General features: G+C 36.8%; 59 protein-coding genes and 6 tRNA genes (2 of these 65 only partly in view). 14 read left to right on the top strand and 51 right to left on the bottom strand.

The genetic code is table 11. The features are described 5' to 3' along the window. From ABD682_RS10015 to recR, 12 genes are all read right to left on the bottom strand, one after another. Positions 1-34 carry the start of an amidase family protein gene (locus ABD682_RS10015; protein ID WP_344741161.1) on the bottom strand. The gene continues 1,604 nt to the left of window position 1, outside the view, so only the first 34 of its 1,638 coding nucleotides appear in the window; its start codon is at positions 32-34; its stop codon lies beyond the left edge, outside the window. Between the two features lie 229 nt (positions 35-263). Further along, positions 264-1,238: a signal recognition particle-docking protein FtsY gene (ftsY, locus tag ABD682_RS10010; protein ID WP_344741160.1), complete on the bottom strand. Its 975-nt coding sequence runs from the start codon at positions 1,236-1,238 to the stop codon at positions 264-266. A 194-nt stretch (positions 1,239-1,432) separates the two neighbouring features. Continuing rightward, positions 1,433-1,585 carry a DUF4295 domain-containing protein gene (locus ABD682_RS10005; protein WP_344741158.1) on the bottom strand — a complete coding sequence of 51 codons (153 nt, stop codon included), beginning with the start codon at positions 1,583-1,585 and terminating at the stop codon, positions 1,433-1,435. Between the two features lie 11 nt (positions 1,586-1,596). Continuing rightward, positions 1,597-1,779 carry a 50S ribosomal protein L33 gene (gene rpmG / locus ABD682_RS10000; RefSeq protein ID WP_344741157.1) on the bottom strand — a complete coding sequence of 61 codons (183 nt, stop codon included), beginning with the start codon at positions 1,777-1,779 and terminating at the stop codon, positions 1,597-1,599. A 24-nt stretch (positions 1,780-1,803) separates the two neighbouring features. Continuing rightward, on the bottom strand, positions 1,804-2,040 hold the full coding sequence (gene rpmB, locus ABD682_RS09995; RefSeq protein WP_344741156.1) for a 50S ribosomal protein L28: 237 nt from the start codon (positions 2,038-2,040) through the stop codon (positions 1,804-1,806). Between the two features lie 81 nt (positions 2,041-2,121). After that, positions 2,122-3,372, bottom strand: coding sequence for a competence/damage-inducible protein A (locus tag ABD682_RS09990; RefSeq protein ID WP_344741154.1), 1,251 nt, complete (start codon positions 3,370-3,372; stop codon positions 2,122-2,124). Beyond that, a complete protein-coding gene (locus ABD682_RS09985) occupies positions 3,372-3,713 on the bottom strand; it encodes an Hpt domain-containing protein (protein WP_344741153.1) in 342 nt (113 codons plus the stop codon). Before ABD682_RS09985 ends, ABD682_RS09990 begins: the two co-directional genes overlap by 1 nt. Before the next feature lie 2 nt (positions 3,714-3,715). Then, positions 3,716-4,327 (bottom strand): fumarylacetoacetate hydrolase family protein, encoded by a 612-nt coding sequence (locus tag ABD682_RS09980; protein ID WP_344741152.1) that lies wholly within the window; start codon positions 4,325-4,327, stop codon positions 3,716-3,718. Positions 4,328-4,353: 26 nt separating this feature from the next. Next, positions 4,354-5,127 carry an exonuclease domain-containing protein gene (locus ABD682_RS09975; RefSeq protein ID WP_344741151.1) on the bottom strand — a complete coding sequence of 258 codons (774 nt, stop codon included), beginning with the start codon at positions 5,125-5,127 and terminating at the stop codon, positions 4,354-4,356. Between the two features lie 89 nt (positions 5,128-5,216). Then, entirely contained in the window at positions 5,217-6,611 is a 1,395-nt protein-coding gene (locus tag ABD682_RS09970; protein ID WP_344741150.1) for a dihydrolipoamide acetyltransferase family protein, read from the bottom strand. Between the two features lie 42 nt (positions 6,612-6,653). Further along, entirely contained in the window at positions 6,654-7,787 is a 1,134-nt protein-coding gene (locus ABD682_RS09965; protein ID WP_344741149.1) for a glycosyltransferase family 2 protein, read from the bottom strand. 39 nt (positions 7,788-7,826) lie between these two features. Next, a complete protein-coding gene (gene recR / locus ABD682_RS09960; RefSeq protein ID WP_344741148.1) occupies positions 7,827-8,444 on the bottom strand; it encodes a recombination mediator RecR in 618 nt (205 codons plus the stop codon). 133 nt (positions 8,445-8,577) lie between these two features. Between recR and ABD682_RS09955 the strand changes: the two genes are divergently transcribed. Next, positions 8,578-10,032 (top strand): sodium:solute symporter, encoded by a 1,455-nt coding sequence (locus ABD682_RS09955; RefSeq protein ID WP_344741146.1) that lies wholly within the window; start codon positions 8,578-8,580, stop codon positions 10,030-10,032. Here the strand turns inward: ABD682_RS09955 and ABD682_RS09950 are convergent. Further along, positions 10,009-10,371: a CoA-binding protein gene (locus ABD682_RS09950; protein WP_344741620.1), complete on the bottom strand. Its 363-nt coding sequence runs from the start codon at positions 10,369-10,371 to the stop codon at positions 10,009-10,011. The two genes, ABD682_RS09955 and ABD682_RS09950, sit on opposite strands and share 24 nt — an antisense overlap. A gap of 101 nt (positions 10,372-10,472) precedes the next feature. Between ABD682_RS09950 and ABD682_RS09945 the strand changes: the two genes are divergently transcribed. Beyond that, positions 10,473-12,959: a TonB-dependent receptor gene (locus ABD682_RS09945; protein WP_344741145.1), complete on the top strand. Its 2,487-nt coding sequence runs from the start codon at positions 10,473-10,475 to the stop codon at positions 12,957-12,959. A 454-nt stretch (positions 12,960-13,413) separates the two neighbouring features. Here the strand turns inward: ABD682_RS09945 and ABD682_RS09940 are convergent, their stop codons facing one another. Continuing rightward, complete coding sequence (locus ABD682_RS09940) at positions 13,414-14,415, bottom strand: 3-oxoacyl-ACP synthase III family protein (protein ID WP_344741144.1); 1,002 nt, start codon at positions 14,413-14,415, stop codon at positions 13,414-13,416. Between the two features lie 189 nt (positions 14,416-14,604). On the opposite strand from ABD682_RS09940, the gene htpG reads away from it, so the two are divergent. Continuing rightward, entirely contained in the window at positions 14,605-16,515 is a 1,911-nt protein-coding gene (htpG, locus tag ABD682_RS09935; protein ID WP_344741142.1) for a molecular chaperone HtpG, read from the top strand. Positions 16,516-16,642: 127 nt separating this feature from the next. Then, entirely contained in the window at positions 16,643-17,278 is a 636-nt protein-coding gene (locus tag ABD682_RS09930) for an MOSC domain-containing protein (RefSeq protein ID WP_344741141.1), read from the top strand. A gap of 22 nt (positions 17,279-17,300) precedes the next feature. On the opposite strand, the gene ABD682_RS09925 is transcribed toward ABD682_RS09930, so the two are convergent. After that, on the bottom strand, positions 17,301-17,717 hold the full coding sequence (locus tag ABD682_RS09925; RefSeq protein ID WP_344741140.1) for a hypothetical protein: 417 nt from the start codon (positions 17,715-17,717) through the stop codon (positions 17,301-17,303). Continuing rightward, positions 17,701-18,285, bottom strand: a complete 585-nt coding sequence (locus ABD682_RS09920; RefSeq protein WP_344741139.1) for an RNA polymerase sigma factor — start codon at positions 18,283-18,285, stop codon at positions 17,701-17,703. Before ABD682_RS09920 ends, ABD682_RS09925 begins: the two co-directional genes overlap by 17 nt. A gap of 135 nt (positions 18,286-18,420) precedes the next feature. On the opposite strand from ABD682_RS09920, the gene ABD682_RS09915 reads away from it, so the two are divergent. Further along, a complete protein-coding gene (locus ABD682_RS09915) occupies positions 18,421-18,765 on the top strand; it encodes a DUF6249 domain-containing protein (protein WP_344741138.1) in 345 nt (114 codons plus the stop codon). 52 nt (positions 18,766-18,817) lie between these two features. Here the strand turns inward: ABD682_RS09915 and ABD682_RS09910 are convergent, their stop codons facing one another. Further along, positions 18,818-19,477: a M15 family metallopeptidase gene (locus ABD682_RS09910; protein ID WP_344741137.1), complete on the bottom strand. Its 660-nt coding sequence runs from the start codon at positions 19,475-19,477 to the stop codon at positions 18,818-18,820. A gap of 38 nt (positions 19,478-19,515) precedes the next feature. Here ABD682_RS09910 and ABD682_RS09905 point away from each other — a divergent pair, with 38 nt between their 5' ends. The 3 genes from ABD682_RS09905 (at position 19,516) to ABD682_RS09895 (ending at position 23,756) form a co-directional block, all read left to right on the top strand. Beyond that, the gene (locus tag ABD682_RS09905; RefSeq protein ID WP_344741135.1) at positions 19,516-20,109 is read left to right on the top strand and encodes an alpha-ketoglutarate-dependent dioxygenase AlkB family protein; all 594 of its coding nucleotides are present in this window, start codon (positions 19,516-19,518) and stop codon (positions 20,107-20,109) included. Positions 20,110-20,631: 522 nt separating this feature from the next. Then, entirely contained in the window at positions 20,632-21,342 is a 711-nt protein-coding gene (locus tag ABD682_RS09900; RefSeq protein ID WP_344741133.1) for a DUF4369 domain-containing protein, read from the top strand. 65 nt (positions 21,343-21,407) lie between these two features. Then, positions 21,408-23,756, top strand: coding sequence for a transglycosylase domain-containing protein (locus ABD682_RS09895; protein WP_344741132.1), 2,349 nt, complete (start codon positions 21,408-21,410; stop codon positions 23,754-23,756). A gap of 65 nt (positions 23,757-23,821) precedes the next feature. On the opposite strand, the gene ABD682_RS09890 is transcribed toward ABD682_RS09895, so the two are convergent. The 4 genes from ABD682_RS09890 to idi form a co-directional block, all read right to left on the bottom strand. Continuing rightward, positions 23,822-23,895, bottom strand: a tRNA-Thr gene (locus tag ABD682_RS09890). A 60-nt stretch (positions 23,896-23,955) separates the two neighbouring features. Then, positions 23,956-24,222: a hypothetical protein gene (locus tag ABD682_RS09885; protein ID WP_344741131.1), complete on the bottom strand. Its 267-nt coding sequence runs from the start codon at positions 24,220-24,222 to the stop codon at positions 23,956-23,958. Between the two features lie 120 nt (positions 24,223-24,342). Next, positions 24,343-24,753, bottom strand: a complete 411-nt coding sequence (locus ABD682_RS09880) for a 6-pyruvoyl trahydropterin synthase family protein (protein WP_344741130.1) — start codon at positions 24,751-24,753, stop codon at positions 24,343-24,345. After that, positions 24,750-25,274 (bottom strand): isopentenyl-diphosphate Delta-isomerase, encoded by a 525-nt coding sequence (gene idi / locus ABD682_RS09875; protein ID WP_344741129.1) that lies wholly within the window; start codon positions 25,272-25,274, stop codon positions 24,750-24,752. Before idi ends, ABD682_RS09880 begins: the two co-directional genes overlap by 4 nt. A gap of 128 nt (positions 25,275-25,402) precedes the next feature. Between idi and ABD682_RS09870 the strand changes: the two genes are divergently transcribed. Both ABD682_RS09870 and ABD682_RS09865 read left to right on the top strand, forming a co-directional pair. Next, positions 25,403-26,992 carry a peptide chain release factor 3 gene (locus ABD682_RS09870; protein WP_344741128.1) on the top strand — a complete coding sequence of 530 codons (1,590 nt, stop codon included), beginning with the start codon at positions 25,403-25,405 and terminating at the stop codon, positions 26,990-26,992. 109 nt (positions 26,993-27,101) lie between these two features. After that, positions 27,102-27,335 carry a (4Fe-4S)-binding protein gene (locus tag ABD682_RS09865; RefSeq protein WP_344741127.1) on the top strand — a complete coding sequence of 78 codons (234 nt, stop codon included), beginning with the start codon at positions 27,102-27,104 and terminating at the stop codon, positions 27,333-27,335. A 157-nt stretch (positions 27,336-27,492) separates the two neighbouring features. Here ABD682_RS09865 and ABD682_RS09860 read toward each other — a convergent pair whose 3' ends face one another. The 24 genes from ABD682_RS09860 to ABD682_RS09745 form a co-directional block, all read right to left on the bottom strand. Then, positions 27,493-27,810, bottom strand: coding sequence for a DUF3467 domain-containing protein (locus ABD682_RS09860; RefSeq protein ID WP_344741126.1), 318 nt, complete (start codon positions 27,808-27,810; stop codon positions 27,493-27,495). Positions 27,811-27,863: 53 nt separating this feature from the next. Continuing rightward, entirely contained in the window at positions 27,864-32,165 is a 4,302-nt protein-coding gene (rpoC, locus tag ABD682_RS09855) for a DNA-directed RNA polymerase subunit beta' (protein ID WP_344741125.1), read from the bottom strand. A 30-nt stretch (positions 32,166-32,195) separates the two neighbouring features. Beyond that, entirely contained in the window at positions 32,196-36,008 is a 3,813-nt protein-coding gene (rpoB, locus tag ABD682_RS09850) for a DNA-directed RNA polymerase subunit beta (protein ID WP_344741123.1), read from the bottom strand. A 124-nt stretch (positions 36,009-36,132) separates the two neighbouring features. After that, positions 36,133-36,510 carry a 50S ribosomal protein L7/L12 gene (gene rplL / locus ABD682_RS09845; RefSeq protein ID WP_344741122.1) on the bottom strand — a complete coding sequence of 126 codons (378 nt, stop codon included), beginning with the start codon at positions 36,508-36,510 and terminating at the stop codon, positions 36,133-36,135. Between the two features lie 67 nt (positions 36,511-36,577). Next, on the bottom strand, positions 36,578-37,099 hold the full coding sequence (gene rplJ, locus ABD682_RS09840) for a 50S ribosomal protein L10 (RefSeq protein WP_344741120.1): 522 nt from the start codon (positions 37,097-37,099) through the stop codon (positions 36,578-36,580). A gap of 16 nt (positions 37,100-37,115) precedes the next feature. Next, positions 37,116-37,805 carry a 50S ribosomal protein L1 gene (gene rplA / locus ABD682_RS09835; RefSeq protein ID WP_344741119.1) on the bottom strand — a complete coding sequence of 230 codons (690 nt, stop codon included), beginning with the start codon at positions 37,803-37,805 and terminating at the stop codon, positions 37,116-37,118. A gap of 20 nt (positions 37,806-37,825) precedes the next feature. Beyond that, positions 37,826-38,263: a 50S ribosomal protein L11 gene (rplK, locus tag ABD682_RS09830; RefSeq protein ID WP_344741118.1), complete on the bottom strand. Its 438-nt coding sequence runs from the start codon at positions 38,261-38,263 to the stop codon at positions 37,826-37,828. Between the two features lie 75 nt (positions 38,264-38,338). Further along, on the bottom strand, positions 38,339-38,893 hold the full coding sequence (gene nusG / locus ABD682_RS09825) for a transcription termination/antitermination protein NusG (RefSeq protein WP_344741117.1): 555 nt from the start codon (positions 38,891-38,893) through the stop codon (positions 38,339-38,341). Between the two features lie 11 nt (positions 38,894-38,904). Beyond that, complete coding sequence (gene secE / locus ABD682_RS09820; RefSeq protein WP_344741116.1) at positions 38,905-39,102, bottom strand: preprotein translocase subunit SecE; 198 nt, start codon at positions 39,100-39,102, stop codon at positions 38,905-38,907. A 166-nt stretch (positions 39,103-39,268) separates the two neighbouring features. Beyond that, positions 39,269-39,341 (bottom strand) — tRNA-Trp (locus ABD682_RS09815). 58 nt (positions 39,342-39,399) lie between these two features. Next, a complete protein-coding gene (tuf, locus tag ABD682_RS09810) occupies positions 39,400-40,587 on the bottom strand; it encodes an elongation factor Tu (protein WP_344741115.1) in 1,188 nt (395 codons plus the stop codon). Positions 40,588-40,657: 70 nt separating this feature from the next. Continuing rightward, positions 40,658-40,729, bottom strand: a tRNA-Thr gene (locus ABD682_RS09805). Between the two features lie 11 nt (positions 40,730-40,740). Further along, a tRNA-Gly gene (locus ABD682_RS09800) sits at positions 40,741-40,813 on the bottom strand. 65 nt (positions 40,814-40,878) lie between these two features. Next, positions 40,879-40,961, bottom strand: a tRNA-Tyr gene (locus ABD682_RS09795). A 36-nt stretch (positions 40,962-40,997) separates the two neighbouring features. Next, positions 40,998-41,071 (bottom strand) — tRNA-Thr (locus tag ABD682_RS09790). Between the two features lie 100 nt (positions 41,072-41,171). Further along, positions 41,172-41,474 (bottom strand): ribosome hibernation-promoting factor, HPF/YfiA family, encoded by a 303-nt coding sequence (gene hpf, locus ABD682_RS09785; RefSeq protein ID WP_344741114.1) that lies wholly within the window; start codon positions 41,472-41,474, stop codon positions 41,172-41,174. A gap of 38 nt (positions 41,475-41,512) precedes the next feature. After that, on the bottom strand, positions 41,513-42,403 hold the full coding sequence (locus tag ABD682_RS09780) for a tyrosine-type recombinase/integrase (RefSeq protein WP_344741113.1): 891 nt from the start codon (positions 42,401-42,403) through the stop codon (positions 41,513-41,515). Between the two features lie 82 nt (positions 42,404-42,485). Further along, entirely contained in the window at positions 42,486-42,680 is a 195-nt protein-coding gene (gene rpsU / locus ABD682_RS09775; protein WP_344741112.1) for a 30S ribosomal protein S21, read from the bottom strand. Between the two features lie 75 nt (positions 42,681-42,755). After that, entirely contained in the window at positions 42,756-43,931 is a 1,176-nt protein-coding gene (locus ABD682_RS09770) for an acyl-CoA dehydrogenase family protein (protein ID WP_344741111.1), read from the bottom strand. Positions 43,932-43,957: 26 nt separating this feature from the next. Next, a complete protein-coding gene (locus ABD682_RS09765; protein ID WP_344741110.1) occupies positions 43,958-44,821 on the bottom strand; it encodes a ComEA family DNA-binding protein in 864 nt (287 codons plus the stop codon). Positions 44,822-44,833: 12 nt separating this feature from the next. Continuing rightward, positions 44,834-46,495, bottom strand: a complete 1,662-nt coding sequence (locus tag ABD682_RS09760; RefSeq protein ID WP_344741108.1) for an alanine/glycine:cation symporter family protein — start codon at positions 46,493-46,495, stop codon at positions 44,834-44,836. 99 nt (positions 46,496-46,594) lie between these two features. Then, entirely contained in the window at positions 46,595-47,617 is a 1,023-nt protein-coding gene (locus ABD682_RS09755) for a potassium channel family protein (RefSeq protein WP_344741107.1), read from the bottom strand. Positions 47,618-47,619: 2 nt separating this feature from the next. Then, complete coding sequence (locus ABD682_RS09750) at positions 47,620-47,847, bottom strand: PspC domain-containing protein (protein WP_344741105.1); 228 nt, start codon at positions 47,845-47,847, stop codon at positions 47,620-47,622. Between the two features lie 40 nt (positions 47,848-47,887). Next, positions 47,888-49,159 (bottom strand): DUF2851 family protein, encoded by a 1,272-nt coding sequence (locus ABD682_RS09745; protein ID WP_344741103.1) that lies wholly within the window; start codon positions 49,157-49,159, stop codon positions 47,888-47,890. A 91-nt stretch (positions 49,160-49,250) separates the two neighbouring features. Between ABD682_RS09745 and ABD682_RS09740 the strand changes: the two genes are divergently transcribed. Both ABD682_RS09740 and ABD682_RS09735 read left to right on the top strand, forming a co-directional pair. Continuing rightward, on the top strand, positions 49,251-49,646 hold the full coding sequence (locus ABD682_RS09740; protein ID WP_344741102.1) for a DUF2721 domain-containing protein: 396 nt from the start codon (positions 49,251-49,253) through the stop codon (positions 49,644-49,646). Between the two features lie 124 nt (positions 49,647-49,770). Next, entirely contained in the window at positions 49,771-50,271 is a 501-nt protein-coding gene (locus ABD682_RS09735; protein WP_344741099.1) for a CIA30 family protein, read from the top strand. Positions 50,272-50,273: 2 nt separating this feature from the next. Here the strand turns inward: ABD682_RS09735 and ABD682_RS09730 are convergent, their stop codons facing one another. Then, positions 50,274-51,632, bottom strand: a complete 1,359-nt coding sequence (locus ABD682_RS09730) for a pyridoxal-phosphate dependent enzyme (RefSeq protein ID WP_344741097.1) — start codon at positions 51,630-51,632, stop codon at positions 50,274-50,276. 164 nt (positions 51,633-51,796) lie between these two features. After that, the gene (locus tag ABD682_RS09725; RefSeq protein WP_344741096.1) at positions 51,797-53,032 is read right to left on the bottom strand and encodes an ABC transporter permease; all 1,236 of its coding nucleotides are present in this window, start codon (positions 53,030-53,032) and stop codon (positions 51,797-51,799) included. Positions 53,033-53,040: 8 nt separating this feature from the next. Here ABD682_RS09725 and ABD682_RS09720 point away from each other — a divergent pair, with 8 nt between their 5' ends. Then, positions 53,041-54,261 (top strand): exo-beta-N-acetylmuramidase NamZ family protein, encoded by a 1,221-nt coding sequence (locus ABD682_RS09720; protein ID WP_344741095.1) that lies wholly within the window; start codon positions 53,041-53,043, stop codon positions 54,259-54,261. Here the strand turns inward: ABD682_RS09720 and ABD682_RS09715 are convergent. Both ABD682_RS09715 and ABD682_RS09710 read right to left on the bottom strand, forming a co-directional pair. Beyond that, the gene (locus ABD682_RS09715) at positions 54,252-55,088 is read right to left on the bottom strand and encodes a sterol desaturase family protein (protein ID WP_344741093.1); all 837 of its coding nucleotides are present in this window, start codon (positions 55,086-55,088) and stop codon (positions 54,252-54,254) included. The genes ABD682_RS09720 and ABD682_RS09715 overlap by 10 nt on opposite strands. Before the next feature lie 22 nt (positions 55,089-55,110). Further along, the gene (locus tag ABD682_RS09710; protein WP_344741092.1) at positions 55,111-55,602 is read right to left on the bottom strand and encodes a YkgJ family cysteine cluster protein; all 492 of its coding nucleotides are present in this window, start codon (positions 55,600-55,602) and stop codon (positions 55,111-55,113) included. 58 nt (positions 55,603-55,660) lie between these two features. Between ABD682_RS09710 and ABD682_RS09705 the strand changes: the two genes are divergently transcribed. After that, entirely contained in the window at positions 55,661-56,365 is a 705-nt protein-coding gene (locus ABD682_RS09705) for a class I SAM-dependent methyltransferase (RefSeq protein WP_344741091.1), read from the top strand. Here ABD682_RS09705 and ABD682_RS09700 read toward each other — a convergent pair. Both ABD682_RS09700 and ABD682_RS09695 read right to left on the bottom strand, forming a co-directional pair. Continuing rightward, positions 56,362-56,775: a hypothetical protein gene (locus ABD682_RS09700; RefSeq protein WP_344741089.1), complete on the bottom strand. Its 414-nt coding sequence runs from the start codon at positions 56,773-56,775 to the stop codon at positions 56,362-56,364. The genes ABD682_RS09705 and ABD682_RS09700 overlap by 4 nt on opposite strands. Before the next feature lie 21 nt (positions 56,776-56,796). Then, positions 56,797-57,671, bottom strand: partial view of an amidohydrolase gene (locus tag ABD682_RS09695; RefSeq protein WP_344741088.1) — the 3' portion only. Its footprint extends 739 nt past the window's final position; the window shows 875 of its 1,614 coding nt (coding positions 740-1,614); the start codon falls outside the window, past its right edge — the gene reads right to left on this strand; it ends in the stop codon at positions 56,797-56,799.

Below are 57,671 nucleotides of genomic sequence, written 5' to 3'. Positions count from 1 at the left end.
ACACAATAACAAGCGCATAGAGAAGGTATTTCATAGCTAGTGTTTTGTCTAAAATTACTAAAAAAACACCTTTAAAATGAAATCAAAAATGCAAGCCTATTGACAATCTAAAACGAAATAATCGTAAACAACTGTTTATTAATAAATTATATTGAATTTATAATAAAATTTGTAAGTGTTAAAAAGATGTTAAACTTAATAGCTGTATGCCTTCAACCTAACAATACTCTATTGTAGTTTAAAATTTGAGTATTTCAACCTTATTATTTGAAGAAAGAGTCCACGAACTCATATTTGTTAAAAACCTGGAGATGTTCAATGCCTTCGCCTACCCCAATGTATTTTACCGGTATTTTAAATTGATCTGAAATCCCGATGACCACCCCTCCTTTTGCCGTACCATCTAATTTTGTAACACAAAGTGAAGTGACCTCTGTGGCCGCCGTAAATTGCTTGGCTTGCTCGAAAGCGTTCTGGCCGGTAGAGCCATCTAATACCAATAAAACATCATGTGGTGCGTTGGGAATGACCTTTTGCATCACGCGTTTTACTTTGGTAAGCTCGTTCATGAGGTTCACTTTATTATGAAGACGACCCGCGGTATCAATGATTATAACATCGACCTCTTGTTTTACCCCAGACTGTAAAGCATCAAAGGCTACGGAAGCGGGATCAGATCCCATATTTTGGCGTACCATTGGCACATCAACACGGTCAGCCCAAACCTGAAGCTGGTCTATAGCTGCAGCACGAAAGGTATCCGCGGCGCCTAAGACCACTTTTAAACCTTTCTTTTTAAATTGATAGGCTAATTTGCCTATTGTAGTAGTTTTACCTACGCCATTAACACCAACCACCATCAAAACGTAGGGTGTTTTTTGACCATTGTCTTGTATGGGCAAATCAGGAATTGAAAACTCGGTTTCTTCCCCGGAATTCGTTTCACTGAGTAAGGCGGCAATTTCTTCCCGCAGGATGAGATTTAATTCTTCAGTTCCGAGATATTTATCTTTGGCTACGCGTTCTTCGATGCGTTCGATGATCTTTAAGGTAGTATTAACGCCAACATCACTGGTTACGAGAACTTCTTCGAGGTTATCTAATACCTCATCGTCTACTTTTGATTTCCCGGCAACGGCCTTGCCGAGTTTCCCAAAAAAGCTCGTTTTGGTTTTCTCAAGCCCTTTATCGAGGGTTTCTTTTTTTTCTGAGGAAAATATTTTTTTAATGAAGCTCATCGTGTTGTTGTTAGGTTGTTCGCGTTAGGGATAGTAGCGGAAAGCCCACAGCGCCAAAGCGCGAGGACTTGCAGCGGATAGCCCGACCCGCAGGGTAACGCCCAAAAAATTAAATCATTTAACTGACCAAATATAAAATAAAAAAAGCTGCTTTCCGAGAAGAAAACAGCTTATAATATATGCTTATTTGTAACTTACTTTTTAGCTAAAAAGTCGTTTACTTGTTCTGGAGCCATGATCGATTCAACAAACATGTAAGCGCCGGTTTTAGGCGACTTCACCATTTTTATTGCTTTCGTTAATCGTTTTGATCCTGTTTGTAATGTTGCTACTGATTTCTTTGCCATGATCTCTAGTTTTACTTGATTTCTTTATGAACAGTCATGCGATTAAGAATAGGATTGAATTTTTTGATCTCCATTCTTTCCGGTGTGTTCTTTTTATTTTTAGTAGTGATATAGCGTGAAGTTCCTGGTTTTCCGGATTCTTTATGCTCTGTGCACTCTAAAATTACTTGTATTCTGTTGCCTTTCTTTGCCATCTCTATCTTATTTATTTACAGCGATTATTTTAAAAACCCTTTAGATTTTGCTTCTTTAATTGCTGCAGAAATACCTATTTTGTTAATTGTTTTTAAAGCAGATGTTGACACTTTTAAAGTTATCCACTTATCCTCTTCAGGGATATAAAAACGTTTCTTAACCAAATTGGCGTTGAATTTACGTTTTGTTCTGTTTAACGCATGAGATACGTTGTTTCCAACCATAGCTCTCTTTCCTGTAAGTTCACAAACTCTTGACATTGTTTTATAACTTTAATTGGTGTTACCTAAAATCGAGGTGCAAATATACAAATTCTTTATATTATGACAACCTAAATTTTATCAATTTTTAAAAATTTCTTTGAGCAACATTTCAAGGGCCTTATTCACCGCTTTATTGATGACTTTTATACGGTGATTTCCAAAATTGAATTGTTCAGAATAAACCGCATCTTTTGTAGCAATAGCAATAAATACGGTTCCTATTTCGGCCTCAGAATCCCCTTTGGTAGGTCCTGCATTTCCTGTAGTTGCCAAGGCATAATCTGACTTGAATAAATGACGTGCATTGGACGCCATGGCTTCAGCAACTTGTGAGCTGACCACGGAATAGGTGTCGATGATGTCTTTTGGTACCGCCAGAACGTCTGTTTTTGATGCTGTTGCATATGTTACCACGCCACCATTAAAAAAATTGGATGCTCCTGAATGTGCCGTAAACCGTTCGGCAACAGCACCACCGGTACAACTCTCTGCAATAGCTAATGTTTTTCCGAGTTTTACCAATTGTTTAGCGATAACGATCTCTACAGAACCTTCCTCCTCTTCAAAGCCGGCAAACTCATCTTTTATTAATGGTAAAAGGGAATCTATTTGCTCTTGCACTTCTAATTGTACCTTTTTTACATCAAAACCTTTGGTTGATAGGCGCAAGCGCATTTTACCTAAACTTGGTAAATAGGCTAATTTAATGTGTTTTGGTAAGGCATCTTCCCAGGCTTCAATCTTTTCAGCTAAAGCGCTTTCTCCCAGACCGTACACCAAAAGGGTTTTATGAAGTATATACGGACAGTTGTATTTAGCTTTAACCTTGGGAATTACCTGATGTTCCATAAGGGCTTTCATCTCATAAGGCACACCGGGTAACGATACAAAAACCTTATCGCCTTTCTCAAACCACATACCGGGAGCTGTACCTAATTTATTCATAAGCACCTTCGCTTTTGTTGGTACTAATGCCTGATCCTTATTAACCTGGAGTAATTTTCCTTTAACGTGATTTTTCCAAAGATTTTCAATATTTTTCAAAACTTCAGGATCCCGCTCCAGGGTATCATCAAAAAATTGGGCTATGGTCTTTTTTGTAATATCATCCTTGGTTGGCCCTAAACCACCTGTTAGAATTACAATATCTACACGGCTTTCGGCATCGTGTAATGCTTGAAGAATGTGGTCTTTATCGTCTTGAATTGAGGTAATTTGAAACACCGAAACCCCAATTTTATTGAGTTGTTTGGCCATAAACGCTGAATTGGTGTCGACAACCTGACCAATTAAGAGTTCATCGCCTATGGTAATTATTTCAGCAAGCATTAGAGATTAAAGTCTTCCTTGATTTCTGCTAGAGCATTATCAACTGCGGTGGCCACTATATTGAGTTTCTCAGTAATATCCATATCGGTTTTGGTGAATTTACCCCAATCCTGCACCTCTATAAGATCATCAAGAATACCTAATTCAAAAAGATCTACTGTAGGTTTCATTTTATGTGCTGCTTGATAGGCTTCTTTGTAATTTTTCTCGGCCACAGCCGTTTTTAAACGTTCAATATCTTCTGAAACCTCCTCCAAAAAAGTTTCGGCTAGAGATTGAATAAAATTTTCATCGTTATCGGCTAGTTCCTTTACCCGATCTAGTTTATAGTGGTTTTCCATAATTATTTAATTTTTATTGAAAACACTTCTCTGTCTTCAATATATCCTTTTAAAGTATCGTTGGCCTCTACTTTGGAAACACCGGCAGGTGTTCCTGTAAAGATAATATCTCCTATCTTCAAAGTAAAATATTTCGAAACATATTCTATAATTTCATCAATTTTCCAAAGCATATGGCTCGTATTTCCTTTTTGCACAATATTATTGTTCTTTTTTAAAAAAAACGTAATATCGTTCACATCCTTAAAGCTTGATTTAGGCAACCATTCACCTATAACTGCTGCGCCATCAAAGGCTTTAGCCTTTTCCCAGGGTAAACCTTTTGCTTTTAATTCACTCTGTAGATCTCTAGCTGTAAAATCGATTCCAAGCCCAATTTCATCATAATATTTATGAGCGAACTGTTTATCGATATGTTTTCCGAGGCGATTAATTTTTACCAAAATTTCAACCTCATGATGCACATCATTCGAGAAATCAGGTATAAAAAAAGGCTGCTTTTTAAGTAAAATAGCCGTATCCGGTTTCATAAAAACAACCGGATCTGTAGGTTTTTCATTTTCCAACTCGGCAATGTGCTCCGTGTAGTTCCTGCCTATACAAATTAGTTTCACTTTATGATGTTTTTAAGTAGAACGAATTATAATTTATTATTGAAATTGCGCAACTTTATGGCGGTTAGGACTTTTTTAGTATACAATGGAAAATCAGCATTTAGCAACCAACCAAAATAGCCCGGTTCTTTTTCTAAAACCTCTGTAACCAACTTGCCTTTGTGTTTCCCAAAGGAAAAGCATTCCTCTCCTTTTTTGTTATAACTAATGAAGCCTGCAAAATCGGCAAACTTTTTCCGGGAACTAAACTCCGAAAGGAAATTCATATCGTTCTCTAAATCTTCATATTTTGCTATCTGTGCCTTTAGAACCTCATAAGTAGCATCAGTGTCTGCTCCCGCACTATGGGCATCTTCCAAATTTTTATCACAGTAAAACTGATAGGCTGCGCTTAAGGTACGTTGTTCCATTTTATGAAAAATGGTCTGAACATCCACAGCTTTGCGATTCTTCATATCAAAATCTATCTCAGCACGGAGCATCTCTTCAGCTAATAATGGAATATCAAACCTATTGGAATTAAAACCACCCAGATCAGCATCTTTTATAACATTGTACACATCCTTTGCAATTTCTTTAAATGTTGGTGCATCAGCAACCTTATCATCTGTAATACCATGAATGTCTGAAGCTTCTTTTGGAATGGGCATTTCTGGATTTACTAACCAGGTTTTGCGCTCTTCGTCGCCATTAGGGTGAACCTTTAAGATAGCGATCTCCACAATACGATCTTTGGAAATGTTGATCCCGGTAGTTTCCAGATCGAAAAAACAAATGGGCTTATTTAAATTTAATTGCATATCAATTTTTTTTGAAAGGTTTTAGTCTTAGAAAGCGCAAAAACATCCTTCAAATATACTGTTTGTTTCCTAAATGATTAATGGAAATTCTAAATCTCCCGATTGGTATCCCAGTCTTCCAAATAATTCTTAACAGCTTGAACAAACTGTCCGCCCAAGGCACCATTTACAACACGGTGATCATAGGAATGCGATAAAAACATTTTATAACGGATACCGATAAAATCACCTTCCGGTGTTTCAATAACAGCTGGTACTTTGCGGATCGCTCCGAGAGCTAAAATACCAACTTGCGGCTGATTTATTATGGGGGTTCCCATAATGCTTCCAAATGTTCCAACGTTAGTTACGGTATAGGTACCACCTTGAATTTCATCTGGTTTCAACTGGTTTAATCGTGCACGGTTAGCCAGATCATTAACTTGCTTGGTCATTCCAACCAAATTCAATTGATCGGCATTCTTTATAACAGGAACTATCAAATTCCCATCGGGTAGAGCTGCTGCCATACCCAGATTGATATTTTTCTTCTTGATGATGGTATCACCTTTAACCTGAATGTTCATCATAGGAAAATCCCGAAGCGCCTTGGCTATGACTTCCATGAAAATTGGTGTAAAGGTCAAATTTTCTCCTTCACGCTCCATGAATGCATTTTTCATTCGTTTACGCCAATTCCAAATTTTAGTAACATCAGCTTCAATAAAGCTTTGAACATGAGCAGAAGTTTGCGTCGACTCAATCATGTGATGTGCAATCATTTTACCCATCCGGGTCATTTCAACAATCTCATCACCATCACTCGACACCACTGTTTTAGGCGTAGGTTTTGGTTGAGGTTTTGCAGACGTTGCGGGAGCCACTGTTTTTGCTTGTGGTTCTTGTGCTTTGGGTTTCGACTCAGGAGTCGCAGTGACTTGTTTTTCTTGAGAACTGCGATTCTGAACATAATCTAATATGTCATTCTTAGTAACACGTCCTTCCAAACCTGTACCATGAATGCTATCTAATTCCTCCTGGGATATATTTTCTTCTTTGGCAATATTACGAACTAGAGGTGAGTAAAATCGATGTTCGCTAGACGCTACAGGAGCCGCGGTTTCTTTAGCTTTTTCAACGCTATCCGCCACTTCTTGAACATGCTCGTCTTCAGATTCTGAGCTTTCATTGGCGCTGGAATCTTCAGGGGATTCCATTTCAGATTCTTCCTGAGTTGGCTCAGATTGGGTAACATTCTCATCACCTTCTGTTTCAATTATGGCCATCACTTCGCCAACTTGAACAACATCATCAACATTAAAAAATTTTTCTACCAAAACACCCTCTACCTCACTAGGAACTTCACTATCAACCTTATCAGTTGCAATTTCCAAAACAGCTTCATCCATTTCAATGGTATCACCAACCTCCTTCAACCATGAAGTTACTGTTGCTTCTGCAACACTTTCTCCCATCTTGGGTAATTTCAGCTCAAACTTTGCCATATCTATAACGTTATAGTCAATTTTTAATTTGTCGTTGCAAAATTAACTAAAAATCATTGATTTTTTTAAATTATATTCAATTTTATCAAATTCTAAAACCTCTCCCCGGCTCACACCATTATCGCTACCCAAAATGAAATGGGCATCATCCGGAAGAATTTTTACCGTAGCCATAACCTTATTTTGTTCCATATTGCTAATGATATCTTTGTAACTCCAGTTATTAGCATCGAAAATAAGTTGGGCATGAGGCTCAATCTTGGTTTTTTTCGTGTATAAAATTAATTCTTTATCGAGAATTTTTATCAGCTTTGGATTTATTTTTTCTGAAAATAGAATGTAGTATTTTGGTTTTCTTGAAACGGTTTGCGGTTTATTTTTCAGGAAATACAAACCCTTAATTCCGAAGTAAATAAAAAGATCGAATAATCTATTCCGCTTAAAATGCTTGTCGTAAAAAAACTGCATAGCACTAAAAAACCGTTCTGCATACTGTTCATTTTTTAAAGTACTTTCACCCTTAAAATGAATAACAGTGGTTTTCCCGAAATAATAATTATCGTAGCCTACCTTCAATGAACAATAAGACAAATCGATATCTTCACCGTACATGAAATAGCGCTCATCAAATTTACCAATCTCGTAGAATACCTCTTGCTTCATAAGCATAAATGCCCCTACAAGAACATCAACTTTATGAATGGCATTCTCATCGATATGCCCTGCATAATATTGTTTGCCATAACCCATGAATTTTTGAACGGCCACCTTGATTACAGGGAGGTTACGTTTACTTTCGGGTAAAAATTGGCCCGAACCATTTATTAATTTACAACCAACTATTCCAAGATTTTCCTTGGAATCGGCAAATTTTAATAAGGTTTCAAAAGTATCCTCTGCAACTACAGTATCGGGATTTAAAAAGCATAAATATTCCCCCGAAGCAGCTGCCACTCCAATATTATTACCTTTTGAAAACCCAAAATTTTCTTTATTTTCTATAAGCTTTACTTCAGGAAAAATAGCCTTCACCATGGAACAACTATCATCCGGCGAATTATTGTCGACCACAATAATCTCAGCATCAAGATTTTTTGTGGCAGCGCGCACACTTCTTAGACATAATTCCAAAAAGAATCGGACATTGTAATTTAAAATAATGACTGAGAGTTTCAATGGAGTTTGAGAGGGTATTTAGTTAATTGGTTGGTATGGTTATAATTTTAAAGAGTTTTCAAATGGTATGCGATTTACAATACTTCTTCCCAGGGTAATCTCATCAGCATATTCCAACTCATCGCCCACTGAGATCCCTCGGGCAATTGTAGAGGTTTTGATGTTATACTCCTGAATTTGTTTAAATATATAAAAATTTGTGGTGTCTCCTTCCATGGTAGAGCTCAAAGCAAAAATAAGTTCATTAACCTCACCTCGCTTTACCTTATTCACTAAAGGTTCTATACTAAGATCATGTGGACCAATACCGTCCATAGGCGAAATTTTGCCACCTAAAACATGGTATAACCCCTGATATGAACTTGTATTTTCTATGGCCATAACATCTCTAACATCTTCAACAACACAAATGGTCTTTGTATCGCGCTTCGGACTAGAACATATATTACAAAACTCCGAATCGCTCAAATTATTACATGACTTGCAAAATTTTACATCATTTCGCATTTGCATCAAGGCCTCAGACAAGTTTTGTGTTTGAGCTTTTGGCTGACGCATCAAATGCAGAACCAATCGCAAAGCCGTGCGTTTTCCAATACCCGGTAATTGAGACATTTCCTCTACCGCTTTTTCTAATATTTTTGATGAAAATTCCATGTTCACAAATCTACAATTTATTACCTAATAGCACTTTATTAAAATTCAAATACTGCGATTTTCCTCAAAAGAAAAGTGACCTCATGTCGACAAATTTACTTAATATTGTTTCAGCAAAAATGGCTTAAAACTCATGACCTCATCTCAGATTTTATTACTAATCGCTGCTTATTTCGTTGTACTAATCATTATCTCTTACTTTACCGGAAAAGAAGATTCAAATGAAGCTTTTTTCAAAGCTAACCGATCGGCTCCCTGGTATTTAGTGGCATTTGGGATGATAGGCGCTTCGCTTTCCGGGGTTACTTTTATTTCGGTCCCGGGTATGATCGGGGGTCAGCAATTTGCTTATATGCAAGGTGTTTTTGGTTTTTTTGTTGGTTACCTTTTTATCCTTACCATTTTGCTACCATTGTATTACAGGCTTAATGTTACTTCAATTTATCAATATTTGGAACAACGTTTCGGAACGACGAGTTACAAAACCGGCGCCTTTTTCTTTTTACTTTCGCGCGTTACAGGTGCATCGTTCCGGTTGTTTTTAGTGGCTTTGGCTATGCAATATATTGTCTTTGAAAACATCGGCATACCCTTCTGGGCAACAGTGGTAATTTCTATTTTACTCATTTGGCTTTACACTAATCGGGGTGGTATAAAAACCATCATTTGGACAGACACTTTACAAACCCTAGCCATGCTTACTGCTGTTGGAGTAGCTATTTATTTGATAAATGATCGCCTGGGTTGGGATTTTTCAACATTTTTGAAATCTGTTGAGTTTAGTTCAAAAAGTAAAATTTTCTATTTTGACGATCCGAATTCCGCGACCTATTTCTGGAAATATTTTATTGGCGGTATTTTTATTGCCATTGCTATGACCGGGTTAGATCAGGACATGATGCAGAAGAACCTCACTTGTAAAACCCCTGGAGAAGCTAAAAAAAACATGTTAACCATGGCCACTCTTTTGGTTGTGGTAAACTTTTTCTTTTTGTCGTTAGGTACTTTGCTCTTTATATATGCGGAAAAAACAGGGTTAAAAATTCCAGTAGTTGATGGGATTACCAGAACTGATTTACTTTTTCCGGAGATTGCAATGAATCAAGGTTTAGGAACAGGCCTCGCCATAACTTTTATTATAGGATTGATTGCAGCGGCATATTCCAGTGCAGATAGTGCCTTAACCTCCCTTACAACCTCCTTTTCAGTAGATTTTTTAAACATTGAAAAACGCCCTGAAAACGAACGGAAAGCCCTGCGTAAAAAAGTACATATTGGAGTTTCATTATTATTGATAATCGTGGTTATTGTATTTAATAATTTGGAAGGGAATGTAGTAAGCAATCTATTTAAATTTGCAACCTTCACTTATGGTCCTTTGTTAGGATTGTTTTCCTTTGGGATTCTTACCAAATATCAGATCAAAGATAAATATACTTGGCTGGTTGGACTAATCTCCATTGTAATTACCTATTTAATTACCATTTTGCCAACCAGTGTTATTGGAGCTTATCAATTTCAATGGGAAATACTACCTTTAAATGGCTTGATCACTTTTGTAGGTTTAATATTGATTCGTAGAAAGTAACACCAGAGAACAAGCTATTTCATACGTAATACCGGCCTTATCAAGTAGGCTATAAAATTCAGGATTCTCGGTTCCGGGATTAAAAATAACGCGTTTTGGTTTTAACTGAATAATGGCATTATAAAACTGCTTTTGATTTTTTGGATTTAAATAGAGTGTAACCGTGTGAATATCTGTAAAAGGTTTTAAAGTAGTCTCAATTTTTACACCGTCAACAAAACCTTCCTGTAATCCAAACGCAACCGTTTCAATATTTTTTTCTATCAGTTTCCGAATCGCAAAATTCGAGTAACGCCCCGATTTTACTGAGGCTCCCATAACCAGCGTTTTCTTTTTCATCATGTTAACAAAACGTTAATATTAAATTATTGAGTAACGAAATTGATACTTAGGCGTCTTTAAGATACATTATTCATTCAATCAATCAAAAAACAAATCAAATGAAAAGACTTATCTTTTTGTGCTTTATTCTTGTATCTATTTCAACCCAAGCACTAACCAACGATTCCATCCCCGACCCCGATCCAAACCCCGTAAAATCAGGTATTATTTCAGGTAGGGTTTTAGACGCTAAATTGCGTGAACCCTTACCTTATGTTAACGTGATTATTAAAAATAGTGAAGGTGAAATTATCACCGGAGGTATTACCCAGGACGATGGATTTTTCGAAATAGAAAAAATTGAACTTGGAACTGTTCAAGTTAGTATTCAATATATCGGATACAAAACCTATTCAAAAACTATGGAGCTCGATAGAAAGAACAACAAGGTTGACCTTGGACAAATCTTTCTGGAAGAAAATTTAGAGAGCTTAAATGAGGTAACCGTTATTGCCGAGGTATCAACCATTCAACAAAAAGTGGATAGAAAGGTTATTAATGTCGGTAAAGATCTCGCGGCTCTTGGCACTGCATCCGATCTTATGACAGCAGTACCCTCTGTTTCCGTTGATGCACAAACCGGTGATATTACCCTGCGTGGTAACCAGAATGTAAGAGTTATGGTAGATGGTAAGTTTACCAATATTCCAACCGCGCAATTGCTAAAACAGATCCCTTCTACAGCTATTAAGTCTATCGAACTTATCACCAATCCTTCTGCAAAATATAACCCTGAGGGCATGAGTGGTATCATCAATATCGTGTTACACAAAAACACTCAAATTGGTTTTAATGGAAGCACTCAAGTTGGTTTAAGTTATATGCGAGAACCTAAATTTAATAGTTCTATTAATACCAATTACCGAAACGGAAAAATCAACGTGTATGGTAATTACAGCAACAGTATTTCAAAAAACAGAAATTACGGAAACATTGCTCAAATTGAGCAAAACTCCTTTCAGAGTCTGAGTATGTTGGACAATAATAAATCATACGTTTATAAATTTGGCGTAGATTACTATATAAACGACAAGAATACCATATCCGTTTTTACAAATTATAATAGGTATAACGGTGGTAGTTTTATTAATTCAGATTACATTTTTCGCAATAACATGAGTTTAAATCAATATCAAACCAATGACATTGATATAGACAACAATTCCAGACAATATAATTTTGACTATAAATTAAATTTTGATAAAGAGGGCCATAATATTGAACTAGAAGTAGATTATAATAATTTTGATGAATCAAGAGATACTTATAACGATCTTAGTGGCACTACCCGACCAGATTATTTTGAAATAAACAATACCAACAGAAATCGGACTACGATCAATCTGGATTACGTAAATCCACTTTCTGAAAATTCTAAATTAGAACTAGGCCTTCAAGCCCGATTATTTGAAAATAAGAATGGCTATGATTCTGATGCCCGAGTGAGAAACCAAAATGGTGATTATATTCCGACGCATACGGATTTTGACTACACAAGAGACATTTATTCGGCTTATGTAAACTTTTCGAAAAAATTTGAAAAATGGACTTATCAGTTAGGCTTGCGCGCCGAAAATGTTAATGTAGACGCATTGGCCAATCAGGAAGACCTTTCATCAAACGATAACCTGGTGATTCCTTTTGAGAATAATTATTTTCAATTGTACCCATCGGTGTTCTTAACTTACAGTCCGTCCGATAAAAACAGTTATCAATTAAGTTACAGCCGTCGTGTAGACCGTCCTGGTATCTGGCAGGTAAACCCCATTCCACAGTGGAATACCCCATTAATTTCAGATGTAGGAAACCAGAACCTGCAACCACAATTTACAAATTCAATCGAAGTAAATTATACCCGGAATCTGGAAAAAGGCACTATTACGGGCGGTGTGTTTTACCGACTTATCTCTGATGAAATTAACCGAGCTGTACTTGTGGATCGCGCAGATTTAAACTCTAACAGAATTATTTTGACCCACGAGAACTTTGGTAATACCACGGCCTACGGCTTTGAATTATCAAGTAATTACCGCCCCACAAAGTGGTGGAGTTTAAATGCTAGCTTTGATATGTACTCCAGAATCCAAAAGGGAATTGCAGAGCGATTAGATCCAAATATTCAAAACCCAACGGAAGCTGATATTCAACTGGAAACAGTTTCCATTGATAATTTAATCTGGAATTTTAGAGTATTCAACAATTTCAATGCGAGTCAGAAATTAACCTTTACTGCTTTCGCTATGTATCGCGGTAAAGATACCGGACTTAATTTTACTATGGATCCTATGTATTTTGTAAATCTTGGAGCACGTTATTCATTCCTTGAGAACAACAAAGCAACATTCAGTTTAAATTTCAATAACGTACTTAATACACAAAAAATATCTATAGAAAGTGAGCGACCATTTTTACAAACCGCAAATTTCTACCCTGAATTTACCACGGTTTCAGGTACCCTTTCATATCGCTTTGGAGATGGAAAATATCGTGCAAAATCAAGAAAACAACGTGACGATTTCATCAAAGATGCCCAGGGAGGATTATAATAGCATTTAATATTTGATAACCGAAACATATGAGTTGATGGTTAGTGCTATGCTAGGTTATTAAATAAAAAAAGCCCAAAGTTGTCGCCTTTGGGCTTTTGATTTTATTTTAATAAAATGGAATGCACACAATAAAGTTTAACAAACTACGTTATTATATTTAAAGTTCAATCTAACCAAACACGAAATAGTTATTTTTAAAGAGTTAGTCGTCTTCAAAAAATTCGTAAATACGATTGTTACTTTCTTAAAACTCGAAATTCTGTTTCGAGTTTTTTTCTTACACAAGTGTTAAAGTTCGTTAAATATTGAATATCAATGCAATAAAAAGACATTTATTACGTCTAATGATATAGATTCTTCACATCAATAAAGTGTTAGTTGAAGTTGATTAATAGCTGGAAAAACCCGATCCGTTTGGACTCGGGTTTTTTCTATTGTAGCTAAACGTTTTTTACCATCGAATTATGGCGCTGGCCCAGGTGAAACCACTACCAAAAGCCGCAAGAACCACAATATCGTCTGATTCTATTTTTCCTTCTTCCCAGGCTTCCGTTAATGCAATAATTACCGAAGCCGCAGTGGTATTACCATAGCGCATAATGTTATTATAGACCTTATCGTCTGACAATCCGAATTTTTTCTGAATAAATTGTGCAATCCTCAGGTTGGCTTGATGCGGAATCAACATATCGATATCCTCTTTCTGTAATTTATTCTTCTGAAGACCTTCCATAATAACTTCGCTAAAACGGACTACAGCATTTTTAAAAACGAACTGCCCGTCCATATATGGAAAATAAGATATATCGTCCTTATTAGCCAAAATTTCGGGAACCCAATGGGCAATACTCGGTGACTCTACAATAAGTTTGTCAGCATATTTTCCTTCACTATGTAAATGCGTCGATAAAACACCTTTAGAATTATCTTCGGTTCTTGTGAGTACACAGGCCCCGGCTCCATCACCAAAAATAACCGTTACCCCACGGCCTCGCGTAGTTTTGTCCAAACCATTACTGTGATATTCCGCACCAATAACCAGTACATTTTTATACATCCCGGTTTTAATAAACTGATCAGCTACGGAAATAGCATAAACAAAACCGGAGCATTGGTTACGAACATCCAGCGCTCCTATTGTTGGCATATCCAACAAATCCTGAATTTGTACACCGCAACCTGGAAAATAATAATCCGGACTAAGTGTGGCGAATACAATAAAATCGATATCATCCTTGGTTAAACCGGCTCTTTCAATAGCAATTTTAGCTGCTTTGGCACCCATAACAGCCGAGGTATCATCACTGCCTTCTTCAATCCAACGGCGTTCTTTTATCCCGGTACGCTCCTGGATCCATTCATCATTAGTATCCATTATTTTTGCCAAATCATCATTGGTAACCACATTATCGGGAAGATATTTGCCTAAACCTATTATTTTGGAATTATACATAGTTATTGTCTTTTAGTTCTTTTTTAGCAGAACAAAATACGAAAATATCGTTTGACAGCCCAATGCTTCATATTTAAACAATAAAAAAAGGGAGCAATAAAATTTGTGTCAGTTTGTCACATCTTTCGCCTTGGCATTTTTGTTGCCTTGGAATTAGCAGAATATTAAAATTATAAAACGACATACATCATGACAAAAGGAACCATTAATGTATCGGTGGAAAACATCTTTCCGCTCATTAAAAAATTCTTATACAGTGATCACGAAATATTTTTACGTGAACTTATCAGTAATGCCACAGATGCAACACTCAAATTAAAACATCTTACAAATGTGGGTGAAGCCAAAGTAGAATATGGTAATCCGAAAATTGAAGTTAAAATTGACAAAAAAGGCAAAAAGCTTCATATTATTGATCAGGGTATTGGTATGACTGCTGAAGAAGTTGAAAAATACATCAATGAAGTCGCTTTTTCCGGTGCTGAAGAATTCTTAGACAAATACAAGGATGCTGCAAAAGACTCTGGAATTATTGGGCACTTTGGACTAGGATTTTACTCCTCTTTTATGGTAGCAGAAAAAGTAGAGATCATTACAAAATCCTTCAAAGATGAACCTGCTGCACACTGGACTTGTGATGGTTCGCCAGAGTTTTCTTTGGAAGAAGCTGACAAAAAAGAGCGCGGAACTGAAGTTATACTTCACATTGATAAAGATTCTACAGAATTTCTGGAAGAATCACGCATTCGTGAACTATTGTTGAAATACAATAAATTCATGCCTATTCCGATCAAATTCGGAACAAAGGAAATAAACGATCCTGACCACGAGCCTCAGACCATTAAGGATAAAGATGGTAAAGAAACCAAGGAACCTCACAGAAAAATAACCGTTGATAATATCATTAACAATCCTAATCCTGCCTGGACGAAGCAACCAACGGATCTTAAGGATGAAGATTACAATAATTTCTATCGTGAGCTTTATCCGATGCAATTCGAAGAACCACTTTTCCACATTCACCTGAATGTAGATTACCCGTTCAACCTTACCGGAATTTTATATTTCCCAAGGTTAACTAATGATATGCAGATCCAAAAAGATAAAATTCAACTGTATCAAAATCAGGTTTTCATTACAGATAATGTTGAAGGTATTGTTCCGGAATTCTTAACCATGTTGCGTGGTGTTATTGATTCGCCGGACATTCCGTTGAACGTATCCCGTTCGTATTTACAGGCTGATGGTGCCGTTAAAAAGATCTCATCTTATATTACCAGAAAAGTAGCCGATAAACTAAAATCATTATTCAAGGATAACCGTGAGGATTTTGAGAAGAAATGGAACGATATCAAGATCGTTATAGAATATGGTATGCTTACTGAAGATAAATTCTTTGAAAAGTCAGATGCTTTCTTTTTGTACCCAACGGTAGATAAAAAATATTTTACCTATGATGAGCTTTACAATAAAATTAAAGCCAATCAAACGGATAAAGATGATAAACTTATTATCCTTTATGCTTCTGATACACAAGCACAACACAGTTATATTGAAGCTGCCAAGGCTAAAAATTACGAAGTATTGCTACTTGATTCACCTATTGTATCGCACCTGATTCAGAAACTGGAATCATCCAAGGAGAATGTTTCTTTTGTGCGTGTTGACAGTGATCATGTTGATAATCTAATCAAGAAAGATGACAATACCATTTCTAAATTAGATGACGATCAGAAAAAATCGCTCAACGAATTGCTTAATGAAGTTATCCCTGCAGAGAAATTTACCGTTCAGTTAGAAGCTATGGATAGTAATGCTGCGCCTTTCATTATCACGCAACCTGAGTTTATGCGTCGGATGAAAGAGATGCAACAAACCGGCGGTGGCGGTATGTTTGGCATGGGCAATATGCCTGAAATGTACAATCTGGTTGTAAATACAAATCATGAGTTAGTTTCTCAGATTTTAAACACAAAGACCAGAAAAAAACAAGAACGCTTAATTAATCAAAGCTTAGATCTGGCTCGCCTATCACAAGGCTTATTGAAAGGTGAAGAACTTACCAATTTTGTGAAGCGTAGCTACGAGATGATCAAGTAAGTTGATGCGCTGCGTTATGCAGCAACCTATATAAATCTAAAGCCACTATGTAACGCGTAGTGGCTTTTTTTATGGAACTATTTGAGATTTTTTTTAGATATTACACTAAAATTAAAATGGAATTATTTTGAAGATAACAGCTACCAATATTGCTTCACCGAGACAAATTACCTTTAAAGGACGCACTGAAACCACAGGGATTTACAAACAACCTGTGGAATCCGGCATTTTTTTGGGTTCTGAAGATGTGGCGAATGATGAAGTAACAGATCGAAAACATCACGGCGGATTGTATAAAGCATGCTATCTTTTTTCAGGGGATCACTACGCTTATTGGGAAGAACTTTATCCTGAACTAGACTGGCAATATGGTATGTTTGGTGAAAATATCACCGTTTCAGCTATGGATGATTGCAAACTTACTATTGGTAGTATTTACGCTGTTGGCGACGCCGAAATACAAATTACCATTCCGAGGGAACCTTGCTATAAACTGGGTGTGAAATTTGGCTCACAAGAGATAATCAATCAGTTTGTATCGCATGGCTTTCCCGGAACCTACGCCCGTGTTCTTAAAGAAGGCCGGGTAAAACCTGGCGATACTTTTAAATTGCTAAAGGAAGTGAAAAACGGTATTACCACGACCCAGTTTTTCAGACTACTTTACGATAAAAACAAGGATATTGGGCATTTAAAAAAAGCCCTGGAAAATGAAGGTGTTCCTCCTCAAAAAAGAAATAAGCTTAAAAAGTTTTTAGGTTAAAAACCAATATACTCATCGAGATCTAAAACTGGTAACGCTTTTTGTGAAAATTTCTTAAAATGGGTAACTGGATCCAGACGAGAACTGCAAAAAGAACCATAGGATATAACAGGGTTTTGGGTAGATAAAAGTGAGAAAACAAAGTGGAAACTTTATTCTCGAAAAGTCCGTTTAAATTTATTGTGGACAACCAACTACCCGTATTATCAGAATTACCGGTAAAAAGCACTAAACAAAATACGGCTAAAAATCCAGTACAAATTAGCGTCCAGCCCGTTTTTGAAATTAAAGGCTTATATGCAGTAACCGAGGAATTTTCTAATCGCTCAATTTCGAACATAACATGGCTGGTGAAATCTCCTGAAGGACTTTCAATTGGATTATTCTTAACAACCTTTTCGGCTATTTGATTCAGGTATTTGTTATCGTTCTCTTTCATAATATTCAATTACTTCTGGTTCTAAATGTTGTCTTAAAATACTGGCTAATTTCTTTCGTATCCGAAATAATTTCACCTTTACATTGTTGGCCGTTAAGTTAACGGTTTTACCAATCTCTTCCATAGACAAGTCGTCATAATAATATAAGGTGATTAAAAAACTATCTTCTTCGTCCAAGTGATCAATACAATTTTGAATAGTTTTTTGTCTTTCTTTCAGATCTAAATTATCCAGTGCATTGTCAATACTTTTAAGTTGTAAATCGGTAAATTCATCAACTGAATAATTAGAATTAAAATTTTTATTCTTTTTAATCCTGTCTAAACAGGTGTTATAGGTAATTCTGTAAACCCATGTCGAAAATTTTGAATCGCCTTTAAACCTCTTTAATGATCTATAGACCTTAACAAAAGTATCTTGTGCGACCTCTTCAGCCTCATCTCTGTTCTTTAGCATCCTTAAGGCCAAAGTAAACACCAAATCCTTATAACGATCAACTAATACCGCAAATGCATTAGTGTCGCCCATGCTTATTTGATTGATATAGTGTTCGTCGTTGTTGGTCATTTGTTGATAGGACGACCTTTACCTTCATTTGGTTACATTGAAAATAAAAAAATCAAAAAACCTGTAACCAAAAAGAAAGCACTATCGTCATAAACAGTGAATTCAATAAAAATAATCAATTAAAAACAAACAATTATGGAAGACATTTTAATCCCAATGAGTTTTTTTCTCGCGGTTTTTGGCATCGTATATCTATTTCTCTCAACACGAAATAAAGAACGTCTAGCACTCATTGAAAAAGGCGCTGATGCCAGTATTTTTATGCGCGGTGGAAATAGCGCTCCTACCTGGAAAATAGTTATTTTAAATTTAGCCCTTTTGCTAATGGGTATTGGTATAGGCGTATTTGTTGCTATGCTTTTAGATGAATACACAACTTTAGACTCAGACGCCATATATCCGGCAATCATTTTCTTTATGGCCGGTGCGGGATTGTTTTTAGGTTTCAAAATGACCAAGGACCTCGATAAAACAGAATAACCAATTACTTCCAATATGTGATTAAATGCTTTCAACTCTGAAAGCATTTTTTTTATCTTATTGGGAAATCGAAATAATCGTTTGGAAATGGTTCATGCCTCAAAGTAAAGTGCCACCACTCTTTTGCATAACTGCGAAAACCATGCTTATTCATGATCCGTTGAAGGAACAACCTATTTGCCCTTTGCTTTTCTGTAATGTTTTTATAATTGACCCATGAGCGCTCACCAAAATAGTCAAACTTACTACCCATATCCAAAGGAATTTTAGTCTTGGCATTAACTATTGTCAGATCTACCGTACTTCCCCTACTGTGTCCGGAGCGTGAGGCAATATAGCCCTCTTTAAATAAATTTTCTTTTTTAACCTCAGGATAAAAAATTCTTTTATTAATGGTATCATTAAGTTTGTGAGCCCAGGTTACAAAATTATTTACAGCTCGCTGCGGGCGATATCCGTCGAATACTTTTAATGACAAGCCTCTTTTACGTAAATCCTTTTGAACCGCTTTTAAAGCTCTGGTAGCTTCCTCAGTTAGCACCAGTTTATTTTCATAATAACCATCAATGTGTTTTCCAACAAAATTGTAATTACCGTAGTATCGTAATTCAACCTCTAAATCCGGGATTTGCTCTTTCACATGCACAAATCCTATGGGCAGTTGGGCAAACGCATGGAAACCAAAAAATAAAAATACAATGTAGTACTTCATTATAAATCCTAATTATGCTAATTTAGAAAATAAAAATTATGTGCTTAAAGGAAAGTCATGAATTAAATATGCCTGATGCTCAAGTTGTATACTATCCACAGTTTTTTAACAAAGATAGAGCTGACAGCCTCTTGGCGAATTTATTAAACACGACACCCTGGCAGCAAGATACAATAACCGTTTTTGGAAAAACATATTTACAACCTCGTTTAACCGCCTTTTTCGCCAATAACAATAAGGTTTATAAGTATAGTAATATTACCATGCAACCTCATAATTTTCAAGGTGATCTATTAGAAATTAAAAAGGAAGTTGAAAATGTGGTGGGAACAGAATTTACAAGTTGTCTTGCCAATTTGTATCGAGATGGTCAGGATAGTAATGGTTGGCATGCCGATGACGAGAAAAGCTTGGGGAAAAATCCAATAATCGCTTCGATCAGTTTAGGATCAGAACGGATCTTTCAATTTAAACATAAAACCCACAAAAATTTAAGAGAAAAGCTTGTATTGGAGCACGGTAGCTTGCTGGTTATGCGCGGAAAGACTCAGCATAACTGGTTACATCAAATTCCTAAAACAAGAAAACCTGTTGCAAAGCGGATAAATTTAACCTTCAGAATAATACAATAAAAAAACCGGGTTCCCTCAAACCCGGTTTTCTTTCAATTTGCTTTTTTTATTATGAAGCTAGATCTGGGGTCTCCATATCAACAACATAATGCAAATATTAATTAATTAATCCATTGAACTAAAAAGTATGTTATTTAGTACAGGTCAAATATATAATTTAGAATAATACAATGGCGACAAAAAGCATTATAAATCGACGAAATGCACATAATTTTAACAAAATCCGATAAAAATATGCATTTCATCGATAAAAAGCACTCTAAAAAACATGTAGACATAAAAAAAGCATCCGTTTTAGGGATGCTTTTTTCTAACTAACCAACCAAAATATGAATAACTATTCTAAACATTTTACGTAAGGTAACCTTACTGAAATAAAATAGTACTTATCAAAAAGCAATATGCGTGCCAAACCAAAAATTTAATTCATATTAAGTTTTATTTAACACAACTAAATTTATATGAATCCTATTAGCATTTATTTGATTTTAATTTGATATTTGTACCGCTAAAAAATAAGATATGATGAAAAGAACACTCCCGGTGTTATGTGCCCTCATTATGGTGGCTTGTGGTAAAAAAGATAAGGACCTTATTGTTAAAGGTCATGTGGATGGTTTAAAAAAAGGAACCATCTATTTAAAAAAAATGAATGATTCTTCCCTGGTAAGTGTGGATTCCGTTTCTATTAATGGAAGTTCAGATTTTGAACTGAGCAGTGCTTTAGAATCACCTCAAATGTTCTATTTATATTTAGATAAAAACAGCAAGCAGGAAAACCGCATAGCCTTTTTTGCCGATAAAGGCATAACCGAAATCAATACGTCATTAAAGAATTTTGCTTTTGGCGCTAAAATAAAAGGCTCCAAACAGCAAGATGTCTATGCTGAGTATCAAAAGATTATTTCACGATTGAATGGTGAAAATTTAAACTTGATCGAGGAACAATTAAATGCTCAAAAATCGGGTGACTCTGCTCTAATAGATTCTTTAAATACCATGGGTGAAAAGTTGTTGAAGCGTCGGTACCTGTACAGTGTTAATTTCGCAATAAATCACGCTGATAGTGAAGTAGCACCGTATATCGCCCTTGCTGATATTTACAATGCGCAGTACAAACTACTTGATACCATAAATAAATCTTTGACTCCCCAAGTCAAGGCTTCTAAGTACGGCAAAGAACTGGATACGTTTTTAGCAAAAATTAGAGCCAACGAGAATATCAAAGAATAAATAAAAGAGTATTCAGATATAATTCTTAAAGGTATTACTCGTTTTTAATAGGAAATTCATTCATAATGAATCACTACAAAAACATATTGCCTTTGGAGTTCGATAAAATTAAAGCATCCCTAAAAAATAATTGGAAAGTATACCTTTTAAGAGGCTCAGGTGTATTTTTTGCCTCTGCATTACTTTTTTATCTCAGCATTTATTTAGGTCTTTGGGGTAAAATTCCTTCGATCAATGAATTAAAAGATCTTAAGCAAAGTCAGGCGACCAGTATTTTAGATGTAAACAACCAACTTATTGGTAAGTATTACATATACGATAGGCAATCCATTGCATATAACGATTTTCCACAGCACCTTATTGATGCTTTGGTTGCTACTGAAGATGCCCGATTTTATGAGCATCATGGGATTGATACCAAAAGCCTGTTTCGGGTTTTTTTCAAAACAATTTTAACCGGTGATGATGCTTCGGGAGGCGGGAGTACCATTACCTTGCAGTTAGCTAAAAACCTATATGGGCGGAGTAATTATGGCCCTCTAACGCTTCTTGTAAACAAAATTAAAGAAAGTATAGTAGCCCGTAGAATTGAATCCATTTACTCAAAAAAAGAGATTCTTACCTTTTATTTGAACACAGTTCCGTTTCCGGATAACACCTTTGGTATTGAAAGTGCCGCACTTAAATTTTTTAATGAACATACTAAAGCATTAAGCGTTACCCAATCTGCTACCCTTATCGGCTCCTTGAAAGCAAATCATAGTTTTAATCCCAGATTATTTCCTGAAAAATCTAAATCCAGGAGAAATGTTGTTTTACAACAAATGGTAAAATACGGGTATCTGGAGGCCGATAGTGCTTCAATAGCTATGGAAAAACCTCTCATTCTGGACTATCAACATTTTGCTCCAAATCAGGGCTTAGCACCGTATTTCAGAGAAGCAATTAAAAAGCAATTGGATAGTATTTTACATCAAAACAAATACAAGAAACCGAACGGTAAGTACTATAATCTTTATCGAGATGGTTTAAAAGTGTACACCACATTAGATAATACCTTGCAAAAATATGCAGAACAAGCCATGAAAGATCGCATGGCAAAATTGCAAAAACAGTATGAAAACGCTTATGGAAAAAATAAACCGTGGTTAACAAATAAACCTGGTTTCGAATTGGCACTGAAACGATTGAAAAAATATCAACGATTAAAAGCATCTAACCTTTCGGAAAAGGAAATTCTGGATTCCTTAAGTAAACCGAGAGAACAGGAACTATTTTCATGGGATGGAAGTATTTCAAAATCTCTGTCAACACGCGATAGCTTATCGTATTATTTAAAGTTTTTGAATACCGGTTTGATTTCCATGGAACCGTCTACCGGAGCTGTAAGAGCTTACGTTGGCGGTATTGATTATCGCTATTTTCAATATGACCATGTATCGCAGAGTAAGCGGCAGGTGGGTTCAACGTTTAAACCTATTGTATACACTGCGGCTATAGAATCCGGTATGAATCCCTGTACTTATTTCTCCCCAAAAGCGGTTACGTATACAGATTACGAAGATTGGAAACCAACAAATGCTTCCGTGAAAGATTCTATTAATACTCTAAATTATTCATTAAAATACGCTTTAAGTAATTCTATAAACACTGTTGCCGTAAAGGTCTTACATGAAACGGGTATTGAAAGGGTGATAGATCAGGCGCATGCTATGGGAATTAAAAGTAACATTGAATCAGTTCCATCTATTGCTTTAGGTTCTTCTAATTTAAAAGTTATTGAATTATGTGAAGCCTACACCTCTTTTGTAAACGAAAGCAAGCCATCAAAACCTGTGTTCATCCGAAAAATTGAAACAAATGATGGAAAAGTTCTTGCCTCCTATACAGATTTAAATCCTAAACAGCCCGTTGAGAAGGCCTATAGTGATGCCACCAGACAGGTTATGTTGGAGTTTTTAAAAGCTACAGTTAATGAAGGTACCGCCCGCCGATTGCGATCTACATACCAATTTAAGAATGACATTGCGGGAAAAACGGGTACAACCCAGGATAATAAAGATGGCTGGTTTGTTGGTATTTTACCTCAATTAGTTACTGTAATTTGGGTGGGTAACGACAATCAGCAAATTGGTTTTAGTAATACTGCCATTGGACAGGGTGCAAATTCCGCGCTTCCTATTTTCGCAAATTATTTGAGAGCCTTAAATAAAGACGCTCATTACAATAGTTTAACCAAAAGTTCCTTTGAAACACCTTCAGATAAGGTAACGAGAAGTTTGGACTGTCCTCCCACAAAAAAGGAAAGTTTTTTAGAACGTTTGTTTGAACCTTCTCCGGATAAGACAGAATTCAACAAGAAAAGAAAAAAAGGCATTTTCTCATGGCTTTTTGGCAAGTATAAGGACGAATAAAATTTTAATATTAATCTCAAAAAAAGACATAAAAAAAAGGCTTGCAATTGCAAACCTCTAAAAGGAGCCGATAGAGGGGCTCGAACCCACGACCTGCTGATTACAAATCAGCTGCTCTAGCCAACTGAGCTATATCGGCTTATTAATGGGTGCAAATATAATCGCAAAAATTAATTTTGCAATATTCCCATTAAAAATTTTAACCGAGTTTTTTAAGTTTTTCAAGTAAGGCATTTCCCTTATCTTCCAACTCTTGTTTTATGGCTTTAAAGTGAGCTTTAGGATTCTCGGATTTTGCGTTTACTTTTTCAATTAATTCATCAAAAGTTGTAATTGCCTCATCAATGATCGCCTCACTTTTTTTGGTGTCTTTATCTGTGTTCTCATATTCCCACACATAAACTTCCTCAATAATATCACCTAATACATAGTTAATATCTTTTTTCAGGTCTCTTACGTTCGCCATGATTTGTGTTTTTAAATTTTAAACAAAATTAGTGATATAGAATGACATTTTTCACTTTTTTAAAGCGAATAAACGGTTTGTATTAAAAAGATTTTATCAGTGAACTTGTACTTGCTAAGCTTATTTTCCGGAATAACTTACAAAGTTTCGAGGCGTTTCGTATAAGGTTATCTCCAAATCTAATTTAGGATCCAGCTTAACCTTCATTTTATTATAAATAACAACAGCAATATTTTCTGCCGTAGGATTCAAAGTCTTGAATTCCGGTACTTCAACATTTAGATTTTTATGATCGAAAGCGTCTTCAACTTCATTTTTAATAATATCTTTTAAGACCTTCATGTCGATCACAAAACCAGTTTCAGGATCGATCTCCCCGGTAACACTCGCCACCAGTTCGTAATTATGACCGTGAAAATTAGGATTGTTACACTTGCCAAAAACTGCATCGTTCTTATCATTTTCCCAATCCTTACGATACAAGCGGTGTGCCGCATTAAAATGTGCTTTTCTGCTTACCGTGACTCTCATGAGTTTATGTTTATATGTTCGTAAAACTTATCAAAAATAACCTTGAACCAGGCTGTGTAGGTTTCGGGATGCTGTTCAATATCAACTTTTACGTCTTCCAAAGGCATCCATTTCCAATCAGCAACCTCTTCCCTATTGATATTTGGTTCATTATTAAATTTTCCCAATAATATGTGATCAAATTCATGCTCGGTTAAACCATTATCAAAAGGCGCTTTATAAATGAATGAAATGGATTCTTCTAACGGAACAGAAAATCCCATTTCTTCTTGTAAGCGGCGCATTCCGGCTTCAATATTCGATTCGCCTTCACGCTGGTGACTGCAACAGGTATTTGTCCACAATCCCGGAGAATGATATTTGCCCAACGCTCGTTGTTGCAACATCAACTCATTTTTATCATTAAAAATAAATACTGAAAAGGCGCGATGTAACAACGCTTTTTCATGGGCTTCCATCTTGGGCATGAGACCAATAGGCTCGTCCTTTTCATTAACAAGGATTACTTTTTCTTCTTTCATAGTATCACAAAAATACCAACTTAAAACGGAACTTAAATTATTTTTTAATAAAATAAAAAAGAGCTTCAATCAATAATTCTTATTGCATGAAGATATAGTATATTTGCATCCCGTTTGGACCATTATTTATGAGTTTTTTAAAAGAAATAGAACGCAGAAGAACCTTTGGTATTGTTTCGCACCCCGATGCCGGTAAAACGACATTAACTGAAAAATTATTACTCTTTGGTGGAGCGATACAGGAAGCAGGTGCCGTAAAAAGTAATAAGATCAAAAAAGGAGCGACCAGTGACTTTATGGAAATAGAACGCCAGCGTGGGATCTCGGTTGCTACCTCGGTTTTGGCTTTTGAATATCAAGGAACAAAAATTAATATCCTGGATACACCCGGACACAAGGATTTTGCTGAAGATACGTTTAGAACGCTTACGGCAGTAGATAGTGTTATTGTGGTAATTGATGTTGCTAAAGGTGTTGAGGAACAAACGGAAAAACTCGTTCAAGTTTGCCGTATGCGTAATATTCCGATGATTGTTTTCATTAACAAACTGGATCGTGAAGGTAAAGATGCTTTCGATCTTTTGGATGAAATTGAACAAAAATTAGGACTAAAAGTTTGCCCGTTGAGTTTCCCCATTGGCATGGGATACGATTTTAAGGGTATTTACAATATTTGGGAAAAGAATATCAATTTGTTTACGGGCGATAGTCGCAAGGATATTGAAGAAACTATTGAGATCACAGATCTTGCAGATAAAGAACTAGACACGCTTATTGGTGAAAAATCTGCGAATACCTTAAGAGAAGAAATAGAATTAGTTGAAGGTATATATCCTGATTTTGATAAAGAAGCTTATCTAAATGGTGAATTACAACCTGTATTTTTTGGTTCTGCCTTGAATAATTTCGGAGTACGTGAATTGTTAGATTGCTTTGTTGAAATAGCTCCGAAACCACGACCAAAACAAAGTGAAGAACGCGAGGTAAAACCTTCGGAAAAATCCTTTACGGGATTCGTTTTTAAAATTCACGCTAATATGGATCCGAACCATCGCGACCGTTTGGCATTTATTAAGATCGTTTCCGGAACTTTCGAGCGTAATAAACCCTATTTACACGTTCGGCATAACAAAAAATTAAAATTTTCGAGTCCTAATGCCTTCTTTGCAGAGAAAAAAGAAATTGTAGATATCTCTTATCCCGGTGATATTGTAGGCTTACACGACACCGGTAACTTTAAGATTGGAGATACCCTTACGGAAGGTGAAGAACTAAACTACCGCGGTATTCCAAGCTTTTCGCCGGAACATTTTAGATACATCAACAATTCCGATCCTTTAAAATCTAAGCAATTATATAAAGGTATAGACCAGTTAATGGACGAAGGTGTAGCGCAATTGTTTACCTTAGAACTTAATGGTCGTAAGGTAATAGGAACTGTAGGTGCCCTGCAATACGAGGTTATTCAATACCGCCTGGAACATGAATACGGAGCGAAATGTAGTTATGAAAATTTAAATGTTTACAAGGCGTGCTGGGTAGATGCAAAAGACAAAAAAAGTGAGGAGTTTAAAGAATTCCTGAGAGTGAAACAACGCTATTTGGCAAAGGATAAACAGGGACAATTAGTGTTTTTAGCCGATTCACCCTTTTCACTTCAAATGACACAACAGAAATATCCGAATATTAAATTTCATTTTACATCAGAATTTAATTAATATAATATATTTCTTACAATTATACATTTTATCGTATATTTTATACTTTTTATCGATTTATTTTATTATTTTAGTACAACCTAATACCCAAATTAAACAATTAAATGCCATGGCTAATTTCAAAAACGAATTCAGTAACGATGAGTTAACTGTGAGTTTTAACCCATCACTTTGCACACAATGCGGGAAATGTGCCCGGGAATTATCAGATGTATTTAGTTATAATGTTATTCCCTGGATCAACTTGGAGAATGGCGATAAGAAAGCGATTATCAAACAAGTGAAACGTTGTCCATCAGGTGCACTTTCCTACCGATTGAATATCAAAATGAAAGCGAGTTAAAATAAAAAAGCCACGTTTAAAACGTGGCTTTTTTATTTTTTATTGCTATATCCTTAAGCACGACCTGTTGGCCCGAAATTAAGTGGTATAGGCGGTTGTTCATTTAAAGTATTTCGAACAATTCTAACGACATTCGCCCTTAGCAAATTTAATATATTTAAGCTTGACCTGTCGGCCCGAAATTAAGTGGTATAGGCGGTTGTTCGTAATCTTTAATTTCACCATGGGTGTTTTCAAAACGAGCCACATTATCGCCTAAAGCTTTAAGGAGTCGTTTTGCATGTTGTGGTGTTAAAATAATTCTGGACTTTACTTTACTCTTAGGAACACCAGGCATAATATTAACGAAATCAACAACGAATTCAGAAACTGAATGATTGATAATAGCTAAGTTAGCATAGGTTCCTTCAGCTACTTGTTCATCCAGCTCGATATTGATCTGTCCTTGTTTAGGCTTATTATTATCTTCTGCCATAACGTATTATTTTATAAAAAAATAGTCCCGCCATTGGCGGGACTATTTTGGTATTAATTATAGTTTAATTCTTGCTTTACTTGCATCATTTCATCAAATTCTTCTTTAGAACCTACGATGATATCTCTGTAATTTCGCATACCAGTACCGGCTGGAATTCTATGTCCAACAATAACATTTTCCTTCAAGCCTTCTAAAGTATCAATTTTACCAGCTACTGCTGCTTCGTTAAGTACTTTGGTAGTTTCCTGGAATGACGCTGCAGAAATAAATGACTTAGTTTGTAATGAAGCTCTTGTAATACCTTGTAAGATTGGCGTTGCCGTTGCCGGTTTTGCTTCTCTTGCTACTACAAGTTCTTTATCTTCACGACGCAAAATAGAATTTTCATCTCGTAATTCACGTGCTGTAATGATCTGACCGTTTTTCAGATGCTCTGAATCTCCGGCATTTTCAACCACTTTCATTCCGTAAATTTCATCATTTTCTTTAATGAAGTCATCTTTGTGTACCAATTGATCTTCTAAGAAAATAGTATCACCAGAATCAATAATTCTAACCTTACGCATCATTTGTCTTACAACAACCTCGAAGTGTTTATCATTAATTTTCACTCCTTGTAAACGGTATACTTCCTGTACTTCGTTCACTAAATATTGTTGCACTGCAGATGGTCCTTTAATATTCAAGATGTCATCAGGTGTAATAGAACCGTCAGAAAGAGGCATACCAGCTTTTACATAATCATTTTCCTGTACAAGAATTTGATTTGATAATTTCACTAGATATTTCTTGATCTCACCTAACTTGGATTCCACAATGATCTCACGATTACCACGCTTGATCTTACCGAATGATACCACACCATCAATTTCACTTACAACTGCAGGGTTCGATGGATTACGAGCTTCAAATAACTCGGTTACACGTGGTAAACCTCCTGTAATATCACCAGCCTTAGCTGATTTACGAGGAATCTTCACTAAAATTTTACCAACATCAATCTTCTCACCATCATCGATCATCAAGTGTGATCCTACTGGTAAGTTGTACGAACGAATCGTATTTCCTTTACCATCTTCGATATGAAGCGTTGGAATTAATTTTTTGTTTCTGGATTCAGAAATTACTTTTTCCTGGAAACCGGTTTGTTCATCGATCTCTACTTGATAGGTAATTCCTTGCTCGATATTTTCATATTTGATCTTACCGGCAAATTCAGAAATAATTACACCGTTATATGGATCCCAGGTACAAACGACGTCTCCTTTAGAAAGTTCCTCTCCATTTTTGATCAATAGTGTTGAACCATAAGGAATGTTATTCGTACTTAAGGTAATTCCGGTTTTCTTATCAATTAATTTAAGTTCACTGGTTCTGGAGATTACAATATCTGCATCTTTTCCTTCATTATCTTTACCTTTTACAGTTTTAAGATCCTCAATTTCAGCAATACCATCAAACTTAACAACTAGTTTGTTATCCTCAGAAATGTTACCAGCAATACCACCAACGTGGAAGGTACGTAAGGTTAACTGTGTACCAGGCTCTCCAATTGATTGGGCAGCCACAACACCAACAGCTTCTCCTCGCTGAACCATTTTACCGGTAGCAAGATTTCGTCCGTAACATTTCGCACAAATTCCTTGTAATGCTTCACAAGTCAATGGTGAACGTACTTCTATACTTTCAATAGCCGAATCATCAATAGCTTTGGCTATGTCATCTTCAATCAATTGACCTGAAGAAACTAATAGCTCGTCAGTATGCGGATCGTAAACATCGTTTAGAGATACACGTCCAACGATACGTTCTTCTAAAGTTTCAACTACCTCATCATTCTTCTTCAAGGCTTCAACCTCAACCCCACGTAACGTACCACAATCTTCGGAGTTTACAATAACATCCTGAGATACATCAACTAAACGACGTGTTAAATATCCTGCATCCGCTGTTTTCAAGGCGGTATCGGCAAGACCTTTACGCGCACCGTGAGTAGAGATAAAGTATTCTAAGATCGAAAGTCCTTCTTTAAAGTTCGAAAGAATAGGGTTTTCGATAATTTCACCACCACCGGCATTCGATTTTTTAGGTTTCGCCATTAGTCCTCGCATTCCGGTTAACTGACGAATCTGTTCTTTCGAACCACGAGCTCCGGAATCCAACATCATATATACCGAGTTAAATCCTTGCTGGTCTTCACGAATACGTTTCATAGACAATTCTGTCAATTCCGCATTTGTAGACGTCCAGATATCAATAACCTGATTATAACGTTCGTTATTGGTGATCAGACCCATGTTATAGTTAGCGGTAATACCGTCTACCTGACTGTTGGCCTTATCGATCATGCTTTGTTTTTCTTTAGGAATAATAATATCTCCTAAACTGAAAGATAGTCCGCCCTGGAATGCAAACTGGAATCCTAATGTTCTAATCGCATCAAGGAAATCAGCTGTTTCAGGAACAGAAGTTACTTTCAATATTCTTCCAATAATATCACGAAGTGTTTTCTTGGTCAATACTTCATTGATGAATCCGGCAGCTTGTGGCACATGTTGGTTAAACAACACACGACCAACTGTAGTTTCAACAATCATTTTGTCAAGTTTACCTTCCTTGTTGATATCAATAGTTCTTACTTTGATTCTAGCGTTAAGATCAACTTTTTTCTCATTGAAAGCGATCTCTACTTCTTCAGGAGAGTAGAATGTTAAGCCTTCACCTTTAATGGCATTATCTTCTGTTGATTTACGCTCTTTGGTCATGTAATACAGACCCAAAACCATATCCTGTGATGGTACGGTTACCGGTGAACCATTTGCAGGGTTCAAGATATTGTGAGATGCCAACATTAATAACTGACATTCCAAAATAGCTTCCGGACCTAATGGTAAATGCACCGCCATTTGGTCACCATCGAAATCCGCATTAAATGCGGTACATACCAATGGGTGTAACTGGATCGCTTTACCTTCAATTAATTTAGGTTGAAACGCCTGAATACCCAAACGGTGTAATGTAGGAGCACGGTTTAGTAATACCGGATGTCCTTTAAGAACATTTTCCAGGATATCCCAAACCACAGGTTCTCTTTTATCTATAATTTTCTTAGCAGATTTTACTGTTTTTACAATACCACGCTCGATCAATTTTCTGATCACAAATGGTTTATAAAGCTCAGCTGCCATATTCTTTGGCAATCCGCATTCGAATAATTTTAATTCTGGTCCAACAACAATTACCGAACGTGCTGAATAATCTACACGTTTACCAAGTAAGTTTTGACGGAAACGCCCTTGCTTACCTTTTAAGGAATCCGATAAAGATTTTAACGGACGGTTAGAATCGGTTTTTACAGCTGAAGATTTACGCGTGTTATCAAATAATGAATCCACAGATTCTTGTAACATACGTTTTTCATTACGCAAAATTACTTCAGGTGCCTTGATCTCAACCAAACGCTTCAAACGGTTGTTTCTGATGATCACACGACGGTATAGGTCATTCAAATCAGAGGTTGCGAAACGACCACCATCAAGCGGCACTAACGGACGTAATTCCGGTGGAATTACAGGGATCACTTTCATGATCATCCATTCCGGACGGTTCTCTCTGTTTTGATTAGACTCACGTAAAGATTCTACAACCTGTAAACGTTTTAACGCTTCAGTTTTACGTTGTTTAGACGTTTCAGTATTTGCTTTATGACGTAATTCATAAGACAACGATTCCAAATCGATACGTGCTAACAATTCGATCAAACATTCCGCACCCATCTTGGCCAGGAATTTGTTAGGATCGTTATCGTCTAAATATTGATTTTCCTGCGGAAGAGATTCTAATACATTTAAGTATTCTTCTTCCGTAAGGAAATCCATTTTTTGTAAGGGCTCGCCCTCTTCATTTTTGGCATTACCAGGTTGAATTACCACGTAACGTTCGTAGTAAATGATCATATCTAATTTCTTAGAAGGCAACCCAAGTAAATAACCAATTTTATTTGGAAGCGAACGGAAATACCAAATGTGTGCTACAGGAACCACAAGGTTAATGTGACCAACACGATCGCGACGTACTTTCTTCTCAGTAACTTCAACACCACAACGGTCGCAAACGATTCCTTTATAACGAATTCTCTTGTATTTACCACAAGCACATTCGTAGTCTTTTACAGGACCAAAAATACGCTCACAGAACAAGCCATCACGTTCCGGCTTGTGAGTTCGATAATTGATAGTTTCTGGTTTTAGAACTTCACCACGAGATTCCGCTAAAATAGACTCAGGTGAGGCTAAACCAATGGAGATTTTATTAAATCTCTTTACTGTATTCTTATCTTGTTTTCTTGCCATAATATATGGTTGAAATAAATTTTATATTAATTACTCCTCTAATCTGATATCTAATCCAAGACCTTTCAATTCATGCATCAATACATTGAATGATTCAGGTAATCCCGGATCCGGCATTGGTTCTCCTTTAACAATACTTTCGTAAGTTTTAGCTCTACCAATAACATCATCAGATTTTACAGTCAATATCTCTCTAAGCGTACTTGAAGCACCATAAGCTTCAAGTGCCCAAACTTCCATCTCACCAAAACGCTGACCACCAAACTGGGCTTTACCACCAAGAGGCTGTTGTGTAATTAATGAGTAAGGTCCTATAGAACGAGCATGCATTTTATCATCTACCATGTGTCCTAATTTCAACATATAGATCACACCAACCGTTGCAGGTTGATCGAAACGCTCACCGGTTCCACCATCATATAAATGTGTATGTCCATATCTTGGAACACCCGCTTCGTCTGTAATTTCATTGATCTGATCAATTGAAGCACCATCAAAAATAGGCGTAGCATATTTGCGTCCTAATTTCTGACCGGCCCAACCAAGAACCGTTTCATAGATCTGACCAATGTTCATACGAGAAGGTACCCCTAAAGGGTTCAATACGATATCTACAGGCGTTCCGTCTTCCAAGAAAGGCATATCCTCCTGACGAACGATACGCGCCACAATACCCTTGTTACCGTGACGTCCTGCCATTTTATCACCAACTTTAAGTTTACGTTTCTTAGCGATGTAAACTTTAGCTAATTTGATAATTCCAGCAGGTAATTCGTCTCCGACAGAAATGGTGAATTTCTCACGACGAAGTGATCCTTGTAAATCGTTTTCTTTGATTTTGTAGTTATGGATTAGATCGGCTACCAATTGATTTGTATAGTCGTCTGTCGTCCATTTTCCTGACACCAAATGCGCGTAGTCATCAACGGCATTTAACATTTTAAGTGTGAATTTTTTACCTTTTGGTAATACTTCTTCACCTAAATCATTATAAATACCCTGAGCAGTTTTTCCGTTTACGATATTGAATAATTTCTCTACCAAAACAGATTTCAACTCATCAAATTTCACGTCGTATTCAGCTTCTAATTGAGCGATATCATCTTTATCCTGAGCACGTTTACGCTTATCTTTCACGGCACGTGAGAATAATTTTTTCTCAATTACAACACCGTTAAGTGAAGGGGATGCTTTTAAGGAAGCATCTTTAACATCACCGGCCTTGTCACCAAAGATGGCACGTAATAATTTTTCTTCAGGTGTTGGATCGGATTCTCCTTTTGGAGTAATCTTACCGATAAGGATATCACCAGGTTTAACTTCAGCACCAACGCGAATCATACCGTTTTCATCCAGGTCTTTAGTGGCCTCTTCTGAAACGTTAGGAATATCATTTGTCAATTCTTCGTTACCTAGTTTAGTATCACGAACCTCCAAAGAATATTCATCAATATGAATCGAGGTGAAAATATCTTCACGAACTACTTTCTCAGAGATCACGATAGCATCCTCAAAGTTGTAACCTTTCCAAGGCATGAAGGCCACTTTCATGTTTCTACCAAGGGCTAACTCACCTTTTTGAGTCGCATAACCTTCGCATAACACCTGACCTTTAGTTACTTTATCACCTTTAACCACAATTGGTTTTAAGTTGATTGAAGTACCCTGATTCGTTTTTCTGAATTTTACTAATTCATAAGTTTTAACATCACTGTCGAAACTTACTTTAGCTTCATCTTCAGTACGTTCGTATCTAATTTTAATTTCTTTAGCATCTACATACAATACTTCACCATTACCTTCAGCATTAATCAATACACGAGAATCAGAAGCAACCTGACGCTCTAATCCGGTTCCAACAATTGGAGACTGTGGCAATAATAAAGGTACTGCCTGACGCATCATGTTTGATCCCATCAACGCACGGTTCGCATCATCATGTTCCAGGAATGGAATTAAGGATGCTGAAATAGACGAGATTTGGTTCGGCGCAACATCGGTATAATCCAACTTTTCCGGTTCAACAACCGGGAAATCACCTTCCATTCGGGCAATAACTTTATCGTGAACTATTTTACCCTTATCATCTACTTTAATCGTAGCCTGAGCAATCATTTTCTCTTCTTCCTCTTCTGCACTCAGGTAAATTGGATCTCCTTTAATATCCACAACACCATCTTTAACCGTTCTATAAGGTGTTTCGATGAATCCCATAGAGTTCACTTTTGCATACACAGAAAGTGATGAGATCAAACCAATGTTTGGTCCTTCTGGAGTTTCAATCGGACATAAACGACCATAGTGTGTATAGTGTACGTCACGAACCTCGAATCCGGCACGCTCACGTGATAAACCACCTGGTCCTAATGCAGACAAACGACGCTTGTGCGTGATCTCAGCAAGTGGATTGGTTTGGTCCATGAACTGTGATAACTGGTTTGTTCCAAAGAACGAGTTGATCACAGAAGATAAGGTCTTCGCGTTGATCAAATCGATTGGCGTAAACACTTCGTTATCACGAACGTTCATACGCTCACGAATAGTACGAGCCATACGTGCTAAACCAACACCAAACTGTTGTGATAATTGCTCACCTACTGTACGTACACGACGATTAGATAAGTGGTCAATATCATCGATCTCAGCTTTAGAGTTAATAAGCTCGATTAAATATTTAATAATGGTAATGATATCTTCTTTGGTAAGCACTTGCTTATCCATACCGATATCAAGACCTAATTTTTTGTTCATTCTATAACGACCAACTTCTCCTAAAGAGTAACGTTGATCTGAGAAGAATAACTTATCGATAATACCACGCGCAGTTTCTTCATCTGGTGGCTCAGCATTACGTAATTGACGATAAATATGTTCTACCGCTTCTTTTTCAGAGTTGGTAGGATCTTTTTGAAGGGTGTTATGAATAATCGCATAATCACCTTGTTCAGCAGATTCTTTATGAAGTAAAATCGTTTTTACTTCAGCTTCAAGAATTTCTTCAATATTATCTTTATCTAATTCGGTATCACGATCAAGAACAATTTCGTTACGCTCGATAGATACTACTTCTCCTGTATCTTCATCAACAAAATCTTCATGCCATGTATTAAGTACACGAGCAGCTAATTTTCTGCCTAAATATTTTTTCAATCCTGATTTAGAAACCTTCACCTCTTCTGCAAGGTCAAAGATTTCAAGAATATCTTTATCACGTTCAAAACCAATGGCACGGAATAAAGTAGTTACCGGTAACTTTTTCTTTCTATCAATGTAAGCATACATTACCTGGTTAATATCCGTAGCAAATTCTATCCATGATCCTTTAAATGGAATAACACGAGCAGAATATAATTTTGTACCGTTCGCATGGAATGATTGTCCGAAGAATACTCCGGGAGAACGGTGTAACTGTGAAACTACAACACGCTCAGCACCATTTATAACGAAAGTACCACTTGGCGTCATGTAAGGAATAGTTCCTAAGTATACATCTTGAACAATGGTCTCAAAGTCCTCATGTTCAGGGTCTGTACAGTATAATTTTAAACGTGCTTTTAACGGCACACTGTATGTTAGTCCTCGCTCAATACACTCCTCAATAGTATATCTTGGTGGATCGACAAAGTAATCTAAGAATTCTAACACGAATTGATTACGTGAATCGGTAATAGGAAAGTTCTCCATGAAGGTATTATAAAGTCCTTCATCTCCTCTTTCTTCTGACTTGGTCTCTAATTGGAAAAAATCCTGGAAGGATTTAATTTGAATATCCAAGAAGTCAGGATATTCAGTTCTATTGATAATAGAAGAGAAATTTAATCTTTCAGCTTGTGTTGACAACATCAATGGACGGAGTTTTGATTAAAAAAAATATAAATAGCGTATCTCGTTTCTATATACGCAAAATGGTCTAGGTCTCGGAGCGCGTGCTCCGGACCTAAACCTTTAAGTTCTTAGTAAGTTAAGCTTACTTAAGCTCAACCTCAGCTCCAGCTTCTTCTAATTGAGCTTTTAGAGCTTCAGCTTCATCTTTAGCTATACCTTCTTTGATTGGGCTTGGAGCCTCATCAACTAAACCTTTAGCTTCTTTAAGTCCTAAACCAGTTAATTCTTTAACTAATTTAACAACTGCTAATTTAGAAGCACCAGCGGCTTTAAGGATTACATCAAATTCAGTTTGAGCTTCTTCAGCATCACCACCACCTGCAGCTGGACCAGCTACAGCAACTGCAGCAGCTGCAGCAGGTTCGATACCATACTCATCCTTTAATATAGTAGCTAATTCATTAACTTCTTTTACTGTTAAGTTAACTAATTGTTCTGCGAAATCTTTTAAATCTGCCATTTTTCTATCGTTTTAATAAATTTTAAATTTTAATATAATTGTAATAAAAGTGCGTACTTGCTTGATACTATCCTTCTTTTTCGGATAGTGTTTTAATAATTCCAGCTAATTTTCCACCTCCTGATTTAAGAGCCGAAACAACATTTTTAGCAGGGGATTGTAATAATCCTACAATCTCTCCGATCAATTCATCTTTAGACTTGATCTCTACTAACATGTCTAATTGGTCGTCACCAATGTAGATCGCCTCCTCAATGAAAGCCCCTTTTAATAAAGGTTTTTCAGATTTTTTACGGAAGTTCTTAATTAATTTTGCTGGCGCATTACCCGCTTCAGCATACATCACAGATGTATTCCCTTTAAGCACACTTGGAAGTTCACCGAATTCTTTATCAGAAGCTTCCATAGCTTTTTTGAGTAATGTGTTCTTTACTACAGCCATCTTTACGTTCGCTTTAAATGCAGCGCGACGTAAATCTGAGGTACTACCGGCGTTTAATCCTGAAATATCTGCTAAATAGATATTTGGGTTATTGGTTAATTCGGTAGTTAATGCCTCAATTACTTGTGATTTTTCTTCTCTTGTCATAATATAAGTTTAACTTCTAACCAATCTTAGGATTAATCGCTACGCTAGGACTCATGGTACTGGACATGTGAATACTTTTCACATAAATTCCTTTTGCAGCTGTTGGTTTCAATTTAATTAATGTTTGAATTAATTCATTTGCGTTACCCGCAATCTTATCAGCACTAAAGGATGCTTTTCCGATGGCTGCGTGAACGATACCGAATTTATCAACTTTAAAGTCAATTTTACCAGCTTTTACTTCACTTACAGCTTTAGCAACATCCATAGTTACAGTACCAGTTTTTGGGTTTGGCATTAAGCCACGAGGACCTAACACACGTCCTAACGGACCTAATTTACCCATTACACTTGGCATAGTAATGATAACGTCTACATCTGTCCAACCACCTTTGATTTTATCAAGGTATTCGTCCAGACCAACGTAATCAGCCCCAGCTTCTTTTGCCTCGGCTTCTTTATCCGGTGTAACTAATGCTAATACTTTCATATCTTTACCAGTACCGTGAGGAAGCGATACAACGCCTCGCACCATTTGATTTGCTTTACGTGGATCTACGCCCAAACGCACTGCTATATCAACCGATGCATCAAACTTGGTATTGGTAATTTCTTTGATTAATGCAGATGCTTCATCAATAGAATATAATTTACCTTTTTCTATTTTCGCTAAAGCCTCTTTCTGCTTTTTTGTTAATCTTGCCATTTTATAATGTCTTTAATCGATTAAGATGGGAATTTCCCAGTTACGGTTATACCCATTGATCTTGCTGTTCCAGCTACCATGCGCATTGCAGATTCTAGAGTAAATGCATTTAAATCTACCATTTTATCTTCTGCTATGGTTTTCACCTGGTCCCAAGACACTTTAGCTACTTTTTTTCGGTTTGGTTCTCCTGAACCCTTCTTCAACTTGGCCGCTTCTAATAATTGTACCGCAGCTGGAGGTGTTTTAATAACAAAGTCGAACGACTTGTCTTTGTAAACAGAAATAACAACCGGTAATACTTTACCAGCTTTATCCTGAGTTCTTGCATTAAATTGCTTACAGAACTCCATAATGTTCACTCCAGCAGCACCTAAAGCGGGTCCAACCGGTGGCGATGGATTCGCAGCACCTCCCCGAACTTGTAACTTAACTACTTTACCTAATTCTTTTGCCATGTTTAAAATTTTACATTGATACAATCCTTAAATGGAAGCTAAGCATTATACCTTATATATTTAGTGTAACAATTATTATACTTTTTCAACTTGCATATAACTGAGTTCTAATGGTGTTTTTCTTCCAAAAATCTTCACCATTACTTCCAGCTTCCGCTTTTCTTCATTTATTTTTTCAATAGTTCCATCAAATCCATTGAATGGTCCATCGATAACTTTCACAGTTTCTCCTTTTGTAAAAGGAATAGCTACATTAACACTTTCATCTACAGCTAACTCATCAACTTTACCTAACATTCTGTTAACTTCAGATTGTCTTAATGGCACAGGATCACCACCTTTTGTTTCACCTAAAAAACCAATTACATTCGTAACCGATCTGATAATATGAGGAACTTCCCCTGTTAAATTGGCCTGGATCATGATGTAACCGGGAAAATAAACTTTTTCTTTATTTATTTTTTTCCCGTTACGTATTTGAACCACTTTTTCTGTTGGAACTAAAACCTGATCAACATAATCTTGAAGACCTAAACGCGCAATTTCGTTCTCGATATAAGTCTTAATCTTATTTTCCTGACCGCTTACCGCTCTAACAACATACCATTTCTTTTCACTTACTTCAGACATAAATCTTCGTTTTAACCGTTAATCCATTTAAAATAAAAGGCAATAACTTCGCTAAACACAGAATCTATACCCCAAATGAGTAACGAGAAAATAATAGAAAACACTGCTACAAGAACTGTTAAGTTCTGAGCCTCGGGCCAGGTAGGCCATGTTACATTATTTTTTAGTTCGCCAAATGATTCCTTTACGTAATTTACTACTCCAGCCATTTTATGTCGTTTTAGTATCAACTAACTTTCAAAACGTTTAAGAATTGAAAGGTTTATAAATTTTAAAAGACGCTTCTATAATTATAGGGCATCTTGATTATCTTTCGTTTGGTTTGGGAGATTATCGCCAATGTTTTGAATCTTGTGCTCACCATCCCCAACGTCGCACGGGTTGAGAGACTCGAACTCCCGACACCTGGTTTTGGAGACCAGTGCTCTACCAACTGAGCTAAACCCGTAAATACAAGTCAAGGTATTCCGTTTCGGAATACCTTAACCTATATAATGTTTAACTGTTTAGTCTAAAATCTCAGTTACCTGACCAGCTCCAACAGTTCTACCACCTTCACGGATTGCGAAACGTAAACCTACGTTCATTGCAATTGGTTGAATTAATTCAACAGTGATAGTTAAGTTATCTCCAGGCATAACCATTTCTACGCCATCAGGAAGCGAAATGTTTCCTGTTACGTCAGTTGTACGTACGTAGAACTGAGGACGATAGTTATTGTGGAATGGTGTGTGACGACCACCTTCTTCTTTTTTCAAGATATAAACCTCTGCTTTAAATTTAGCGTGAGGTGTTACAGAACCTGGCTTAGTGATTACCATACCTCTAGAGATTTGGTTTTTCTCGATACCTCTTAATAAGATACCAGCGTTATCACCAGCTTCACCTCTGTCAAGGATTTGACGGAACATTTCAATACCAGTAATAGTAGATGTTAATTTCTCAGCACCCATACCGATGATTTCTACAGGATCACCAGTTTTAGCAACACCAGTTTCGATACGACCAGTTGCTACAGTACCACGACCAGTAATAGAGAATACATCTTCGATAGGCATCAAGAAAGGCTTGTCCATATCACGAACTGGCTCTTCAATCCAAGAGTCACAAGCTTCCATTAATTCCATTACAGTATCAACCCACTTTTGCTCACCGTTAAGTGCACCTAAAGCAGAACCTGCAATTACAGGACCGTTATCACCATCATATTCGTAGAATGATAATAAGTCTCTGATTTCCATTTCAACTAGTTCTAATAACTCTTCGTCATCAACCATATCCACTTTGTTCATGAATACAACGATACGAGGAATACCTACCTGACGTCCTAAAAGGATGTGCTCACGAGTTTGTGGCATTGGCCCGTCAGTTGCAGCTACTACTAGAATAGCACCGTCCATTTGAGCAGCACCAGTTACCATGTTCTTAACGTAATCCGCGTGACCTGGACAGTCAACGTGTGCGTAGTGACGTTTTGCAGTTGAATATTCTACGTGAGACGTATTAATTGTAATACCTCTTTCTTTTTCTTCTGGTGCGTTATCAATTTGATCAAATGATCTCGCTTCTGATAAACCTGCATCAGCTAATACTTTAGTAATAGCAGCAGTTAAAGTTGTTTTACCGTGATCTACGTGTCCAATAGTACCTATATTAAGGTGTGGTTTTGAACGATCGAAAGTTGCCTTTGCCATGTTTTTTAAAAAATTTAATCTTAGTTATATAATATATTAGTGTACTTTTTGTCATTCTTTAAAAATATAGAGCCAATGACGGGATTTGAACCCGTGACCTCTTCCTTACCAAGGAAACGCTCTACCCCTGAGCTACACCGGCTTAAATATTAGAGCGGGAGACCGGGTTCGAACCGGCGACATTCAGCTTGGAAGGCTGACGCTCTACCAACTGAGCTACTCCCGCAATTATTTAATGCCCAAAATTAAAGCGATTAAAACACAATCATTATTATAATTATGTTAAAAAAGTGGGGAGAGCAGGATTCGAACCTGCGAAGTTAAAAAACAACAGATTTACAGTCTGTCCTCGTTGGCCGCTTGAGTATCTCCCCTGACCTTAATTTTATGCACTCTTTTTAAAGAACTTGAGCCGATGGAGGGACTCGAACCCACGACCTGCTGATTACAAATCAGCTGCTCTAGCCAGCTGAGCTACATCGGCTTTTTTAATGCTTTTATACACAAAAAAAGCCCGTTATTTCTAACGGACTGCAAATGTATATATTTTTATTTTGAATCAAAACATTTTTTGAGAAATTTTATTAGGAATACGCTCTTAATTTTTCTTTTCTCTTTTTAAGTTGTCGTTCTAATGATGAAGCCGCCATATCGGCACCTTCTTCAAATGTTTTACATTGTTTTTTCACGACAAAACTATCGCCGGGAACACTTATTTTGGCCTCGAAAATTTTATTTTCTTTAGCGCTAGTATTTTCAACCTTTAAAAAAACATCCGATTTGATGACCTTATCATAGAATAATTCTAATTTGTCCATACGTTTTTGAATGAAATCGATGAGCTTTTGATCGGCATTGAAGTTTACCGACTGCGTGTTTACTTTCATACTACATTTCTATTTTAGGTTAGACAATTATAAATGCTCTATTTTTGGCTTCTTGGATGAGCTTTAACATGCACCTGCTTTAATTTGTCTATACTATTATGAGTATATACCTGGGTGGCAGCTAAGCTGGAGTGTCCAAGCAATTCCTTTACAGCATTTAAATCCGCACCCTGATTGAGCATGTGAGTTGCAAAAGAATGTCGTAGTATATGCGGACTCTTTTTTACTTTCGAGGATGCTTTACTAAAGTAATCATTTATAATTCTGTAGACAAGTGTTTCATAAATTTTAACGCCTTTTTTAGTTAAAAAAAAGTAGTTTCCATCGGTCATCTTTTCCAGAGCGGAACGTTCCTTTAAATAGTCTTCAATACTATTTTTAATAGAGGGTAATAATGGAATTATTCGTTCCTTATTTCTCTTCCCTAACACCTTTAGGTTTTTAAAATCGGAATCAAAGCTATCTAGTTTTAAATTAATCAGTTCTATACGCCTCATCCCCGTAGCATAAAACAATTCAATGATAAGCTTGTCGCGACAACCTTCAAAATCAGATTCAAAATATAATTGGGTGAGCGCCTGATTTACCTCCTGCTCTGAAAACGGAACCTGGACTTTCTTTTTGGTTTTTAAAGCACGGTGTTTCTGTAGCGGGTTAATGTCGATCACTCCGGATTTCAATAAAAATTTATAATAACTGTTTAAGGCGGAAATTTTTCGGTTGATACTTCGGTTCGTTAAACCGTCTTCAACTAAGGAAACGATCCATTGTCTCACATGGGAATATTGAACCTGTTCAATCTGGAGATCCTCATCTTCCTGACCTAAAAAAGCAGAGAATGCTTCTAAATCGGTTTTATACGCGTTGGCCGTTAAGGTTGCGTATTTTTTCTCGAGCATTAAGTAATCAATAAAAGATGATATGGCCATAACAATTTAAAAGTACGAAGAATTCAAAATATAACAGCAAAAAAAATCCCGCGAATTGCGGGATCTTATTTTATAAATGCTGTTAAATATCTTCAGCGTCTCTGAGTGACTGAATGTATTGCGCTTTTTGAATTTGCGCTCTACGCATCACGGAAGGTTTAGTAAACTGCTTGCGTGTTTGTAACTGACGTTTTGTTCCCGTTCTATCGAACTTTCTTTTAAAACGCTTCAACGCTCTGTCTATATTTTCTCCTTCTTTAATAGGTATAATTAACATAGGCCCTAACCTCCTCTCTTTTAGAATTTGTGCGTGCAAAGATAGAAACTATTTTGAATTATAAAACAGTTAATTTTATTTATTTTTTGTTGCAGGTTTATACTCCTTTTTATCGATAATAATTTTGGCCAGAATCTCTCGTAGAATTTCTGAGGTCCCTCCGCCTATTGGCCCTAACCTACTGTCGCGCAATAATCTGGCCATAGGGTAATCTTCCATATATCCATAACCTCCTAAGAACTGCAGACACTGATAGATAACCTCATCGGCAACTTTGGTTGTTTTAAGTTTGGACATCGTAGCTTCCTTAACCACATACTCACCTTTATTCAAACGGTAGGTTACCGAGTAATTAAATTCTTTACAAATCTCAACTTCAGTATATAAATCAGCAATTTTATGACGCAAGGCCTGGAACCGATCTATAGATTTTCCGAAAGCATGGCGCTCCTTCATATATTGCAAAGCATACTCTAAAGCATACTCGGCACGCGCATGCGCATTAACACCCATGATCAATCGCTCTAAAGCGAAGTGCTGCATGATATAACTAAAACCTTTGTTTTCTTCACCCAATAAATTATCAACCGGAATTTTAACATTATCAAATGCAATTTCCCCGGTATCTGAAGCACGCCAGCCCAACTTGTTCAACTTGGTTGCCGATACACCTGCCGCTTCGCGATCTACCACAAAAATACTGATACCCTTATTCCCAAGATCCGGATTTGTTTTAGCTGCTACGATAAGATAATCACTGTAAACACCATTTGTAATAAATGTTTTTGAACCATTCAATAGGTAATGGTCGCCTTTTTTTACAGCTGTTGATCGCATACCTGCCACATCACTGCCACCAAAAGGTTCCGTGATACACAAACAACCTATTTTCTCTCCTGTGATACTTGGTGTTAAGTAACGTGCTTTAATATCATCGCTTCCTTCTGCATTCAGGTGGGTCATCGCTAAATAAACATGCGCCCAAATGGCCGCCGCAAATCCGCCGGAATTAATTTTTTGAAGTTCTTCTAATAATATAATGGTATAGAAAAGATCAAGATCTAAACCGCCATAGGCTTCAGGATAAGCGATCCCAAAAAATCCCATGTCGCCAAATTTTGTCCAAATCTCTCGATCTATAGTTCCGCTTGCTTCCCAAGTTTCAATATGAGGAACCACTTCTTTTTTTAAAAAATCCTGTAAACTTTTTCTAAAAAGATGATGCTCTTCAGTGAAGTACATACTATTCATTAAATTTCTTTTTCTAGATTTCTTTTTTATTCGATTTGCAAATATAATTGAATTATCTCGATTTTATCCGCAGGAAATCCTTTAACTTTTTTTAGTTCATCCCAACTTTTAAAACCCTCTCTCAAAGTACGTTCCTCTATGATATTATGCGCTAATGGATAATCTATATGTTGAACCGTTACAAGATCGTCAATCGATGCCGTATTAATGTTAATCCTGTTAATCTTTCTTGGTGATTTTACTGTAAACTCTTTTTTTATATTTGAAATGGTTTCCGGGGTTAAACCGTAAACATCCTGAAGCTGAATATCACTAATAAAACCATCCACAAAGCGATTTCTGTATTTTATAATTCTATCTGAAAGAACCGGACCTACTCCACTAATAACTCGCAGCTCCTTGGCTGTGGCTGTATTCAAATCGCCTTTTTGAGCAAAGGTTAATATTTTCTCTGTTGAAGAAACAGTTGCCTTTTGATTTTTGGTCCACTCCGGAAATTTTAAATAAGGTATAATGGAATCTAAGAGCGCATCTGAAACTTGAGTAACCGACTGAAATTGGGCTACAGAATTGATCCATTTTCCCTCTTTTCTAAATGCTAGCAGTCTATCGATCTCTTCATTACTCATGCCGAATAAAGAACCTCTGTAATCATTAAAATAATTGGGATTAACAGGATACAATTTCGGAGTCCTATTATTCAATTCTATGCGTTTCAAGGAGTCCACTTCGCGTTCAAGGGAGGCAATTACTGCTGATTTAACAGGTATTTCCGGTTCAGAAAAACGGAGGTAGAAGTAAACTACTTGTAAAACCGCAATAATAACAAGCAATAAAAAAATCCCATGACGTTGTTGTTTTGAGAACGTAACATGGGATTTTAAATTCATTTATACAATATTTTATCCAACTTCCTGAGTGCGCGTATCTTCTTCAGACACTTCAGCATCCATTCCGCCGATCTTAATAGCATTGAAATACTTCTTCAACTCCTTGTTAACTTTAGGAGACAAAAGTACAAGTCCTATAATGTTTGGGAATACCATAGCGAAGATCATGGCATCCGAGAATCCAATTACGGCGTCTAAACTTGAAGATGCACCAACAATAAGAAACAACAAGAATAATACTTTGTATACAATATCAGTTCTTTTTCCTTTTCCAAATAAATATTTCCAGGCTTGTAATCCATAATACGACCATGAGATCATGGTTGAAACAGCAAATAAAACAACCGCAATAGCCAATACTATTGAGAAATGCGGAATAGCTGAATCGAAAGCCACTGAGGTTAGGTCTACACCTCCAATGGGTTCATTAGTTCCATTTAAAATAACATTACTGGCGGCATCCAAATTACCATAAGTAAATAGTTTATGTTTTGCATTTGTAATAATAATCACGATGGCTGTCATGGTACAAATAATAACAGTATCCACGAATGGTCCTAATAAAGCTGTTAATCCTTCACTGGCGGGGTATCGGGTTTTTACTGCAGAGTGTGCTATGGACGCAGAACCTACACCAGCTTCGTTTGAGAAAGCCGCACGTTGGAAACCAACAATCAATACTCCAACAACACCACCAAAGGCAGCATTAGGATTTATGGCGCCATCCCAAATTTCACCAAGTGCAAACGGGATCATATCATAGTTTATTCCCAGGATCACTAATCCAGCACCTACATAAATAATGGCCATGAAAGGCACTACGCGTTCTGTTACAGATCCTATTCGTCTGATACCACCAATAATTACAAGACCTACAATAAATGCAAGAGCAATACCTATAAATAAACCGGCATTAGAACTTTCAAGGTTAGCGAGGTCGATAATTTGAGAGGCAGCTTGATTCGATTGGAACATATTTCCACCTCCGAAGGAACCACCAACACACATGATAGCAAAAAATACGGCAAGAACTTTACCGAAGCCTTTCATACCCATTTCGCCCAGACCGGTAGTTAAATAATACATGGGACCACCGTAGGTTTTTCCATTTTCATCTACCTCGCGGTACTTTACACCCAGTGTACATTCTACGAACTTCGAAGCCATTCCTAAAATACCGGCAACAATCATCCATATCGTAGCTCCGGGACCTCCAATAGCAATTGCTACCGCTACACCGGCAATATTACCTAAACCAACAGTTGCAGAAAGTGACGCTGTTAAAGCCTGGAAGTGGGATACTTCTCCGGGAACCTCTCCTTCAATTTTAATAGCCCCTTTTATCTCGCCATCTTCAACTTCAATTTCTTCATCGGCGGGAACATGATGATCCAAATGATCATATTTACCCATGGCTGTTTTTATACAAATTTTTATGTATCTGAAATTTACACCCCTAAAATAAATTGTGAAGAATGTAGCCCCACCAATCAATACGATAAGTACTATTGGCACGTCTTTTCCAACAATAGGTATCGTGTAAAAAACCAGATCAACCAGTGGTTTGGTATATTTCGCGAAAGCATCGTTGATGGCTTCTCCGACAGTTTTTTCTTGAGCAAAAATTAATAACGGTGAAATAAGTGTAAGTATTGAAAGAAAATATTTCTTCATAGTTATTTTTTGTTAGTTTTTATAGTTTTTGAAATAAAAGCAGCAAGATGATAAAAAAAAATGATTATATAAAAAAATGGTTGTTAAAATGAGCAGATATCAATGGATATTAAATTCCTTATTTAAGGCTTCTATTTGCTCGGGTCTCCCTAATACGATAATTCGGGAATTGGGTTGTAATTTAAGTTCCGCTTCAGGATTTACGGTGTATTCACCATTCATGTCTTTATAACCAATTACAGTACAACCAGTTCTGTATCTCAGGTCTAAATCTTTAATAGTTTTTACAGAATCGGTATCGTAAAGTTTTTCAACAGCTAGTTCTTCGATATTAATATTCGATTTCCCAACAATGGATAAATTATCCACAAACTCCATCAATCCAGGCACCACCACCAAAGAAGCCATATGATCGCCACCAATCTTATCGGGTAAGATCACATTATTAGCACCTGCAAATTTCAATTTATCATAAGATGATTCATTGGAAGCTCGACTTATAATATTAATTGATTTATTGATCTGGCGGGTTGAAAGCACCACAAATAAATTATCCGCATCATTTGGCAGGGCAGAAATAAAATTAGAGGCACGGTCTATTCCTGCCTGCAACAATACTTCATCCTCATTGGCATTACCAATTACATAAGGTACACCATCCATTTGAAGTCGTGGTTCAACATCTTTGTTCCTTTCAATAACCACAAACGACTTTTTGTAGGCTTGTAGTTTTGTTACAGCTTGCTTTCCATTTCGCCCATAACCACATACCACCACATGGTTTTTCAGTTTGTCAATCTGTTTTTGCATCTTTTTATATTTTAATTCTTCCAAATTGTTTTTACTTAGGATGTATTCGGTAATAATAGATAAAGCATAACCTACGATAACCACACTGCCAATAATTAAAAATACTGTAAATATTTTTGAGTACGGATCCAAGGGAGCCACTTCACCAAAACCCACTGTAGTCATGGTAATCACGGTCATATATAAGGCATCGACCCAACTATAGTGGGCAATCATTCGATACCCAAAAACACCAACACACATTACAAATCCCACTAGAAATAAAGCAAGATAAATTTTGGTCCTAAAAAATCGAATAAGGTGGTTCGTCATAATTATAAATCGAATACTGAGGAGCGCTTGGTGTAAATCAAATCTTTAATACGCATCCAAAAGGCCAAAAATAGATACAGGGCAAATCCAAAACCCAAAGTTACAAATGTGAGATACATGAACGAAGTACGTACCACTTTAGCTCTAATACCGAGCCGGTCTGCAATTCGCTGACAAACATAGTAGCCTCGTTTTTGAAAAAATAATAATAATTTATAAAACAGGTTCATAGCTGCAAGGTAATATTAAGTTTTAAATTTCTGAAACAAATTATCTACTTAAAAGAGAATTACCAATGGCACATTGTAAACACTGGTTTTTATCACAATAATGCGTCTTTAATTCAATAAGAGCCTGTGTTTCCAAAGCCGATTTTGATGTGACATTTAAATGTTTAAATCCGGAGATGATATTATTGGATTCAGCCTTAATCGATTTTGACAGACTAACAAGGTTATCACTGTTGTGACTTCCTTGCTTTTTTTGATAACAAAAGATGAGGGGTATTATGGTATTTATAAGGATGAGATCGATAAAGGCATGCGATACCGATTTTTTCGAATATTTTGAAACCGCAAAAAACGTGTAGTGTGTATTCCAAAATTCAGATGCTGTCGATTTTAAAAGATCATAAAAACACGCTTTGGTATTGCATTCTAATAATTTTGAAAACAGGTTTTCCTCCTGATGATATAATTGAGCCAATTGAGACAAACGAATTGTTGGAAAATTCAAAGGTCGTAAACGAAAAAACTGTAGCGGCAATACCGAGTCCTGGTTTAAAGTAAATTTCTGTTTTAAAAATTGAAAATCTTTCCTTAATTGCTCGTGATATAAGGTTTGCGGTTCCTTTTCTAAAAGCCCGGCCTGGCCAAGCAACAAGGCCTCCAACGCTTGAAGATTGCTTTTGGTTTTTCTGATTATTGAATAATCAATGCTATTAGCCAGAGTCAAAAATGCGTCTCCATTTATTTTTGATCCGAAACTTTTACAGAGCATTTTGAAAAGGACGGCCTCCCAATCATTTTTACTTTCCTCAAGCAGTTGAAGTATGGCTTTAGTTTTTTGTTCCAAACGATTAAAATACAAACGCTCCAACCAATGCTGAAGTAAAAAATCATCTACATACTGAAAATCATTTTCACAATTAATCCATTTTTTCTTCTCTTGAAATAAATGTTGATAACTTGATATCAACTCAGGATTTATATAGTCTTTGAGAATCAAAGTTGGTATAGGTTGATTGGTTTTTCTAAATATTGGCGTATCGTGTTCCCAAACCACATGCAATATCACATTATCATAGGTTTTATCTATTTCATGCTGATGCAAATACCAATCAGATGATTTGATATGAATTTCTACATTTCCAGCCCATAGTTGGTGACCTATATTTAGACGGGCATTAAAAAAGTCCGGACCCGCATTCAGGTTGTGCTCACCAAGAGCGATAATTTGAACCGGTTCTCCACGATCCGTTTTTAAATTGGTGGTGTGAAACTTTTTAAATTTCCATAAAAAATGTAAAAAATCCTCTCGCATTGAATAAAACTAATCGCCATTAAATGAAGCACCAAATTTCGCAGTCGTATTATACCACAATTCAATACCTTTGAAAAAAATTAATCGATAAATGGAACAATTAACTCTCAGTACTCCGGCTTTATTGTTTTCTGCTATTTCATTGATCATGCTGGCCTACACCAACCGGTTTTTGGCTTATGCCAATGTTATTCGGGATTTACACGACAAATATTTAAAGCAAAAAGATTCAATTTTAATTGCACAAATCAAAAATATTAAACAACGGCTCTATCTAACCCGGGCTATGCAAATCTTTGGAATTACCAGTTTATTACTTTGTGTTTTAACCATGTTTTTAATTTACATACAACAACAAACCATTGCCGTTTGGATATTTGGCCTGGCACTGCTACTTTTAATTGCTTCTTTAGGACTTTTAATCGTTGAAATACAGATTTCTGTTAAAGCTTTGGAACATCATATTAGCGATATCGAAAAAAATTGATTTTGTAAACTTTTTCTGCTATATTGACGAGATTTTAAAAATTAACCTACCTACAATTTAGAATTTTTATGGTCTCAAAAAGGCCAAATGGCATTCTTCAAACGTATTTTTTTTATTAAGCCCTATGATCTTATTACCAACTATGAACTTGTATCAATTTAACTCAAATAATTCACCTCTAGATTGGCTGCTCGTTGACGATATTGTCATGGGTGGAAATTCGTGCGGTAATTTCAGTGTAAATGAGGCTGAAATTGGTGTTTTTGAAGGTGAAATCTCTTTGGAAAATAATGGTGGGTTTTCCATGATGCAACATTTTTTTCCAAAAATCCAGGTTAAAGACTTCAGAAAAGTCCTCATCAGATTGAAAGGCGATGGAAAAACCTATCAATTCCGAGTAAAATCAACCAGTAAAGATTATTTCTCGTACATTAAACCTTTTACAACCAGTGGTCATTGGGAAACCATTGAAATCCCTTTTGAGGAGATGTATCCTGTATTTCGCGGACGAAAATTACACAAACCCAATTATGCAGGTTTAAGCATGGAAATGATCGCTTTCTTGTTTGGAAATAAAAAAGAAGAATCCTTCAGGTTGGAAATTTCAAGTATTGATTTGGAATAAATTTATAAAGAACTAATAATATCAGATTTTGTTACGATCTGATGTTTTCCATTCTCTAATGCTACCAAAACAGCATTGTTTTCTTTGGTAAATAATTTTGAAATAGCTTCAATTGAGGTGTTTTTCGACACGATCGGAAAGGGCTTATTCATAACTTCCTTTATCGGAAGATCTGAAATGTTTTTATTCTCCATATATTTTCTCAACAGATCAGCTTCATCAATGGCTCCAACGAAACCTGTGTTGTCTTCCACGGGAATTTGTGAAATGTTATAGGTTTTCATGCGTTCAATAGCGTGCCAAACCAATTCTTCTGTCTTTACCGTAACTAATGGCTTATCTTCAGAATGACTTATGAGATCGGCAGCAGATTTTGCGTTGTCTTCTATAAAACCACGCTCGCGCATCCATTCGTCGTTAAACATTTTACCTACGTAACGACTACCATGATCATGGAATAACACAACCACAACATCATCTTTTGAAAATTTATCTTTTAATTGCAATAAGCCTTTTACGGCTGCTCCTGCAGAATTGCCCAGGAACATACCCTCTTCTTTGGCTAGCTTTTGGGTGTAAATTGCAGCGTCTTTATCTGTTACCTTAATGAATCCGTCTATGATATCGAAGTTCACATTTTTTGGCAAAATATCTTCGCCTATACCTTCGGTTATGTATGGATAGATCTCATTTTCGTCAAAAATCCCAGTTTCATGATATTTTTTGAAAACAGAGCCATAAGTATCAATACCCCAGATTTTTATATTTGGGTTTTGTTCTTTCAGGTATTTACCTACACCAGAAATGGTTCCACCGGTGCCAACCCCAACAACAAAATGAGTCACCTTACCATCGGTCTGTTTCCAAATCTCAGGGCCCGTACTTTCGTAATGCGCAGCAGTATTACTTAGGTTATCGTATTGGTTAACATACCAGGAATTTGGTGTTTCTTCGGCCAGTCTCTTAGAGGTAGAATAGTATGATCTGGGATCATCAGGTTCTACGTTGGTTGGACAAACCACAACTTTACTACCAACGGCGCGCAGAATATCCATTTTTTCTTTGGACTGCTTATCGCTGATCACGCAGATCATTTTATAACCTTTTACAATGGCAGCCAAAGCCAGACCCATTCCGGTATTTCCTGAGGTTCCTTCGATGATGGTGCCTCCTGGTTTAAGTCGCCCGTCGGCTTCGGCATCTTCAATCATTTTAACCGCCATACGGTCTTTAACGGAGTTTCCGGGATTGAAGGTTTCGTATTTTGCCAGAACCAAACAGGGTAATTCTTTGGTAAGCGTATTGAGTTTAACCAAAGGTGTATTCCCAATGGTTCCTAATATGTTTTCTGCGTATTCCATGGTTTTAATTTCATTGCAAATTTAGGATAATTGTCGCAGTTATGAACTTTAATGGGAGCAATTATCTGCGTTAGGCCTGCCTGCCGGCAGGCAGGGATTGTAGCTGGCTACCTTGCAGCGCGAAAAGCCCGACCCGAGTGTGCGAGGGTAACGCCCAAAATAAATTAATCGAAACGAATGGCTCTAACCGGAGAAATTCTGGTAATGAGATACGATGGAATGAGCAGCATAAGCAAACATAGAACGAGTGTGCCCATGTTTAGGGCTGCAATGTAGCCGAAACTTAAATAAACCGGTGCTTTACTAACATAATAAACACTGGGATCGAGAGGAAATAATCCAAATAATTTTTGTGCGTAAAGGAGTCCCAGACCTATAATATTGCCCCAAAATAAACCTAAAATAATAAGGTATGAGGCGTTGTACAGAAAGAGTTTACGAATGCTCCAGTTGGTGCTTCCAAGGGCCTTAAGAATCCCTATCATTTGGGTACGCTCAAGGATGAGTACCAGAAGTGCGGTAATCATGTTGATGCCGGCTACGAGGATCATGATGCCAATGATGCCGTAAATATTGGTATCGAAAATACCGATCCATTCGAAAATAGAAGCATATTTCTCAGTAACCGTTTGCGTATTAAGGGTACTTGGTGTGTTTTTATATACCTCTGCGCTTATGGTATCCAAATCTGAAAAATCGTTTACGAAAACTTCGAAATGCCCTATTTGATCATCTTCCCAACGGTTAATCCGCTGGATGTGCCGAATATTGCCCAGAAGAAATTGTTTGTCCAGATCCTGAAAACCGGAATTATAGATTCCTACCACGTGAAATTTTATGATATTGGGCAGTTTTTCAGGATCGTCCTTGGCGAAAATCATTTGAAAATCATCGTTAACTTTAAAGTGCAATCGATTTGCTAGATATTGTGAAATGATGACCTCAGTACTCCATTTTTTTTCGAAATTTGGAATCCGCCCTGCCACCAAAAAATCTTTGAAATACGACCAGTCATAATCCTGTCCTACACCTTTCAGAGTGGCACCTTCAAAATCGGTTTCAGTTCGGATCACGCCAAATTTATTGGCCACCGCCTGAATATGACTTACCCCGGGAACTGATTTAAACTCGGGATAGAAATCCTGTTGGGTAGAAATGGGATACAGGCTTTCCTCTGAATTGTTACTATCAAAATTAGAAATGGTCATATCGCCGTTAAAGGCAACTACTTTTTCACGAATTTTTTTTTGTAAGCCCACACCGGTTGCAATAGTAATCATCATCACCACAATACCAATCGCAATTGCCGCGATACCAATTTTTATTATTGGAGCCGATATACTACTTTTATACGCTTTACTACCAATGATGCGTTTAGCTATAAAATACTCGTAATTCAATTTTTATAATGGGCTTTAAGATTTTCAAAAATACTGTTTTATTATGTCTTTTAGTATTAATTTCCTGTGCAAACTCGACGCACTCCAAAACTATTAAGGTTTCCGATACTTCGAACACTGAAAAGCCTATTGTAGTTGGTGCAAATCGATTAGACCTTTATCTCCCCGATCTACAAGGAAAGCGCGTGGCTGTAGTGGCCAATCAGAGTTCTGTGATCTTTAAAGATGAAACTGAAACCAGCTTCACCCATTTGGTTGATTCTTTATTGGATTTGAAGATCGATGTTAAAAAAGTTTTTGCTCCGGAACACGGCTTTCGTGGTAAAGGTGATGCCGGTGAATTAATTGCGAACAGTACCGATGTGAAAACAGGATTGCCTATTATTTCACTTCACGGAACCCACCGAAAACCAAGGCAAGAGGATTTGAGCGATGTGGATATCGTGGTGTTTGATATTCAGGATGTTGGTGTGCGATTCTATACCTATTTATCAACCATGCATTATGTGATGGAAGCTTGCGCTGAAGCGGGAATTCCCGTGATTATATTAGACCGGCCAAATCCAAATGGACATTATATTGACGGCCCAGTTTTGAAACCGGAACACAAGAGTTTTGTAGGATTGCATCCGGTGCCGTTGGTTTACGGGATGACGATTGGGGAATATGCTAAAATGATCAATGGTGAACATTGGTTGGCGGATTCTTTGGTTTGCGATTTGAAGGTCATTCCTTTGGAAAACTATACACATGAAACACCTTATAGTCTACCTATAAAACCTTCTCCTAATTTACCCAATGATCAGGCAATCAATCTTTATCCAAGTTTAGATATTTTCCGTGGCACGGTAATTAATGTAGGGCGCGGTACCGATATGCAAATGCAGGTTTATGGTGCGCCTTTTTTTCCGAAAAGTGAATTTAGTTTTACACCGCGATCGAATGAAGGCGCTACGCATCCGCGTTTTGAAAATCAATTGTGTTATGGTGTGGATCTACGAAATGAACCGCGATTGAGTGCATTCAACTTAAAATATTTGATCGACGCTTATGCCAAAACACCTAAAGATGTAAGCTTTTTTGGCCCTACTTTTACGGCTCATGCCGGAAATACAGAACTCCAGGAACAAATTGAAGCAGGAATTTCTGAAGATTCTATTCGTGCCTCCTGGCAAAAAGATATTGACGCCTTTAAAGAGATTCGGAAAAAATATTTGCTTTACGATTGATCCGTCATCGTGGGCCGCTGATACTTTTGAAAAGGCTGCTTCAAGAGTTTCCCGATATGGCTATTCGCTTTTTCATCGGGAAAAACATCCACGCCATACACGATCTTTTCGGTATCTAAGGATTTAAATGTACCCAATAAACGATCCCAAACAGAAAAAATATTACCATAATTGGAATCTGTATACGGTAAGCGATAATGGTGATGTACTTTATGCATATCCGGTGATACAATAACATAACTCAAGGCCTTATCCAGTTTTTTCGGCAACTTGATATTGGCATGATTAAATTGTGTAAACACTACCGATAGAGATTGATACAGAATCACTAAAGCAATGGGTGTTCCGATAATAAAAATACCCATCAATGTGAATACATAGCGTATAATGCTCTCCAAAGGATGATGCCGATTAGCGGTGGTTGTATCTACTTTATGATCAGAATGATGCACCAGATGAATCATCCACAAGGGTTTTACTTTATGCTCAATAAGATGCGGTAAATAGGCGCCAATAAAATCAATAAGAAAAACGCCTAAAATGGTGTATAACCAAAGTGGCATTTCAGGAAGCCAGTTTAAAATCCCAAAGTTATTCGCCATCACCCAATCCGATGATTTTAAAAATAAAAAGGCCAATGGCAGATTTACCAAAATGGTTGTTAAGGTGAAAAATATGTTTGGAACAGCATGCTTCCATTTATGATATTTAAATCCGAACAAGGGCACAATGCCTTCGATGATCCAGAAAATAGTCAAGCCACCAACAATAATTAAAGCGCGATGCAGGGATGGAATGTGTTCAAAATAATTTAGTATAGCTTCCACGATTTTTTTGTTTTAAATATACTTATTTTATCCTTTCTTTCATAGCCTCCACAATATTGAAAGCCGCCGGACAGATAGCCACATTTTTCATGGTTAAATTTGAAATCTGCTGAAATTTTTTCCGATCGGTATGAGGAAACTCACGACAAGCCTTTGGTCTTACCTCATAGATCGAACAATAATTATCGGCGCCTAAAAAAGTACAGGGCACAGATTGTAAAACAAAATCATTGTCCTCATCAATCCGCAAATAGGTTTCGATAAATTGTTGTGGTTTCATTTTGAAATGTTTCGAGATCCGGTCGATATCTTTGTCGGTAAAAAGTGGTCCGGTCGTTTTACAACAATTAGCACACTCCAGGCAATCCGTACGTTCAAATTCCCGATCATGCAAATCCTGCATGATGTAATCCAAATTTTTAGGTGGTTTGTTTTTTAATTTGGAGAAGAATTTTTTGTTTTCGTTTTGCTTATCTTTAGCGAGTTCAGGGAGTTTATTAAGAAATTCTTGCATGATGTAAAAATACTATTTTTAAGCTACATTTTAAATGAATTCTAAAGCTTACAAAACTATGAAAGATCTCTTTGGAAAGGCCTTATTAGATTATCAAAACGGAAATTACACAGAAGATATTATTACATCTACCAGTATTTCTGACGACGATGTGTTGCCTTTACCCTATTTGTTTCGCGATTTTGATGCTATGCCTAAAATCGAGCAAACCGCTTTGGAGCTGAGTCGTGGTAAAGTTCTGGATGTAGGATGTGGTGCGGGAAGTCATAGTTTATACCTTCAGGAACAAGGATTAGAGGTTAAAGCCATTGATATTTCGGAGCGAGCCATTAGCGTCGCAAAGGAACGTGGTGTGAAACAAGTTGAAGTTCTTTCGGTTTTAGATGAAACCGATACTTTTGACACCATTTTACTTTTGATGAACGGTACCGGTATTTTTCAGGAAATTTCACAGGTTTCAAAATACCTGAAGCGCTTGAAGAACCTGCTAAAACCGAGTGGTCAAATATTTATTGATTCTACCGACATCAAATACATGTATGAAGATGACGATGGTGGTATATGGGTAGACACCAATGCAGGCTATTATGGCGAACTTGATTATTACGTTAGCTATAAAGGCGAATCTGAAATTCCTATGAAATGGCTTTATCTGGATTTTGAGACCTTAGCTATGGCTTGTGAAACATTAGGTTTGCAATGTGACATGGTTCAAAGCGGAGAACATTATGATTATTTGGCCAGAATTACAAAAACACCTTAGCGCCCATCTCTAATAAATACGTGCCTTGAAGGACCATGACCATATACCAAGCGCTTATTATTAAGTTCTTTTATTTGTTCTTTAACACTACCAAAGGAATACACCAATTCAATATAAAATCCTTCTTTTTCCCTGCTTATTTTCACGGTAGACTCCGTGATCTCGAAGTCGCTATTTAACTCAGTATGTTCCGCTTTAGGCGGTAAATTCAATTCTTCAAGAACATCCACCGTACCTGTGCCTTTTTCAAAGTGAAAGCGATAAATTTTATTCCGGGAATCTTGTTTTAAAAGCCAATCTCCTTCCAAGGTATTCTGGACCTCTGAAACGGTGTTACAGCAATCAAAGTTTTGAGCATAGGTGAAACCTGCGAACATCAAAAAGCACACTATTGAAAAAAGTTTTATCATGGGTTTTGATCAAAATAATAATTATCGCGCCAGGCCATCGATAAAGGTTCCCAGAACATTGATGTTTGGAACGTCGTCAATAGGAACAGTCATAATATCCTTATCCAATACAATAAAATCGGCGAGCTTTCCTGGTTCAATACTGCCTTTTTCATCTTCTTCAAAATTCGAATAAGCTGCCCAAATGGTCATTCCTTTTAAAGTCTCCTCCCGACTCAAGGCGTTTTCCATTTGAAAGCCACCTTCCGGATAGCCTTCCAGATCTTTTCGAGCAACTGCTGCATAAAATGTTAGAAACGGACTCACTTTTTCCACCGGAAAATCGGTACCCAATGCAACCTTTCCATAGGTATCCAAAAGTTCTTTGTAGGCGTAACCACTTTTAATGCGCTTAGGTCCAACCCGATCCTCAGCCCAGTACATATCACTGGTCGCGTGTGTAGGTTGTACTGAAGGAATAATATCATCGAACAATTTAAAATCCTCAGGCGATAAAATCTGCGCATGTTCTACACGCCAGCGTCTGCCCTTTTCTCCGTTCAAAACGCTTTTGTAAGTGTTCAATACAATATGATTTGCCGAGTCGCCAATAGCGTGAGAATTCATTTGGAAATCTGAAGCAGCGATACGTTTGGCAACCTCTTGCAATCGCGCGTAACTATGGGTTAAAGTCCCGTAATGGTCCGGACGATCGCTATACGGCTTTCGCATAGTAGCACCTCGGGAACCCAAAGCACCATCGGCGACATATTTAAAGCCTTTTATGTGCAGACGATCGGTTTTAGTCGGACCCTGTTTTAAATAATAATCTAAATTCTCATCAGAGGCATACGGCATAGCGTATACCCGAATATGCATTTCACCGGCTTTCTGTAAACTGTCAATAAGATCAATAT

The organism is Gaetbulibacter aestuarii, assembly GCF_039537665.1.
GTDB classification, from domain to species: Bacteria; Bacteroidota; Bacteroidia; order Flavobacteriales; family Flavobacteriaceae; genus Gaetbulibacter_A; species Gaetbulibacter_A aestuarii.
Note: the sequence above shows the minus strand (reverse complement) of the source record. Positions and strands in the feature narration are given on the sequence as shown.

What these genes read in the sequence shown, in the direction of transcription:
- ftsY (WP_344741160.1), bottom strand. Translation starts at nt 1,238, where the DNA reads ATGAGCTTCATTAAAAAAATATTTTCCTCAGAAAAAAAAGAAACCCTC.
- ABD682_RS10005 (WP_344741158.1), bottom strand. Translation starts at nt 1,585, where the DNA reads ATGGCAAAGAAATCAGTAGCAACATTACAAACAGGATCAAAACGATTA.
- rpmG (WP_344741157.1), bottom strand. Translation starts at nt 1,779, where the DNA reads ATGGCAAAGAAAGGCAACAGAATACAAGTAATTTTAGAGTGCACAGAG.
- rpmB (WP_344741156.1), bottom strand. Translation starts at nt 2,040, where the DNA reads ATGTCAAGAGTTTGTGAACTTACAGGAAAGAGAGCTATGGTTGGAAAC.
- ABD682_RS09990 (WP_344741154.1), bottom strand. Translation starts at nt 3,372, where the DNA reads ATGCTTGCTGAAATAATTACCATAGGCGATGAACTCTTAATTGGTCAG.
- ABD682_RS09985 (WP_344741153.1), bottom strand. Translation starts at nt 3,713, where the DNA reads ATGGAAAACCACTATAAACTAGATCGGGTAAAGGAACTAGCCGATAAC.
- ABD682_RS09975 (WP_344741151.1), bottom strand. Translation starts at nt 5,127, where the DNA reads ATGCAATTAAATTTAAATAAGCCCATTTGTTTTTTCGATCTGGAAACT.
- ABD682_RS09970 (WP_344741150.1), bottom strand. Translation starts at nt 6,611, where the DNA reads ATGGCAAAGTTTGAGCTGAAATTACCCAAGATGGGAGAAAGTGTTGCA.
- recR (WP_344741148.1), bottom strand. Translation starts at nt 8,444, where the DNA reads ATGGAATTTTCATCAAAAATATTAGAAAAAGCGGTAGAGGAAATGTCT.
- ABD682_RS09955 (WP_344741146.1), top strand. Translation starts at nt 8,578, where the DNA reads ATGACCTCATCTCAGATTTTATTACTAATCGCTGCTTATTTCGTTGTA.
- ABD682_RS09950 (WP_344741620.1), bottom strand. Translation starts at nt 10,371, where the DNA reads ATGAAAAAGAAAACGCTGGTTATGGGAGCCTCAGTAAAATCGGGGCGT.
- ABD682_RS09945 (WP_344741145.1), top strand. Translation starts at nt 10,473, where the DNA reads ATGAAAAGACTTATCTTTTTGTGCTTTATTCTTGTATCTATTTCAACC.
- ABD682_RS09940 (WP_344741144.1), bottom strand. Translation starts at nt 14,415, where the DNA reads ATGTATAATTCCAAAATAATAGGTTTAGGCAAATATCTTCCCGATAAT.
- htpG (WP_344741142.1), top strand. Translation starts at nt 14,605, where the DNA reads ATGACAAAAGGAACCATTAATGTATCGGTGGAAAACATCTTTCCGCTC.
- ABD682_RS09925 (WP_344741140.1), bottom strand. Translation starts at nt 17,717, where the DNA reads ATGAAAGAGAACGATAACAAATACCTGAATCAAATAGCCGAAAAGGTT.
- ABD682_RS09920 (WP_344741139.1), bottom strand. Translation starts at nt 18,285, where the DNA reads ATGACCAACAACGACGAACACTATATCAATCAAATAAGCATGGGCGAC.
- ABD682_RS09915 (WP_344741138.1), top strand. Translation starts at nt 18,421, where the DNA reads ATGGAAGACATTTTAATCCCAATGAGTTTTTTTCTCGCGGTTTTTGGC.
- ABD682_RS09910 (WP_344741137.1), bottom strand. Translation starts at nt 19,477, where the DNA reads ATGAAGTACTACATTGTATTTTTATTTTTTGGTTTCCATGCGTTTGCC.
- ABD682_RS09905 (WP_344741135.1), top strand. Translation starts at nt 19,516, where the DNA reads ATGTGCTTAAAGGAAAGTCATGAATTAAATATGCCTGATGCTCAAGTT.
- ABD682_RS09900 (WP_344741133.1), top strand. Translation starts at nt 20,632, where the DNA reads ATGATGAAAAGAACACTCCCGGTGTTATGTGCCCTCATTATGGTGGCT.
- ABD682_RS09895 (WP_344741132.1), top strand. Translation starts at nt 21,408, where the DNA reads ATGAATCACTACAAAAACATATTGCCTTTGGAGTTCGATAAAATTAAA.
- ABD682_RS09885 (WP_344741131.1), bottom strand. Translation starts at nt 24,222, where the DNA reads ATGGCGAACGTAAGAGACCTGAAAAAAGATATTAACTATGTATTAGGT.
- ABD682_RS09880 (WP_344741130.1), bottom strand. Translation starts at nt 24,753, where the DNA reads ATGAGAGTCACGGTAAGCAGAAAAGCACATTTTAATGCGGCACACCGC.
- idi (WP_344741129.1), bottom strand. Translation starts at nt 25,274, where the DNA reads ATGAAAGAAGAAAAAGTAATCCTTGTTAATGAAAAGGACGAGCCTATT.
- ABD682_RS09870 (WP_344741128.1), top strand. Translation starts at nt 25,403, where the DNA reads ATGAGTTTTTTAAAAGAAATAGAACGCAGAAGAACCTTTGGTATTGTT.
- ABD682_RS09865 (WP_344741127.1), top strand. Translation starts at nt 27,102, where the DNA reads ATGGCTAATTTCAAAAACGAATTCAGTAACGATGAGTTAACTGTGAGT.
- ABD682_RS09860 (WP_344741126.1), bottom strand. Translation starts at nt 27,810, where the DNA reads ATGGCAGAAGATAATAATAAGCCTAAACAAGGACAGATCAATATCGAG.
- rpoC (WP_344741125.1), bottom strand. Translation starts at nt 32,165, where the DNA reads ATGGCAAGAAAACAAGATAAGAATACAGTAAAGAGATTTAATAAAATC.
- rpoB (WP_344741123.1), bottom strand. Translation starts at nt 36,008, where the DNA reads ATGTTGTCAACACAAGCTGAAAGATTAAATTTCTCTTCTATTATCAAT.
- rplL (WP_344741122.1), bottom strand. Translation starts at nt 36,510, where the DNA reads ATGGCAGATTTAAAAGATTTCGCAGAACAATTAGTTAACTTAACAGTA.
- rplJ (WP_344741120.1), bottom strand. Translation starts at nt 37,099, where the DNA reads ATGACAAGAGAAGAAAAATCACAAGTAATTGAGGCATTAACTACCGAA.
- rplA (WP_344741119.1), bottom strand. Translation starts at nt 37,805, where the DNA reads ATGGCAAGATTAACAAAAAAGCAGAAAGAGGCTTTAGCGAAAATAGAA.
- rplK (WP_344741118.1), bottom strand. Translation starts at nt 38,263, where the DNA reads ATGGCAAAAGAATTAGGTAAAGTAGTTAAGTTACAAGTTCGGGGAGGT.
- nusG (WP_344741117.1), bottom strand. Translation starts at nt 38,893, where the DNA reads ATGTCTGAAGTAAGTGAAAAGAAATGGTATGTTGTTAGAGCGGTAAGC.
- secE (WP_344741116.1), bottom strand. Translation starts at nt 39,102, where the DNA reads ATGGCTGGAGTAGTAAATTACGTAAAGGAATCATTTGGCGAACTAAAA.
- tuf (WP_344741115.1), bottom strand. Translation starts at nt 40,587, where the DNA reads ATGGCAAAGGCAACTTTCGATCGTTCAAAACCACACCTTAATATAGGT.
- hpf (WP_344741114.1), bottom strand. Translation starts at nt 41,474, where the DNA reads ATGAAAGTAAACACGCAGTCGGTAAACTTCAATGCCGATCAAAAGCTC.
- ABD682_RS09780 (WP_344741113.1), bottom strand. Translation starts at nt 42,403, where the DNA reads ATGGCCATATCATCTTTTATTGATTACTTAATGCTCGAGAAAAAATAC.
- rpsU (WP_344741112.1), bottom strand. Translation starts at nt 42,680, where the DNA reads ATGTTAATTATACCTATTAAAGAAGGAGAAAATATAGACAGAGCGTTG.
- ABD682_RS09770 (WP_344741111.1), bottom strand. Translation starts at nt 43,931, where the DNA reads ATGAATAGTATGTACTTCACTGAAGAGCATCATCTTTTTAGAAAAAGT.
- ABD682_RS09765 (WP_344741110.1), bottom strand. Translation starts at nt 44,821, where the DNA reads ATGAATTTAAAATCCCATGTTACGTTCTCAAAACAACAACGTCATGGG.
- ABD682_RS09760 (WP_344741108.1), bottom strand. Translation starts at nt 46,495, where the DNA reads ATGAAGAAATATTTTCTTTCAATACTTACACTTATTTCACCGTTATTA.
- ABD682_RS09755 (WP_344741107.1), bottom strand. Translation starts at nt 47,617, where the DNA reads ATGACGAACCACCTTATTCGATTTTTTAGGACCAAAATTTATCTTGCT.
- ABD682_RS09750 (WP_344741105.1), bottom strand. Translation starts at nt 47,847, where the DNA reads ATGAACCTGTTTTATAAATTATTATTATTTTTTCAAAAACGAGGCTAC.
- ABD682_RS09745 (WP_344741103.1), bottom strand. Translation starts at nt 49,159, where the DNA reads ATGCGAGAGGATTTTTTACATTTTTTATGGAAATTTAAAAAGTTTCAC.
- ABD682_RS09740 (WP_344741102.1), top strand. Translation starts at nt 49,251, where the DNA reads ATGGAACAATTAACTCTCAGTACTCCGGCTTTATTGTTTTCTGCTATT.
- ABD682_RS09735 (WP_344741099.1), top strand. Translation starts at nt 49,771, where the DNA reads ATGATCTTATTACCAACTATGAACTTGTATCAATTTAACTCAAATAAT.
- ABD682_RS09730 (WP_344741097.1), bottom strand. Translation starts at nt 51,632, where the DNA reads ATGGAATACGCAGAAAACATATTAGGAACCATTGGGAATACACCTTTG.
- ABD682_RS09720 (WP_344741095.1), top strand. Translation starts at nt 53,041, where the DNA reads ATGGGCTTTAAGATTTTCAAAAATACTGTTTTATTATGTCTTTTAGTA.
- ABD682_RS09710 (WP_344741092.1), bottom strand. Translation starts at nt 55,602, where the DNA reads ATGCAAGAATTTCTTAATAAACTCCCTGAACTCGCTAAAGATAAGCAA.
- ABD682_RS09705 (WP_344741091.1), top strand. Translation starts at nt 55,661, where the DNA reads ATGAAAGATCTCTTTGGAAAGGCCTTATTAGATTATCAAAACGGAAAT.
- ABD682_RS09700 (WP_344741089.1), bottom strand. Translation starts at nt 56,775, where the DNA reads ATGATAAAACTTTTTTCAATAGTGTGCTTTTTGATGTTCGCAGGTTTC.